The sequence below is a fragment of the Actinomadura violacea genome (assembly GCF_017573465.1).
GTDB lineage: Bacteria > Actinomycetota > Actinomycetes > Streptosporangiales > Streptosporangiaceae > Spirillospora > Spirillospora violacea.
Map to the genome: position 1 here is coordinate 222,327 of NZ_JAGEPF010000006.1, position 57,671 is coordinate 279,997.

The 57,671-nt window shown below is 69.3% G+C and carries 50 protein-coding genes (2 of these 50 cut by a window edge); 33 read left to right on the top strand and 17 right to left on the bottom strand.

All coding sequences use genetic code 11. The features are described 5' to 3' along the window. Positions 1-355, bottom strand: partial view of a tautomerase family protein gene (locus J4709_RS10810; RefSeq protein ID WP_208239712.1) — the 5' portion only. 38 nt of this gene lie to the left of the window's left edge; only the first 355 of its 393 coding nucleotides appear in the window; its start codon is at positions 353-355; its stop codon lies off the left edge, out of view. Positions 356-466: 111 nt separating this feature from the next. Between J4709_RS10810 and J4709_RS10815 the strand changes: the two genes are divergently transcribed. After that, the gene (locus tag J4709_RS10815) at positions 467-1,321 is read left to right on the top strand and encodes a LysR family transcriptional regulator (protein WP_208239713.1); all 855 of its coding nucleotides are present in this window, start codon (positions 467-469) and stop codon (positions 1,319-1,321) included. Between the two features lie 73 nt (positions 1,322-1,394). On the opposite strand, the gene J4709_RS10820 is transcribed toward J4709_RS10815, so the two are convergent. From J4709_RS10820 to J4709_RS10835, 4 genes are all read right to left on the bottom strand, one after another. After that, positions 1,395-1,577 carry a hypothetical protein gene (locus tag J4709_RS10820; RefSeq protein WP_208239715.1) on the bottom strand — a complete coding sequence of 61 codons (183 nt, stop codon included), beginning with the start codon at positions 1,575-1,577 and terminating at the stop codon, positions 1,395-1,397. Positions 1,578-1,687: 110 nt separating this feature from the next. After that, complete coding sequence (locus J4709_RS10825; RefSeq protein WP_208239718.1) at positions 1,688-1,831, bottom strand: hypothetical protein; 144 nt, start codon at positions 1,829-1,831, stop codon at positions 1,688-1,690. 903 nt (positions 1,832-2,734) lie between these two features. Next, the gene (locus J4709_RS10830; RefSeq protein WP_208239720.1) at positions 2,735-4,279 is read right to left on the bottom strand and encodes an FMN-binding glutamate synthase family protein; all 1,545 of its coding nucleotides are present in this window, start codon (positions 4,277-4,279) and stop codon (positions 2,735-2,737) included. A 559-nt stretch (positions 4,280-4,838) separates the two neighbouring features. Beyond that, complete coding sequence (locus J4709_RS10835) at positions 4,839-5,510, bottom strand: TetR/AcrR family transcriptional regulator (protein WP_208239722.1); 672 nt, start codon at positions 5,508-5,510, stop codon at positions 4,839-4,841. 75 nt (positions 5,511-5,585) lie between these two features. Between J4709_RS10835 and J4709_RS10840 the strand changes: the two genes are divergently transcribed. Both J4709_RS10840 and J4709_RS10845 read left to right on the top strand, forming a co-directional pair. Then, positions 5,586-6,770, top strand: a complete 1,185-nt coding sequence (locus tag J4709_RS10840) for an FAD-dependent oxidoreductase (protein WP_208239724.1) — start codon at positions 5,586-5,588, stop codon at positions 6,768-6,770. A gap of 248 nt (positions 6,771-7,018) precedes the next feature. Continuing rightward, positions 7,019-8,695, top strand: a complete 1,677-nt coding sequence (locus J4709_RS10845; RefSeq protein WP_208239726.1) for a serine/threonine-protein kinase — start codon at positions 7,019-7,021, stop codon at positions 8,693-8,695. 565 nt (positions 8,696-9,260) lie between these two features. On the opposite strand, the gene J4709_RS10850 is transcribed toward J4709_RS10845, so the two are convergent. Next, positions 9,261-9,833: a TetR/AcrR family transcriptional regulator gene (locus J4709_RS10850; protein ID WP_208239728.1), complete on the bottom strand. Its 573-nt coding sequence runs from the start codon at positions 9,831-9,833 to the stop codon at positions 9,261-9,263. Between the two features lie 100 nt (positions 9,834-9,933). On the opposite strand from J4709_RS10850, the gene J4709_RS10855 reads away from it, so the two are divergent. Then, complete coding sequence (locus J4709_RS10855; RefSeq protein WP_208239730.1) at positions 9,934-11,103, top strand: FAD-dependent monooxygenase; 1,170 nt, start codon at positions 9,934-9,936, stop codon at positions 11,101-11,103. Between the two features lie 135 nt (positions 11,104-11,238). Here the strand turns inward: J4709_RS10855 and J4709_RS10860 are convergent, their stop codons facing one another. The 4 genes from J4709_RS10860 to J4709_RS10875 form a co-directional block, all read right to left on the bottom strand. Next, a complete protein-coding gene (locus tag J4709_RS10860; RefSeq protein WP_307801148.1) occupies positions 11,239-12,480 on the bottom strand; it encodes an RNA polymerase sigma factor in 1,242 nt (413 codons plus the stop codon). Next, the gene (locus tag J4709_RS10865; protein ID WP_208239732.1) at positions 12,477-12,800 is read right to left on the bottom strand and encodes a YciI family protein; all 324 of its coding nucleotides are present in this window, start codon (positions 12,798-12,800) and stop codon (positions 12,477-12,479) included. Before J4709_RS10865 ends, J4709_RS10860 begins: the two co-directional genes overlap by 4 nt. A gap of 147 nt (positions 12,801-12,947) precedes the next feature. Next, on the bottom strand, positions 12,948-13,784 hold the full coding sequence (locus J4709_RS10870) for an LLM class flavin-dependent oxidoreductase (RefSeq protein ID WP_208239734.1): 837 nt from the start codon (positions 13,782-13,784) through the stop codon (positions 12,948-12,950). A gap of 168 nt (positions 13,785-13,952) precedes the next feature. Then, positions 13,953-15,380 (bottom strand): MFS transporter, encoded by a 1,428-nt coding sequence (locus J4709_RS10875; RefSeq protein WP_208239736.1) that lies wholly within the window; start codon positions 15,378-15,380, stop codon positions 13,953-13,955. A gap of 174 nt (positions 15,381-15,554) precedes the next feature. Here J4709_RS10875 and J4709_RS10880 point away from each other — a divergent pair, with 174 nt between their 5' ends. The 3 genes from J4709_RS10880 to J4709_RS10890 all read left to right on the top strand — a co-directional run bounded on the left by J4709_RS10880 (position 15,555) and on the right by J4709_RS10890 (position 17,044). Beyond that, the gene (locus tag J4709_RS10880) at positions 15,555-16,223 is read left to right on the top strand and encodes a LysR family transcriptional regulator (RefSeq protein ID WP_232383337.1); all 669 of its coding nucleotides are present in this window, start codon (positions 15,555-15,557) and stop codon (positions 16,221-16,223) included. Positions 16,224-16,248: 25 nt separating this feature from the next. Continuing rightward, complete coding sequence (locus J4709_RS10885) at positions 16,249-16,473, top strand: hypothetical protein (RefSeq protein WP_208239740.1); 225 nt, start codon at positions 16,249-16,251, stop codon at positions 16,471-16,473. A gap of 367 nt (positions 16,474-16,840) precedes the next feature. After that, complete coding sequence (locus tag J4709_RS10890) at positions 16,841-17,044, top strand: hypothetical protein (protein ID WP_208239742.1); 204 nt, start codon at positions 16,841-16,843, stop codon at positions 17,042-17,044. Positions 17,045-17,370: 326 nt separating this feature from the next. Here the strand turns inward: J4709_RS10890 and J4709_RS10895 are convergent, their stop codons facing one another. Further along, positions 17,371-18,567, bottom strand: a complete 1,197-nt coding sequence (locus J4709_RS10895) for a lipase family protein (protein WP_208239743.1) — start codon at positions 18,565-18,567, stop codon at positions 17,371-17,373. A 279-nt stretch (positions 18,568-18,846) separates the two neighbouring features. On the opposite strand from J4709_RS10895, the gene J4709_RS10900 reads away from it, so the two are divergent. Next, a complete protein-coding gene (locus J4709_RS10900; RefSeq protein ID WP_208239744.1) occupies positions 18,847-19,419 on the top strand; it encodes a TetR/AcrR family transcriptional regulator in 573 nt (190 codons plus the stop codon). 47 nt (positions 19,420-19,466) lie between these two features. Here the strand turns inward: J4709_RS10900 and J4709_RS10905 are convergent, their stop codons facing one another. Beyond that, the gene (locus J4709_RS10905) at positions 19,467-20,126 is read right to left on the bottom strand and encodes a TetR/AcrR family transcriptional regulator (RefSeq protein WP_208239745.1); all 660 of its coding nucleotides are present in this window, start codon (positions 20,124-20,126) and stop codon (positions 19,467-19,469) included. A gap of 131 nt (positions 20,127-20,257) precedes the next feature. Between J4709_RS10905 and J4709_RS10910 the strand changes: the two genes are divergently transcribed. The 17 genes from J4709_RS10910 to J4709_RS10985 all read left to right on the top strand — a co-directional run bounded on the left by J4709_RS10910 (position 20,258) and on the right by J4709_RS10985 (position 35,162). Continuing rightward, on the top strand, positions 20,258-21,571 hold the full coding sequence (locus J4709_RS10910) for an acyl-CoA dehydrogenase family protein (protein WP_307801151.1): 1,314 nt from the start codon (positions 20,258-20,260) through the stop codon (positions 21,569-21,571). 31 nt (positions 21,572-21,602) lie between these two features. Continuing rightward, on the top strand, positions 21,603-22,589 hold the full coding sequence (locus tag J4709_RS10915; protein WP_208239747.1) for a phosphotransferase family protein: 987 nt from the start codon (positions 21,603-21,605) through the stop codon (positions 22,587-22,589). A 72-nt stretch (positions 22,590-22,661) separates the two neighbouring features. Further along, a complete protein-coding gene (fabG, locus tag J4709_RS10920) occupies positions 22,662-23,420 on the top strand; it encodes a 3-oxoacyl-ACP reductase FabG (protein WP_208239748.1) in 759 nt (252 codons plus the stop codon). A gap of 50 nt (positions 23,421-23,470) precedes the next feature. After that, on the top strand, positions 23,471-24,670 hold the full coding sequence (locus J4709_RS10925) for an acetyl-CoA C-acyltransferase (protein ID WP_208239749.1): 1,200 nt from the start codon (positions 23,471-23,473) through the stop codon (positions 24,668-24,670). A 16-nt stretch (positions 24,671-24,686) separates the two neighbouring features. Next, positions 24,687-25,415, top strand: coding sequence for an HAD family hydrolase (locus J4709_RS10930; protein ID WP_208239751.1), 729 nt, complete (start codon positions 24,687-24,689; stop codon positions 25,413-25,415). Further along, positions 25,412-26,206, top strand: a complete 795-nt coding sequence (locus J4709_RS10935) for an enoyl-CoA hydratase-related protein (RefSeq protein WP_208239753.1) — start codon at positions 25,412-25,414, stop codon at positions 26,204-26,206. The genes J4709_RS10930 and J4709_RS10935 overlap by 4 nt, the downstream gene beginning before the upstream one ends. Before the next feature lie 17 nt (positions 26,207-26,223). Continuing rightward, positions 26,224-27,726, top strand: a complete 1,503-nt coding sequence (locus J4709_RS10940; protein ID WP_208239755.1) for a long-chain-fatty-acid--CoA ligase — start codon at positions 26,224-26,226, stop codon at positions 27,724-27,726. After that, the gene (locus J4709_RS10945) at positions 27,723-28,238 is read left to right on the top strand and encodes an SDR family oxidoreductase (protein ID WP_232383282.1); all 516 of its coding nucleotides are present in this window, start codon (positions 27,723-27,725) and stop codon (positions 28,236-28,238) included. Before J4709_RS10940 ends, J4709_RS10945 begins: the two co-directional genes overlap by 4 nt. A gap of 24 nt (positions 28,239-28,262) precedes the next feature. Next, the gene (locus J4709_RS10950) at positions 28,263-29,327 is read left to right on the top strand and encodes an alcohol dehydrogenase catalytic domain-containing protein (protein ID WP_208239757.1); all 1,065 of its coding nucleotides are present in this window, start codon (positions 28,263-28,265) and stop codon (positions 29,325-29,327) included. Between the two features lie 1,298 nt (positions 29,328-30,625). After that, positions 30,626-30,757: a hypothetical protein gene (locus tag J4709_RS54620; protein ID WP_269757140.1), complete on the top strand. Its 132-nt coding sequence runs from the start codon at positions 30,626-30,628 to the stop codon at positions 30,755-30,757. A gap of 73 nt (positions 30,758-30,830) precedes the next feature. Further along, positions 30,831-32,045 (top strand): integrase core domain-containing protein, encoded by a 1,215-nt coding sequence (locus J4709_RS10955; RefSeq protein WP_232383283.1) that lies wholly within the window; start codon positions 30,831-30,833, stop codon positions 32,043-32,045. Beyond that, positions 32,042-32,437, top strand: coding sequence for an SgcJ/EcaC family oxidoreductase (locus J4709_RS10960; protein WP_307801152.1), 396 nt, complete (start codon positions 32,042-32,044; stop codon positions 32,435-32,437). The genes J4709_RS10955 and J4709_RS10960 overlap by 4 nt, the downstream gene beginning before the upstream one ends. Beyond that, entirely contained in the window at positions 32,434-32,775 is a 342-nt protein-coding gene (locus tag J4709_RS10965; protein ID WP_208239768.1) for a hypothetical protein, read from the top strand. Before J4709_RS10960 ends, J4709_RS10965 begins: the two co-directional genes overlap by 4 nt. A 122-nt stretch (positions 32,776-32,897) precedes the next feature. Continuing rightward, positions 32,898-33,080 carry a hypothetical protein gene (locus J4709_RS10970; protein WP_208239770.1) on the top strand — a complete coding sequence of 61 codons (183 nt, stop codon included), beginning with the start codon at positions 32,898-32,900 and terminating at the stop codon, positions 33,078-33,080. 189 nt (positions 33,081-33,269) lie between these two features. Then, a complete protein-coding gene (locus J4709_RS10975; RefSeq protein ID WP_208239772.1) occupies positions 33,270-33,491 on the top strand; it encodes a hypothetical protein in 222 nt (73 codons plus the stop codon). 362 nt (positions 33,492-33,853) lie between these two features. After that, positions 33,854-34,285 (top strand): hypothetical protein, encoded by a 432-nt coding sequence (locus tag J4709_RS10980; RefSeq protein ID WP_208239774.1) that lies wholly within the window; start codon positions 33,854-33,856, stop codon positions 34,283-34,285. A 322-nt stretch (positions 34,286-34,607) separates the two neighbouring features. After that, positions 34,608-35,162 carry a hypothetical protein gene (locus tag J4709_RS10985; protein WP_208239776.1) on the top strand — a complete coding sequence of 185 codons (555 nt, stop codon included), beginning with the start codon at positions 34,608-34,610 and terminating at the stop codon, positions 35,160-35,162. A gap of 93 nt (positions 35,163-35,255) precedes the next feature. Here the strand turns inward: J4709_RS10985 and J4709_RS55490 are convergent, their stop codons facing one another. Beyond that, a complete protein-coding gene (locus J4709_RS55490) occupies positions 35,256-35,819 on the bottom strand; it encodes an STAS domain-containing protein (protein WP_307801153.1) in 564 nt (187 codons plus the stop codon). A 3-nt stretch (positions 35,820-35,822) separates the two neighbouring features. After that, positions 35,823-36,836, bottom strand: a complete 1,014-nt coding sequence (locus J4709_RS10995; protein WP_208239780.1) for a pentapeptide repeat-containing protein — start codon at positions 36,834-36,836, stop codon at positions 35,823-35,825. Positions 36,837-38,118: 1,282 nt separating this feature from the next. Between J4709_RS10995 and J4709_RS11000 the strand changes: the two genes are divergently transcribed. Beyond that, positions 38,119-39,270 carry a hypothetical protein gene (locus J4709_RS11000; RefSeq protein WP_208239782.1) on the top strand — a complete coding sequence of 384 codons (1,152 nt, stop codon included), beginning with the start codon at positions 38,119-38,121 and terminating at the stop codon, positions 39,268-39,270. Positions 39,271-39,272: 2 nt separating this feature from the next. On the opposite strand, the gene J4709_RS11005 is transcribed toward J4709_RS11000, so the two are convergent. Then, on the bottom strand, positions 39,273-39,692 hold the full coding sequence (locus J4709_RS11005; protein ID WP_208239784.1) for a hypothetical protein: 420 nt from the start codon (positions 39,690-39,692) through the stop codon (positions 39,273-39,275). Positions 39,693-41,106: 1,414 nt separating this feature from the next. Then, entirely contained in the window at positions 41,107-41,313 is a 207-nt protein-coding gene (locus J4709_RS11010) for a hypothetical protein (RefSeq protein WP_208239786.1), read from the bottom strand. A 234-nt stretch (positions 41,314-41,547) separates the two neighbouring features. On the opposite strand from J4709_RS11010, the gene J4709_RS11015 reads away from it, so the two are divergent. After that, complete coding sequence (locus J4709_RS11015; RefSeq protein WP_208239788.1) at positions 41,548-42,069, top strand: Type 1 glutamine amidotransferase-like domain-containing protein; 522 nt, start codon at positions 41,548-41,550, stop codon at positions 42,067-42,069. Between the two features lie 43 nt (positions 42,070-42,112). Here the strand turns inward: J4709_RS11015 and J4709_RS11020 are convergent. Next, positions 42,113-43,356 (bottom strand): IS3 family transposase gene (locus tag J4709_RS11020; RefSeq protein WP_208239789.1). Its coding sequence is split into 2 segments (ribosomal slippage): positions 42,113-43,074 and positions 43,074-43,356, totalling 1,245 coding nucleotides; the frame shifts between segments, so codons are not numbered across the junction. 99 nt (positions 43,357-43,455) lie between these two features. Between J4709_RS11020 and J4709_RS11025 the strand changes: the two genes are divergently transcribed. From J4709_RS11025 to J4709_RS55495, 6 genes are all read left to right on the top strand, one after another. Continuing rightward, positions 43,456-43,857, top strand: a complete 402-nt coding sequence (locus tag J4709_RS11025) for a hypothetical protein (RefSeq protein ID WP_208239791.1) — start codon at positions 43,456-43,458, stop codon at positions 43,855-43,857. Then, complete coding sequence (locus J4709_RS11030; protein ID WP_232383285.1) at positions 43,829-44,707, top strand: DNA methyltransferase; 879 nt, start codon at positions 43,829-43,831, stop codon at positions 44,705-44,707. Before J4709_RS11025 ends, J4709_RS11030 begins: the two co-directional genes overlap by 29 nt. A 481-nt stretch (positions 44,708-45,188) precedes the next feature. Further along, on the top strand, positions 45,189-45,494 hold the full coding sequence (locus J4709_RS53120) for a DNA-binding protein (protein ID WP_232383286.1): 306 nt from the start codon (positions 45,189-45,191) through the stop codon (positions 45,492-45,494). Next, on the top strand, positions 45,495-47,186 hold the full coding sequence (locus J4709_RS11040; protein WP_208239793.1) for a tyrosine-type recombinase/integrase: 1,692 nt from the start codon (positions 45,495-45,497) through the stop codon (positions 47,184-47,186). 1,159 nt (positions 47,187-48,345) lie between these two features. After that, the gene (locus tag J4709_RS54625) at positions 48,346-51,873 is read left to right on the top strand and encodes a LamG-like jellyroll fold domain-containing protein (RefSeq protein WP_208239795.1); all 3,528 of its coding nucleotides are present in this window, start codon (positions 48,346-48,348) and stop codon (positions 51,871-51,873) included. Positions 51,874-52,011: 138 nt separating this feature from the next. Next, positions 52,012-57,671, top strand: partial view of a polymorphic toxin-type HINT domain-containing protein gene (locus tag J4709_RS55495; RefSeq protein ID WP_208239797.1) — the 5' portion only. Its footprint extends 1,354 nt past the window's final position; the window shows 5,660 of its 7,014 coding nt (coding positions 1-5,660); its start codon is at positions 52,012-52,014; its stop codon lies beyond the right edge, outside the window.

Genomic DNA, 57,671 nt, shown 5'->3' on the forward strand with positions numbered 1-57,671 from the left:
CGAACGACCAGTTCTCCGGCAGTACTTCCACAAGATTGATGAACACGTCTTCGGGGCGTACGCCGGGGTTCGCCTGCAAGAGTTCGACGATGCGCAGGTAGAGCGCCCGCTTCTGGGCGAGGCCGCGCGTGTTGTTGGCGGTGATCCGGATGATGACCACCTCGTCGCTCCGTTCGACGCCGTAGTAGGTGGGGCTGACGCTGAAGGTGCTGCTGTCGTGCTCGGTGATCGTCATGAAGCGGTCGTCTTCCGGCACGTCGAAGGTCTCCCGCATGGCGCGGTAGACGCCCTCGAAGAGGGCTTGGTGGTACTCGGCGGACTTGCCTCGCCGCAACGACACCTGGACCAAGGGCATGGTCTGACTCCGTTCCTCGGGACGGTTCGCAGCGTAGCCATCACTTGATCATTCAAAAAAGTCATCTTAAAATATTTCAGCCATTAAATATTTCAATGATCGGTGTGACCGATGAAGATGCTCGCCCTGGACGCCGTGCAGGCCTTCGTGCTGACCGCCGAGATGAAGAGCTTCACGCGTGCGGCGGAGGCGATGGACTCCACGCAGTCCGCCGTCAGCCTGAAGATCAAGCGGCTGGAGGACGTCTTGGGCCGCCGCCTGCTGGACCGCACGCCCCGCCTGGTCCGCCTGTCGCAAGACGGCGCCGCCTTCCTCGGGCCCGCACGTGAACTGCTGGCCGCCCACGCGGGCGCGCTGGGCTCGTTCGGCGTCCAGCGGCAACGCCTATCGATCGGCATGAGCCACCACGTCGTCGGCGCCGAACTGCCCCACCTCCTGCGCCAGATAGGGCGAGCGGAGCCAGACCTGACGCTGGAGGTGAGAATCGCGAGCTCATGGGAGCTCCTTGACCTGTTCGACAGCGGTGCGCTGGACGCGGCCATCGTGCTGCGCCACGAGGGCCGCCGCACGGACGGTGAAGTCCTGATGGAGGAGTCCTTCGGCTGGATGGCCTCATCCGACTTCGAACACCGCGCCGGCGAGCCTCTGCGCCTCGCCCTGCAGGCCGAGTCATGCCATGTGCACGAGATGGCGGTGACCGCGCTGAACGAAGCGGGCATCGCCTGGGAAGAGGTGTTCGTGGGCGGCGGCATCGCGACCATCGGTGCGGCCGCGGCAGCAGGCTTGGCCGTGGCGGCGCTCAGCCCGCGCGTGGCCCCACCCGGCACCATGGACATGGGCGAATCACTCGGCCTGCCCGCGCTGCCCGCCCGCAGTGTCGTCCTGCAATCACGCCCGTCCGAGCCGGCCGCTCACAGGGCGCTGCGCACCTTCGCCTCCGCCCTGCGCGCCACAGCGGGACACTGATCGCCACCACGGCAGGATCAACGCGGTTTGGGGCTCGTGCGCGCTTCTACCGGCACGCCTTGTACGGTCGAGTTCAGGCAGGTGCAACGACCTCTGCCTGGCAGGCGAGGCACATCAGTGTGTACTCCACCACGTGGCGCTGCTTGAACCGCTGACCCAATTCGACGGTGCACTCGTCGCACTCAGGGCACGACCAAGGGCCGGGCTCGCCCTGCTTCGCCGAACGGACGATGCGATTCCATTCATCGTTACTCATCCCGGGATTTTAGGGCTCTCCGGCGCCCCGCTCCCGAAGTTGGCCCCGGCCCCAAGGGTGATCGGGAGACCGTTCTCCTCCGTCCACGCGCGGATGCGGGCGACTCTGCGTCACGGCCGGTCTTCCCCATCGAGGGACGCGGCCCGCGTGACAGGCGACGCGGCGGGCCAGAACCGCAGCGCGGGCATCGGTTCGCGGCTGATCACCTGGGTCAGCTCGACACCGCGCCCCATGGTGAGGAACGGCGTCTCCATCACGTCCCCGTCCGGTGGGGGAGGCGTGTCGTGTGCTTCGAGGACGACGTTTTGCGGGTCGGTCGTGGTAGCGAGAACCCATCCGTTGCCGGCTCCCGCGAGGACGCTCTTGGGCCATCCGGTGAAAGCGCCCCCATCCAGACGGGCCCTTGCCTGCTGAACGTCGAGGATCGGTTGGCCTTGGGGCGCTGGGCGCGGTCTTGGGCGGGCACGCCTGCAGGCGGCCGCGCCTTCGCTGGAGCTGCTGGGAAATGGTCGCGGTGCCGTGCTCCAGGTCCACGTCCACCCAGCGCAGCCCAGCCGCTCACCACGCCGCAGTCCGCGCAGCGCGATCAGGTGGTAGGCGGCGCCCGCGGATGGCGTGCAGGAACGCGGCGGTCTGCTCGGCGGTCCACACCGCCACCGCCGGACGCTGCCCGGCGCGTTCCACGCGGGCGGCGGTCCACACCACCGCGCGGCCGTCATCCCCAGCGCCGCCAGATTCTCGGCGATCAGCTTTTCCCTCTTGGGACGACGGGCTTGATGCCCGGCGGCCGCATCGGCTGTGCCGACACGGGAGGCCTCGCGGCCGCCGTTACGCGTGATCACCCGGGACGCAGTCGAGGCTGGACGGCCCAGCGGCGATGCCCCGCGAGATCTCCTCGCGTTCCTCAGCCGGCAGATGCCGCAACGACCGACACCGCGGAGGACTCTTCAGCCCACCGGCCAGGAAGCGCCGCACATGCTGCGACTGCGCTCCCATACCCCTGGCGATGCAGCCCAGCGACTCTCCGCTACGCCATGTCGTGATCACCTCGGCGGGGTGCCCGTGGGGTTTGGGTAGGTGAGGACGGCACCGCCTGGTGCCGCGCGTGTGCTCTGGGCAGGGGAGCGCTGAGCGCGGTGTGTGTCGTTGTCGGCGCGTCAGACGGCCGGTTTCTGGGCGGAGGCCGGGTCGGTGGTGATCAGCGCGGTGATCTCGTCGGCGAGGTGCGGGCCGAGTTCGCCCCAGCCGTCCTTGTAGTCGTAGACGCCGGCCAGGGTGCGGGCCTCGTAGTCGCCGTTCATGATCTCGATGTCGTTGGCGGTGATGAGCGCCGGGTGGGCGACGCCGACGGCCGAGGAGACCTTGATCAGCTCCCTGCGCAGGGTGCGCAGGTAGACGGCGGCCCGGGTGGCCTTCGAGGCCGGGTCGAGGCCGCGGGCCAGCCACGGGTTCTGGGTGGCGATGCCGGTGGGGCACCTGTCGGTGTGGCACTTCTGCGACTGGATGCAGCCGATCGACATCATCGCCTCACGGGCCACGTTGACCATGTCGGCACCCAGGGCGAAGGCGACCGTGGCGTTCTCGGGCAGGCCGAGCTTGCCGGAGCCGATGAAGGTCACCGCGTCGGTCAGCCCCAGTTCGGCGAAGGTGCCGTAAACGCGGGAGAAGCCCATGCGGAACGGCAGCGCCACCGAGTCGGCGAAGATCCGCGGCGCTGCCCCGGTGCCGCCCTCACCGCCGTCGATGGTCACGAAGTCGACACCACGGTCACCGCGCGCCATCAGCGTGGCCAGCTCCTGCCAGAAGGCCATGTCTCCTACCGCGCTCTTGACCCCGACCGGCAGACCGGTCTCGGTGGCGAGCAGTTCGACGAAGTCGAGCATCGAGTCGACGTCGCTGAACGCGGTGTGCCGCGACGGGGAGGCGCAGTCCTTGCCGGGCGGGATGCCGCGGATCCCGGCGATCTCCTCGGTCACCTTCGCGCCGGGCAGCATCCCGCCCAGCCCTGGCTTGGCGCCCTGGGAGAGCTTGATCTCTATCGCCTTGACCGGGGCGCCGGCGACCACGTCCTTGAGCTTGCCGAGGTTGAAGCCGCCGTCCTCGTCGCGGCAGCCGAAGTACCCCGTACCGATCTGAAGGACGAGGTCGCCGCCGTTGCGGTGGTACGGCGAGAGGCCTCCCTCGCCCGTGTTGTGCATCGTGCCCGCCAGCGCCGCCCCCTGGTTGAGCGCCGTGATCGCCGCGCCGGACAGCGATCCGAAGCTCATCGCCGAGACGTTCACCACGCTCGCCGGCCGGAACGCCTTGGCGCGCCCGCGCGGCCCGCCCAGCACCTTGGCGGAGGGCAGTGGGGCCTGCGGGTCATGCGCGTCGGGCAGCGTGGCGGCGAACGTGCGCTGCTTCACGTAGGCGTGCCCCTGGACGTGCTCGACGTCGGTCTCGGTTCCGAACCCGAAGTAGTTGTTCTCCTCCTTCGCCGACGCGTAGATCCAGGCGCGCTGGTCACGACTGAACGGGCGCTCCTCCTCGTTGGAGGTCACGATGTACTGCCGCAGTTCGGGCCCGATCGTCTCCAGCAGGTACCGGGCGTGCCCGACCACCGGGAAGTTCCGGAGCAGTGCGTGCTTCTTCTGGATGAGGTCGCGGGCGGCCACCAGCGCCAGCGCTGTTGCGGCGGCCGCGCCTATGCTCCGGGCGCGCATGAACGTTCCTCCTTGATGCATGACTCCATCGCCGAGCAATGGACGTCGTTGTGTTGTGTTGGGCGACGGGCAATGGGCAATCAGGTGTCAGCGTCGGTCAAAGAACGCGAAATGGTGTCGCTCAGCATAGGGGCGATCAGGACATTCAACGGTCGTTCGATGAACACGGGCCCAGGCGGACGCCGGGAGACGGTGCGCCTGCCGAAATTGCGTCCACGCAGGTGAAAGGCGTGGAGGGGTGCTCGGGTGCCGTGCTTGAGCTGCTGCGAAACAGGCGGCGGCAAGAGGTCGCCGCGGGATGATGGGCGGCTGTGTTCTCGCGACCGGCCTACTTGACCGCGGCGAGCGCCTTCGCGGTCCTGCGTCTCCTGCCGATGTCCGATCGGGAGAAGGACGCCGAGGTTTTGGTACTGCGGCACCAGATCACCGTGCTGGAGCGCCGACTCGGCGGCGCACGGGTGCGGTCCACCGTCCCCGACCGGGCATCTGTCCGGGCTCGACCTATCGTGATCACGGGTTCGGTGCCACGGCGTGCCCGAGACGGCGCCCTCCGTGGACGTCACCGGGTGAAGGTCTGAAGGAGGCGGAGCGCGGCGGCGCGGACCTCGGTGCGGCTGAACGGAGCGCCTGGCAGGCCGACGACGTGTTCGTGGAGGAGACCGTCGAGGCAGGCGAGGAGCAGCGGCGCCTGGGCGGCGGGGAGCGGGATGCCCCAGGCGGCGAGGATGCCCTCGATCAGGGCGCGGTGGCGGTCGGCGGCCTTGGCCAGGACGGCGCCGAGTTCGGGACGGCGGGTGGCCTCCAGGACCAGTTCGTAGCGTGCCAGGGTGCGTTCGCGCCCGGTGGTGGCCAGGTGCTCGACGAGCCCGGCGACCAGGTCGGCGATCCCGTCGAGCGCCGCCGGCCCGTCCGGGGCCGTGGCCGCGCCGTCCGGGGCTGTGGCCGCCCCGTCCGGGGCCGTGCTGCCCGGGGCTGTGGGCGCGCCGGCGCCGGCGTCGATGTCGGCGAGGTCGGTCTCGGCGAGCCTTTCGACCGCCGCCTGGAGGAGGGCCTGGCGGGTCCGGAAGTAGGCCGAGCAGGTCCCGGGCGGCAGGCCGGCGGTCTCGTCGACGGCGCGGTGGGTCAGCCCGCGCATGCCGGAGCGGGCCAGGGTGCTGATCGCGGCGTCGGCCAGCAGCCTGCGCCGCGGCGTGCCCAGCGTCGGCGGTGTCGGTGGTGTGCTGTCCGTCACTTTTCCTCCCCAGCTCTTCTGCAAGTGTAGAAGAACCCGGTTTTCTATAGATGTAGAAGAGCGGGGGATGATGCGATGTCCGAGGAGCTGCCCGGCCGCACCGACGTGCTCGTCGTCGGTGCCGGGCCGGTCGGTCTGACGCTGGCCACCGCGCTGGTCCGGGCCGGTGTCGAGGTGGTGCTGATCGACAAGGCGCCCGCCGCGGCGACGACCTCCCGCGCGGCCGTGGTGCACGCGCGGACCCTGGAGGTGCTGCGCGCGATGGACGTGACGGACGGCCTGGTCGAGCAGGGTGTCGCGGTGTCCCGGTACACCGTCCGCGAGCACGATCGGCCACTGCTGAGGATCGACTTCGGTTCGCTCCCCACCGACTACCCGTTCGCGCTGACGGTCCCGCAGACCGTCACCGAGCAGGTCCTCAGGGACCGGCTGCGCTCGTCCGGCGGCCGCGTGCTGTGGGCGTGCGAGCTGGCGCACATCGCGCAGGACGAGGACGAGGTCGTCGCCGGCACGGCCGACGGGCGCACCATCCGGGCCCGGTACGCGGTCGGCGCGGACGGGATGCACAGCCTCGTCCGCGACCGGGCGGGGATCGCGTTCACCGGCGACACCGCTGCCGAGTCGTTCGTCCTGGCCGACGTGCACATGAACTGGGCCGAGGCCGAGGCCGGCGACGAACAGAACCTGTTCTTGTCCGCCGCGGGCACCGTGCTCGTGGTGCCTTTGCCCGGGGGCCGGCACCGCGTCGCCGCCGCGGCGGAGGGGATGCCCGCGGCCCCCGACCTCGGGCACGTACAGGCGCTGCTGCGCGAACGCGGCCCACGGGCGCACCCGGCCACCGTCAAGGACGTGGTGTGGAGTTCCCGCTTCCGGGTTCACCACCGGCTGGCCGACCACTACCGCGCCGGACGGCTCTTGCTGGCCGGGGACGCCGCGCACGTGCACAGCCCCGCCGGAGGCCAGGGGATGAACACCGGCATCCAGGACGCAATGGATCTGGCGGGCAGGTTGACGGCGGTGATCCGCGACGGCGCCGACGACACCGTCCTGGACGGATACGAAGCCGAACGACGGCCCGTCGCCGAACACGTCATCTCGTTCACGCGCAGGATGACCCACCTCGCCACCGTGAACAGCGCTCCCCTGCGGGGGCTGCGCAACACCGCGCTACACGCCCTCGGCCGGTTCCCCGCCGCGCGCCGGTCCATCGCGATGAGCCTGTCCGAACTGGCCGCCGATCCGGTCAGACCACGGCGATGACGTGCCAGCCCCCGGAGGCCGGCATCCAGACGATGGATCTGGATCTACCGCGACAAAAGCTTGGTCACGATGGACCCGGCCCCGATCGGCGAATGGCTCGGTATCGGCCGCCTTGCGCCCGCCGAGTGGGCGGACGCCGTGCTCCCGCTGCCACATCTCCCGGGGCATGGCACTGGCACTCCGGTCGCAACCTGGAATGACGACGACTGAGTCATCACCTTTGGCAGGTGTTGATGGGAGGAAGCACGTTGCAGAACGAGCCGGGCCCCAAGGCCGGTCTGCTCCTGCGAGACCGCTACCGATTGGAGCAGCCGATCGGGCGGGGCGGAATGGGCCAGGTCTGGCGTGGCACCGATCTGCGGCTGCGCCGGCCGGTGGCCATTAAAATCCTCCCTTCCGATCTGGCCGCCGACCAGAACTCCCTGGCCAGGTTCCGGCGGGAGGCGGAGACCGCCGCGGCACTCCAGCATCCGGGCATCACCGTCGTGTTCGACATCGATGACGGCCACGCGGAGGCGGACGGCACGACGATGTTCCTGGTGATGGAGTTGCTCGAAGGGCAGGACCTTCGCGCGGTCATCAGGGCGTCGCCGGGAGGGCTGCCGGTCGCGCGGACGGCGTCGTTCGCGACGCAGATCGCCGACGCCCTGGCCGCGGCGCATGCACGCGGCATCGTCCACCGCGACATCAAACCGCACAACCTCATGGTGCTGGCGGACGACCGGATCAGGATATGCGACTTCGGTATCGCACATCTGGCAGGCGGCGCGACGCGCCTCACTGCGCAGGGCAGTTCCATCGGCACTCCCGCCTACATGGCGCCCGAACAGTTCCGCGGCGAGCCGCTCGGCGTCCAGACCGACCTTTACGCGTTGGGCTGCGTGATATACGAGATGCTCACGGGTTCACCGCCATTCGGTGTGGACGGTGACCTGCATGCACTGATGTACCGGCATCTCAACCAGCCGGCCCCTGCGCCGCGCTTCAAGCGGCCGGAGACGCCCGAATACCTCGACCGCCTGGTATCGGACGCGCTCGCCAAGAATCCCGCCGACCGGCCGGGCAGCGCCCAGGCCGTCGCGGACTTCCTGCGTTCGAGGAACGACGCTCATGCCCCGGCGGCCACGCCCCCGCGGCTCGCAGTTCCCGGCGAAGCGCCCGCGTTTTTCGGCGAGCCGCCCGCGGCTCCCGAACCGGCGCATGCGCAGGCGCCCGGCACGCGTCCGCGGCAGACCGCCATCGGGCGCCGGCGAAGGGCCCTGATCGCGGGTACGGCCGGCCTCGCGGCGGCGCTGATCGCTGCGGGCGGCTTTCTTCTGCTGCGCGATTCCGGACACGACCGGCCGGAAGCCGGCTCGTCCTCACCATCCGCCGCGAAGCCGAGCGGCGGTGCCTCGTCCACCACGCAGCAGCCGGCGCCGACGGACGGTACGGTCCCGGTCGGCGGTACGGACCCGACCGGCCTCGCCGCCCCCCGCCAGACCTTCAGGATCGGGCAGACCGCCAAGGTGCCCTTCGCCAACGGCGGCAACGAGAAACTCGCCATCACCGTCACCTCGATCGAGAAGGCCCCGGCCTCCGACCTCGCCGCCTTGAAGGCACACGGCAAGGAGACCGACGGTGCGGTGCTGTTCTATGCCAGATACTCGGCCAAGAACCTGGGCGGCGGAGTTTCTGACATGGGGGGCACCACTCCAAATATGGAGGGTGTGCTCCAGGACGGGAGGACGATCCTCTCCGACCTGGTCTTCGGCTTCTCCCAGTGCAGCGGCGAGGCGCCCAACGGTGAACTCCCGGTCGGATCCTCATACCAGGCGTGTGCACTTTTTCTCGCACCGTCCGGGGGGACGGTGACCGGCGTCGAATGGGTCCAGAGCGGAACCGATAAATACGCGGATCCCAACGGCGTCTACTGGAAGCAATGAGTGCGAAACATTGTGCGTGTCCTGGCGGCAGGCCCGTACCGGTCCCGCGCGGTGGCCTGAGATTCGTTGCCATTGGCGTGGCGTTGAAGGCACGCTGATTTCTAGATCTCGGAGTCTGGGCCGGAGCTGATCAATGGTGGCTGTCGGCTGCTCACGGTCATCGGGCGAGGGGCCATGGCGATCTGGCGTCGTCCGGCCGAGGATCTTGCCCGGGGCTGGCCACCAGCTCAGCCGGGCGGTGAGCGGGAACCGGTAGTCGTCCAGGTCATGCTGGTCTAGCAGGGAGGGTGATGACCGGACTGCGCCCAGCCTGGACCCGTGCGGGGTGCCGCGCCGGGCGATGACCGGTTTGGTGCCCTTGGCCCAGACCAGGCGCCGGTACTTGTCGTGGTCGTAGCCGCGGTCGGCCAGCAGTTGCCCGGGTCTTCGCCGAGGCCGTCCGACCCGGCCCCGGGCCGGCGGCCCCGCCTCCAGGAGCGGCATCAACTGGGTGACGTCGTCCCGGTGTGCAGCACGCACAAGATCTCGCACCACACCCGGCGGTCCTCGCCGTCCGGCATGGCGCTTACGGCGCTCCACCTTCGGCGGCAGCGGCTCGATCCGCTCCCACAGTGGGGTTGTTCGGGGTGGAGAGGCCGTCCATGAAGACAGTGAGGTAGGCGTCGGTGAGGCCGGGGTCGGTCCGGGCGACGGCCAGGGCGGTGGCGCTGGTGAGGGCGGTGGTGGCCGGAAGGTCGAGGTCGGTGCGGATCTGTCCGCTGCGGCGGGCGCCTTCGATCATCTTCTCGACGGCGCCGGCGAGGTCGGCGCGCAGCGCGGTGGTGAGGGGCAGGTCGAGGCCCGTCAGCTGGTCGTTGACGGCGTGGTGGGCGGCCTGGAAGGCGATCAGTTCGCGCAGGAAGGCGCGCAGCGCCTGGTAGGGCGTGGTTTCGGCGATCAGGTCGCGGGCGCGTTGGACGACGGGTTCGAGCAGGCGGGCGACGGCGGCGTCCAGCAGGGCGTCCTTGCCGCCGAAGGCGCGTACGACGGTGCCGGCGCCCAGTCCGGCGCGCTCGGCGATGGCCCCCACGGTCAGGGACGCCCCCGGCTCGGCGAGCAGCGCCATGGCGGCGTCGAGGGCGAGGTCCCGGTTGCGCACGGCATCGGCTCGGCGTGCGGGTGTTGACAACTGGAATGCCCCTTCCACATAATCATCTGGAACCTGCGTTCCAGTTCAGTCCAGTGTAGAGGAGCCTCCCATGAACGAGCGGATCCTGATCTCCGGAGCCAGCATCGCCGGCCTCACCCTGGCCCACTGGCTGGCCCGGCACGGCTTCCGGCCCACCATCGTCGAGCGCGCCCCCGAACTGCGCACCGGCGGCAACGGCGTGGACGTACGCGACGACGCGGCCACGGTCATCGAGCGGATGGGCCTGATGCCCCGGGTGCGGGAACTGGCCGCCGACGTCCACGGCATGAAGTTCGTCGACGCCGCCGGCCGCGCCGTCGCCCGGATCGACACCCGCGCCGCCGGCTCCGTGGAGATCATGCGCGGCGACCTGGTCGCGCTGCTGCACGAGGCCACCGACGCCGAGATCATCTTCGGTGACTCCATCAGCGCCGTCGAGCAGGACGACGACGGCGTGACGGTCACCTTCGAGCACGCGCCCGCCCGCCGCTTCGACCTGGTCATCGGCGCCGACGGGATGCACTCCAACGTGCGGCGGCTCGCGTTCGGCCCGGAAGAGCGGTTCATCCGGCACAAGGACCACTACTTCGCCTTCGGCAACGCCGACGCCGCCCTCGGCGAGGACCGCTGGGTGACGATGTTCAACACGCCCGGCAAGATGACCGGGATCTACCGGTCGGGCAACCACGACCAGGCCAAGGCGTACTTCATCTTCCGCTCCGGCCCGCTGGACTACGACCACCGCGACACCGCCGAGCAGCGCCGCCTGATCGGCGAGGCGTTCGCCGGCCAGACCTGGGCCCCCACCCAGGCCCTGCTCGACGCCGCGCTCGCCGACCCCGACCTCTACTTCGACTCCCTCGGCCAGGTCCACATGGACTCCTGGTCCAACGGCCGCGTCGCCCTCGCAGGCGACGCCGCGTGGTGCGCGTCCCCCGCCTCGGGCGCGGGCGCCGAACTGGCCATCGTCGGCGCATACCGGCTGGCCGGCGAACTGGCCGCCGCCAACGGCGACCACCGGGTCGCCTTCGCCCGCTACGACGCCGTCCAGCGGCCACTGGTCGACAAGAAGCAGCAGATCGGTCCCAACGTGGGTCTCATGGTGCCGAAGACCAACGGCGGCCGCCGCGTCCGCGACGCCCTCGTCCGGCTGTCGGTGATGAAGGTCGCCGGAGCGGTCGAGCGCCGCCTCCAGGCCCGCACCGCCCGGCCCCTGCCCGACTACCGCCGCGCCGCCTAAGGCCCGGTACGCCCCCCCGGGGAAGCGACGCCGCACAGCCGACGATCTAGCGACAGTCATCACCGCCCACCCAAGACGAGACGCAGGATCACCACCAAGCCCTCGGCCGGCGGCATGAGCGGACGTCTGGGGCTGCTATCCCAGTTGGTCGCGGCGGCGGGTCAGGTGGGCGGTTTCGGCGGTGTTGCCTGCCAGTTCGATGGCCTTGTCGTACGCGGCGCGTGACTGCCGGCTTCGGCCCAGCCGGCGTAGCAGGTCGGCGCGGGTGGCGTGGTAGGCGTGATAGTCGGCCAGCTTGTCTTCAAGGCGGTCGACGGCTGCCAGCGCCACGTCCGGGCCGTCGAGTTCGGCGACCGCGATGGCCCGGTTGAGGGCGATGATCGGTGAGGGGTCCAGGCCGACGAGGCGGTCGTAGAGGGCGAGGATCTGTGACCAGTCGGTGTCGCGGATGTCGCGGGCGGAGGTGTGCACGGCGTTGATCGCGGCGAGGATCTGGTAGCGGCCCGGGGCGGCTCCGGCGGCGGCAGCGGCGAGGCGCTCGCGGACGAGCCGGTGGCCCTCGGCGATCAGGGCCGCATCCCAGGCCCCGCGGTCCTGCTCGGCCAGGGGGACCAGTTCGCCGCCGGCCGAGACCCGGGCGGTGCGGCGGGCCTCGGTGAGGAGCATCAGTGCCAGCAGGCCGGCCACCTCGCCGTCGTCGGGCAGGAGAGCCCGGATCAGGCGGGTGAGCCGGATCGCCTCGGCGGTCAGGTCGTGGCGTATCGGGTCGGTGCCGGGGCCGGTGGCCAGGTAGCCCTCGTTGAAGACGAGGTACAGGACGGCGAGCACGCCGGACAGGCGTGCCGGGAGATCCTCGGCGGACGGCATCCGGTAGGGGATGCGGGCCGCCTTGATCTTGGCTTTGGCGCGGGTGATCCGCTGCTCCAGGGTGGTCTCCCGGGCGAGGAAGGCGCGGGCGATCTCCGGCACGGTGAGACCGGCGACCAGCCGCAGCGTCAGCGCCACGCGGGCCTGCACGGCCAGCGCCGGGTGGCAGCACGTGAAGATCAGCCGGAGCCGGTCGTCGTCGATGGCGCCGACCGGCCCGGGCGGGTCGTCGTCGTACACCGCCTGCGCCTCCTTGTGCTTGTCGTCGCGTTTGTTCTCGCGCCGGATCCGGTCGATGGCCTTCCGGCGGGCGGTGGTGGTCAGCCAGCCGCCGGGGTTGGGTGGCACGCCGTCGGCCGGCCACCGCTCGACGGCGGCCGCGAACGCCTCGGCGGCCGCCTCCTCGGCGATGTCGAGGTCACCGAAACGCCTGGTCAGGGAGGCGACCACCCGGCCCCATTCCTCGTGGTGGGTGCGAGTGATCGCCTCCTGGACGTCGACGTCGTTCACAGGAACGGCCGCACCTCGATCTTCCGGTCGCAGACCTTGGACGCCTCGGCGGCGAGCTTGAGCGCCACGTCCAGATCGGGGGCCTCCCACACCCAGACGCCGGCGAGGTACTCCTTGGACTCCACGAACGGCCCGTCGCTGAACACCGCCTGCTCGCCCCGGTTGTCGATGACCGTGGCCGTGTCGGTGTCCGCGAGCCCGCCTGCGAAGACCCAGTGCCCCTCGGCGATCAGCCGTTCGTTGAACGCGCTGATGGCGGGCTGCCTGTCCGTGCTGCCGGGATCGCTCTTGTCGTCGATCACGGAAACCAGGTACCGCATCTGAAGATCATCTCCCGTGGTCGGGGGGACGGCCCGTGCGGGCCGCCGCACCCCGGTTGCGAACACCTCTGCCCCGATGGTCGTTCTACGTCGGAGATACTGCCAAGACCTGCACCGACGTGCCGCTCGTCCGGTTACCGGTCCCGCCTAATGTCCGGCCAGTTCGGCCACAACCGGAGCGAGCGCGTCGGCGGAGCCTGCACCGAAGACGAAGTAGGAGATCCCGAGCTCCTCCCGTCGCCGCCGGATCTCCTCGGCGGCCGCCGCCGGATCGTCCGGAAGCACCGCCAGCGAGTCCACCGCGCGAAGCGCCGCAGGGTCGGTGTCGGGGGACGCCATGAACGGCGCGACGGTATCGCCGATCACCGCCACGTGCTGCGCGAGTTCAATGTCCCGAGCGGCGAGGGCGCGGAAGTCGTGCACCACCCGGGTGATCTCGTCCCGGCCGTCTCCCGGCATCACCGCGAAGGCGACCGTGTCCGCGAGGTCGGCCGCCAGTGCCAGGGCCTTCGGCCCGCGCACGGCCATCACCACAGGCGTGTGCGAGCCGGGACCGTCGAGACCACGCAGCGCCGTCACGGTCTCGCGCACCTGGGCCAGCCTCTCGCCCGGTGGTACGACGGGCAGTCCCAGCTCGCGGAGTTCGTCTTCGATGCCGGGCCTGCCGGTGCCGATGCCCAACTCGAAACGCCCCTCGGTGAGCACCGACAGCGAGTGCGCCTCCCAGGCGGTGCTCCAAGCCGGGCGCAGCGGAGAGGCGTACACCCAAGAGCCGACCCGCAGGTCAGTGAGGGTCGCCGCGACGGCCAGCGTGGGGCCGGGGGCCGGCTGCCATCGCGGGACGTCGGGCATCAGCAGCGTGGAGTATCCGTTGCCGGCGATACGGCGCACTTGGTCTCGCCACGCCGGCAGATCCGTTGTGACCGGGGCAACGACCCCGAATCGGAAGGGCCTGGTTCCGCTGGTTGCCGTCGAATCGGTCATCGTTCCTGTCCTCGTCAGTAGTCGGGATGGCTTCCGGTCCTGTCGGCGCCCGGCCGCGCGCCGTGGTCGGCGCAGCGCGGTCGACGTCTCACCCCTGCTACGAACGCGCCTGCCCCGATCCGACACCGCCTCCCAAGAAATCTGCCGAGAATTTTCGGTGGCCGGCCGTCAGCGCGCGGCTCGCCTGATGCGCCCGGTGCCCCACCAGGCCACCACGGCGCCGAGGAAGTACAGCCCGGCGCAGGCCACCATGCCCACGTCGAACCCGCGGTCCAGCGCCTCCGGATTGTGGGTGGCGTCCTGAGGGAGGTTCGCCAGCGGCGGTAGCACCGCCACGACCAGCAGCCCGGCCGCGCGGGCGACGCCATTGTTGACGCCGCTGGCGATGCCGGCGCGGTCGCCGGCGACGGCGGACAGCACGGTGACGCTGATCGGGGCGGTGATCGCCGAGATGCCCAGGCCCGCGCCGAGGACGACGGGGAGCACCTCGGCCGGGTAGGAGGCGTCCGCGCCGATCCGCACCGCCAGCAGGGCCGCGGCCGCGCAGGTCACGGAGCCGGCCGTGAGCAGGGTCCGGGGGCCTGCGCGGGCGACGAGCGTTCCCGTGCGGGGAGACAGGACCAGCACGACGGCGGTGATCGGCAGCAGCGCCAGCCCGGTCGCCAGCGGCGAGTAGCCGGCGGTGATCTGGAGTTGCATGGGTAGTAGGAAGAACATCCCGGCGACCGCGCCATAGAGGCAGAATGACGCCAGGTTCGCCGCGCTGAACTCCCGGACGGCGAACAGCTCCAACGGCAGCATCGGCGCCGCGGCTCGCCGCTCGACCAGCACGAAGGCGGCCATCCCGAGCAGGCCGACCGCGGCGGCCGCCGCCGCGATCGGCCCGCCGCCGGGGGCGTCGGTGAGGCCGTAGGTCAGGCCGCCGAACCCGATCGCCGCCAGGACGGCCCCGGCCACGTCGAGGCGGCCGCGCTCGGCCGTCCCGCCGCCGGCATCGGGGACGTGCCGGGCCACCAGCGACGCCACCACCGCCGCGATCGGGATGTTGATCCAGAACACCCAGCGCCAGCCCGCGGCATCGACCACCACGCCGCCGAGCAGCGGACCGGCCGCCCCCGCCACCCCGCTCATGCCCGACCAGGCGCCGACCGCCCGCGCCCGGTCGTCAGAGTGGAACGCGGCCTGGATGAGGGCCAGCGACCCCGGCACGAGCAACGCGCCGCCGACGCCCTGCACCGCCCGTGCGGCGATCAGCCGGCCGATGTCCGGGGCGAAGCCGCCCAGCAGCGAGCCGGTCGCGAACAGGGCGAGTCCGGCCAGGTAGATCCGCCGCCGCCCGTAACGGTCCCCGAGCGCGCCGCCGAAGAGGATCAGTCCCGTCAGCGCCAGCGCGAACGCGTTCACCGTCCACTGCATCCCGGCCATGCCCGTGCCCAGGTCGCGCGCCATCGGAGGCAGCGCGACGTTGAGTACCGTGGTCTCCAGCAGCACCAGACCTGCGCCGAGCGCCGTCGCCACGACCACCCACCGGCCGGCGGGCTGCGAGAGCCGCAGCCCGTCCGAGGCGTCGACGGGCGTCCTGATCACCTGGGTCACGGGTCCTCCTCGGCGGCGCCGGCGGCGCGACCGGCTGCCCCGTCCACACCGAAATCCCTGCCTTCGAGCGTGCAGGGCGGCGAGATCGACCAGCAACACCGTTGTGTGCAACGATCGATGCCGGAACTGCATGGATCGTGACCGACCCGGGTCGGGTGACATCGATTGACGGACATGCGGCAACTGGAAGTCTTCCTGACACTGGCCGAGGAACTGCATTTCGGCCGTACCGCCGAGCGGCTCCTCCTCACCCAGCCCCAGGTGAGCCGGGCCGTGGCCGCCCTGGAACGCCACATCGGCGCACCGTTGTTCGAACGCACGAGCCGCCGCGTCCGCCTCACCCCGCTAGGGCGCCAGTTCCGCACCGAGGTGGAACCCGCTTACCGGATGCTGCAGGACGCTCTCCGCGACGCCCGTGCCGAGGCCGGCCAGATCGCCGGGACGCTGCGCATCGGTTTCCTTCTGCCGACCGGTGGAGAAACCCTCAACCGCCTGGTCCGCGCCTATGAGGCCCGCCATCCCGGAAGCCGGATCGCCCTCAGCCACATCCCTTATCGCGCCCTCTACGAACCGCTCCGGCGGAACGAGATCGATGTCCTGATCTCCTACCTGGTCCTCGACCCCCGCGAGCAGTCCGACCTGACCGCAGGTCCGGCGATCCACCACGCCTCCCGGGTACTGGCGGTCGCGGCCGCAGATCCGCTGGCGGGCCGGGACTCGATATCGATCGAGGACCTCGCCGGCCGCCGCACCGCCGCACGGCCGGCCCTGTTCCCCCGCGCCCTCTTCGACCACTTCATCCCACCCCACCCCCTCGGGCGAACCGATTCACCGCACCTATGACCTCGGCGACGACGATGCCTACGGGGTGGCGACGGCCGCGGTCGCGCGCGGACACATCGTCCATCCGAGTGTCGACGCCTTCACCGCGCAGCTCGCCCACCGCGACGACATCGCGCTCATCCCCATCCACGACTTGTCCGCCATGCCGATCGGTCCCATCTGGGCGACCGCCCGCGAGAACGCCCGAATCCGCGCTCTCGCCGACACCGCCGCGACATTCGCGGCGGCACGCGGCCGCCCGGCTTCGTAGGGCGAACGGTTGCGCATTGCCCGATCCCGGGACTGCTCACGCGCTCGGCATGCAGTTCGAACCTGCGAAGGCGCGGACGAGCGACGGCTCTCCCGAGTTCCGGCAGATGAGCGCCCATTCGAGGCCGGGCGAGACCTGTTCACCGACCGGGTCGGCCGATCGTCCAAGCACTTCGCCCGCGTCCAGCGCTTCGGCACGGTATTGGCCCGGGCGGGCTCCGCGAACTGGGCGGGCGGCGCCTCGGACACCGGTTACTACGACCAGGCCACTATGACGGCACTGCAACCGCATGAAGTACTGATCGCACCGCGCCGCCCGACGAAAAAAGGTTGGTCCCGAAAGGTGGAGTGTGCGATGAAGTGGCGCCATGGATGATGCATTGCAGGTGCACGAAGTCCCGTTCGAGACTCTCGTCCAGGAAACGTCGTCGGGGCTGGAAGAGCCCTGCCACCTGGTCATACGTGATCAGAAGACGTGGGACGAGCTCTGGCCCCGTGTGACGACCCGCAGGATGCCCGACCCGGCGGTGCCCAGAGAGGAGATCGGCGACTGCGGTCTGCCGGACGACTGAGGACTCAGGGCTTCGCGGGGTGATCGGTGGGGTCGGTGAGGGCGCAGCCGCCGGCGCTGTCGGTGTCGCCGCCGAGGGAGACGAATCCGTCCAGCACGGCACGGCCATCCAGCGTGCGACCCCGGACAAACCCACTCCTCTAGCCGGCGCGCAAGCCGTCTTCGTCGCCGCGAAGTGTGCTGACCGGTCCTCCGGGGGCCGGACGCCGCGGACCCGCGAGCGCCGCTGACCGGGTGTACGCCGGTCAGCGGCGGTTCATTCGCAGATCATCCACCTGCGCCGGGGCGGGCGCGTATTCGCCTGCCGGCCGGCACCATCGGCTCGTATCAGCTGCAGTTGCCCTGGGTGGGCTGGCCGGCGATGCGGGCGGCCAGCCAGTCCATCGCCGGGGCGGCTCCGGCGATGGCCCCGGCGGCGTGGTTGGCCAGCGGGATGGGCTGCCACTGGACGACGTTGCCGCGCGAGCACCAGTCCGCGCGCAACTGCTCGCCGAGGTCATAGGAGACGACCTCGTCGGAGGTGCCGTGGTAGAGGTACACCGGGTAGCCGGGGGCGCGGGTGCCGAGCTTGTCGGCGGCCAGGCGCTTCTGCCAGTCGGGTGATTCGATCGGATTGCGGACGGTCAGCTCGTCGAGGGACTTGCCGATGGTGGCGAGGGCGTCGTCGAGGATGCAGCCGCCGCGCAGCTTGGTGACGACGTCGCGGCCTTCGTCGGTGAGATAGCCGTCCAGGTTCAGTTCGGGGTAGGCGGCGTCGTGGCCGATGGCCACCAGGAGTTCCAGGCCGACGATTCCTCCGCCTGCGTTGGCGCTCTTCAGTTCGTCGGCGGGGACGCCGCCGCTGGCGATTCCCTTGATGTGCAGGTCGGGTGCGTAGGTGCGGGCGAGTTCGGCGGCCCATGCGCTGGCGTGGCCGCCCTGGGAGTAGCCCATGACACCGACCGGCGAGTCCGCCGTGACCCCTGCCTGCTGCGCCTGCGGGAGGCGCTGGGCGGCGCGGGCGGCGTCCAGGACGGCGGTGCCTTCGGGGCGTCCGACGAGGTAGGTGTGGTCGCCGGGGGTGCCGAGGCCCTGGTAGTCGGTGACGGCGACGGCCCAGCCGCGCTGGAGGGCGGCGTTGATCTCGCCGGCCTCGATGCTGGTGCCCTTGGGGAAGTTGGCCGAGGGGGCGCACTGGTCGGCCAGACCGACGGTGCCGACGGCGTAGGTGAGCAGCGGGCGGGTGCCGGTGCGGCCGTCGTCCGGGACGATGACGGTGCCGGAGACCTGGTCGGGGTTCCCGTTGACGTCGGTGGACCGGTAGAGGATCTTCCACGCGCGGGTGAGCGTCGGGAGCCCGGGCACCACGCGGAACAACGACGGCTCTGCGCTGATCAGGTCTCCCGGCCGGGCGCCGGCGGGCGCGGTCTGCGCGGCGGCGGCAGTGCCGGGAACGGCGAGGCAGGGTGCGGCCGCCGCCATGACGGCGACGGCGGCCAGTGCCAGCCGCCTCCAGGGCGTGGGCTTGTTGCCCGAGTGTTGCATGACTCTCCTTGGGGTGGTCGGCCCGCGCAGCCGTGGCGGACGTGCGTCGGCTCGGGCTTTGCGTGGGTGGTGGGCCGTGCGGCGACCCGGTGCGGTGCGCCGGGTGCCGTAATGAAACCGCCGTGCGCGCCGCATCACAATACTTGAATTTGGCCTCAAGTACATGTATCGCGGGCGCGCCGGGTCATGGCCCCGTGCACTTCGTCGTCAGGGCGAACTTGCCTCATTCATGACGGATCGGATGCTGATTGCTAGGGCTCGGCTTCATAGCGTGAGAACATGGAGCAATCGGCCGTCATGGACGTCGCCTCGCGCATGTTCGCCGAACTCGGCTATGACGGCACGTCGTTGCAGCTCATCGCGGACGCTCTGGGAGTCGGCGTCGACGAGGTGGTGGCGTCCGGCGGAGGCAAGCGTGAGCTGTACCTGGCGGCGATGCGGCGTGCCTTCGAGGAAGAGCAGGCGGTGATGCGGGCCGCGATGGACGACTGTCCTCCCGGCAGGGAGTGCCTGCACCACCTGACCGACGTGTACCTGGACTTCCAGCTCGAGCACCCCATCGGACACGCGCTGTGGATGCACCGGTGGGTGTTGGACGCCATCGACATCGGTGGCCTGGAGGACGAGTTCAGCCGCCCCCAGCTCCGGGCGGTCGCCCGGAAGGTCAAGGACCAGGTGCCGACCGACGTGAACGTCTCCTACCTGCTGGGGACGCTGATCTGGTGCGTCCACGGCTTCCTCGGGTCGGGCGTGATGGCGCGCGGGCAAGGAGTGCGCCGGGCCGACGACCCGACCGCCCGCCAGGAGTTCCGTGCCCACCTGCACCAGCTGATCGACAAGATGCTCGACTGAACGCACGCCGTCCCGCCCTCCGGTCCGGCGGTGGCCCGCGGACAGGGTCAGGGAGAGGGCTTCAGGCGCAGCGCGTTGGCCCAGAGCTTGTTGAGGGTGTCGACGAGGTCGTCGAAGGTGATGGGCAGTTCGGCGACGAAGACCATGTAGGCCATGCGGCTGACCATGGCCGACAGCGCGTAGGCGGTGACGAGGGGGGCGATTTCCGGGTCGGCCTGCCCGCGCTCCTGGAGTTCCCGGATCATCCTGGCGTTGCGTTCGGCGAAGGCGGTGCCGCGTTCGAGGCGGAGCCGGTGGAAGTTCTCGTTGATCTGGGCGACCTGCTCGAACAGGGCCATGAGGCGGGCGTTGCGCCGGTACATCTCCAGGTAGTCGCGGTTGGCGGCCTCGATGACCTCGCGCGGGTCGCTGACGCCGGTGCGTTCGCGCAGGTGCGGGTGGAGCATCTCCTCCTGCACCAGCTCGACCAGGGCGGCGAAGATCTCTTCCTTGTCGTTGAAGTAGGTGTAGAAGGACCCGGACGCGGCGCCGGCGGCCTTGGAGATGTCGACGATGCGGGCGTCGAGGTAGCCGTCGCGCTCGAACACCTCGCGGGCGCCCTGGATCAGCGCGTTGCGGGTGCGGACGCCGCGCTTGCTGCGCGGGGTGATGCGGGCCTGCCGCTCACCGCCGGCCGTCTGCCCGGGAGCCGTCTCTTCGGGAACCACTGCGGTCTTCGCCTCTGTCCGTTCGCACTCCGTCGCTCGAAGGCTAGCAGCGCGGCCTGCGAGGGCACGTCACTTGAACTTGAAGGCGGATTCAAGTAAAGATGACGGCACGCCTTCCGAGGGGAGCCTTCGTGGACCTTTTCACCGTCTCCGACCGGGTGCGCCGCTACCGCGACGACCTGCTGGAGTTCATGGACGAGCACGTGTACCCGGCCGAAGCGGTGTACGAGCGGCAGATGAGCGAGTCCGGCGACCCGCACCACCAGCCGCGGATCGTCGAGGAGTTGAAGGCCGAGGCCCGCCGGCGCGGCCTGTGGAACCTGTTCCATCCGCATCCGGAGTGGGGTCCGGGGCTGACGAACCTGGAGTATGCGCCGCTGGCCGAGATCATGGGCCGCAGCGCCCACCTCGCGCCGGAGGCCACCAACTGCGCCGCCCCCGACACCGGGAACATGGAGGTGCTCACGCTGTTCGGCAGCGACGAGCACAAGCGCAAGTACCTGCGCCCGCTGCTGGACGGGGCGATCCGGTCGGCGTTCGCGATGACCGAGCCCGGTGTCGCCAGCTCCGACGCCACCAACATCGAGCTGCGCATGGAACGCGACGGCGACCACTACGTCCTCAACGGCCGCAAATGGTTCGCCTCCAACGCGATGCACAAGAACTGCCGGGTACTGATCGTCATGGGCAAGACGGATCCGGACGCCGCGCCGCACCGGCAGCAGTCGATGATGGTCGTGCCCATCGACGCCCCCGGCGTCACGATCGTCCGCAGCCTCCCGGTGTTCGGGTACATGGACCGGGAGGGCCACGCCGAGATCCTCTTCGAGGACGTGCGCGTGCCGGTGAGCGATGTCCTCAAGGGTGAGGGCGAGGGCTTCGCGATCAGCCAGGCGCGGCTCGGCCCCGGCCGGATCCACCACTGCATGCGCGCCATCGGCGTCGCCGAACGGGCGCTGGATCTGATGTGCCGCCGGGCGGACGAGCGGGTCGTGTTCGGGCACCGGCTGAGCGACAGCGCCAACATCCGCGACTGGATCGCCGAGGCCAGGATCGAGATCGAGCGGACCCGGCTGCTCACCTTGAAGGCCGCCTGGATGATGGACACCGTCGGCAACAAGGCGGCGCGGGTGGAGATCGCCGCGATCAAGGTCGCCGCGCCGGGCATGGCGCTGAAGATCGTCGACCGTGCCATCCAGGTGCACGGCGGAGGCGGCGTCACCGACGACTTCCCGCTCGCCAACGCCTGGGCGCAGCTGCGCACCCTCCGCCTAGCCGACGGCCCCGACGAGGTCCACAAGCGCGCCATCGCGCTGCAGGAACTGCGCAAGCACCGCGACTCGGCCGACGCGCCGTGGGTGCCGGAGGTCCCGGTCGACGGTCCGGGGCGTCCGGCCGTGGTGGGCGGGGGCCGCCGCGGTGAACGCAAGACAGCCGGTGCTTAGCGTGGAGACGCTCGGGCCGGACGCTGGCGAGGTGACCGCCTGGATCGCCTCGCTGGGCATCGAGTTCCGGGGCGCGCTCCGCTTCGACCGGATCGGGCTGGGCCAGTCGAACCTGACCTTCGCGGTCGGCGACGAGCGGGGAGGGCGGTGGGTGCTGCGCCGTCCGCCGCTCGGCCGGCTGCTTCCCTCGGCGCACGATGTGGTCCGCGAGGCGCGGGTGCTGGCGGCGCTGGAGGGCACCGATGTCCCCGTCCCCCGGGTGCACGGCGTCCGGACCGACGGCGACGTCCCGATGGTGCTGATGGAGTTCGTGGACGGGCTCGTCCTCGACCGGCTCGAGGTCGCCGGCGCGGTGTCCCCGCTGTGCCGCCGTGCGATCGGGCTGGCGATGGCCCGCACCCTGGCCGACGTGCACGCCGTGGATCTCGGCGCGACCGGGCTGGCCGATGCGACCGGTACCAGGCCGTACGCCGAGCGTCAGCTGCAGCGCTGGTTCTCCCAATGGGAAAGATCGAAGACCCGCGAGCTACCCGAACTGGACAGGCTCACCGAGCGGCTGATGGACGCCGTTCCGCCGCAGCGGGAGGTCGCGTTGCTGCACGGCGACTTCCACCTGCGCAACGTGATCGCGTCCGGTGAGAACGGGAACATCGCCGCGGTCCTGGACTGGGAGCTGTGGACGCTCGGCGACCCGATGGCCGACCTCGGAACCCTGCTCGCCTACTGGCCGGAACAGGGCGAGGCCGCCGTCGACGTCCTTTCGGTCACCGCGCTGCCGGGCTTCCCGCGCCGCGACGACCTCGTGCGGACCTACCTCGACCGCACCGGCAGGGACCCGTCGGCCCTCGGCTTCTGGCACGCGCTCGCGCTCTGGAAGCTGGCGATCATCGGCGAGGGCGTGCTGCGCCGCGCCATGGACGACCCGCGCAACCGCGCCGCCGCCGGCACCCCCACCGCGGCACAGATCGCAGCGCTGGTCGCCGCGGCCGAGCACACCGCGGCGGACGCGGGTGTCTGATCCGCCACGACGACCACCACACCGTCCGAAGCCCATCTGGCGCGGCATCGGCCATGAACAGAGGAGACACCCATGAGCACCGAGCGCAGGACGGCGATCGTCACCGGTGCGGCACGCGGCATCGGCGCGGCGATCGCGCGGCGGCTGGCCGCCGATGGCATGGCCGTCGCCGTCCTCGACCTTGAGGAATCCGCCTGCGCGGACACCGCCGCGTCGATCACCGAGCAGGGCGGCACGGCGATGGCCGTGGCGGCGGACGTGGCCGACGAGGCGGCGGTGAACGCGGCCGTCGCCAAGGTGACCGCCGATCTCGCGGCCCCGACCGTTCTGGTCAACAACGCCGGCGTCACCCGCGACGACCTGCTGTTCAAGATGACCGCGCAGGACTGGGACACGGTCATGAACGTGCATCTGCGGGGCTCGTTCCTGATGTCCAGGGCCGTCCAGGGACACATGGTCGAGGCCGGGTTCGGGCGGATCGTGAACCTGTCGAGCACCTCCGCGCTCGGCAACCGGGGGCAGGCCAACTACGCCGCGGCCAAGGCGGGGCTGCAGGGCTTCACCAAGACGCTGGCGATCGAACTGGGCCGGTACGGCGTCACGGCCAACGCGATCGCACCGGGCTTCATCGAGACCGAGATGACCGCCGCCACCGCCCAGCGCATGGGCATGGACTTCGCCGAAATGAAGAAGGCCGCGGCCGACCAGATCCCGGTCGGCCGCATCGGACTGCCCGACGACATCGCGCACGCCGCCGCGTTCCTGGTCGGTGAGCAGGCGGGGTTCGTCTCAGGCCAGGTCATCTACGTGGCCGGCGGCCCCACCAACTGACCGGGCGCCCCTCCGAATCCTCCCTACTCGAACAGCACTAAGGAGCAGTCATGAAACAGGCGGTCATCGTGTCCACGGCACGGACGCCGATCGGGCGGGCCTATCGCGGTGCGTTCAACGACACGCAGGCACAGCACCTGGCCGGCCACGCCATCTCGCACGCGGTCGGCAGGGCGGGCCTGGACGGCGCCGAGATCGAGGACGTCGTGCTCGGCTGCGCGCTGCAGCAGGGTTCCTCGGGTAACAACGTGGCACGTCAGGCCGCTCTTCGCGCCGGGCTGCCCGACACCGTCTCCGGGATGACGATCGACCGCCAGTGCTCGTCCGGGCTGATGGCGATCGCCACCGCCGCAAAGCAGATCACCCAGGACGGCATGGACGTCGTGGTCGCCGGCGGCGTCGAGTCGATCTCGCTCGTGCAGAACGACCACCTGAACCTGCACCGCGCGAGCGACCCGTGGCTGGTGGCCAACGCGCCTTCCATCTACATGCCGATGCTGCACACCGCCGAGATCGTCGCCGAACGGTACGGCGTCGGCCGCGACCGGCAGGACGAGTTCGCGCTCGCCTCGCAGCAGCGCACCGCGCGGGCGCAGGCGGACGGACGCTTCGACGCGGAGATCGTCCCGCTGACGACCGTGAAGAAGGTGGCCGACCGCGCGACCGGCGAGACCACCGAGGAGGAGGTCACGCTGACCCGCGACGAGGGGAACCGTCCCTCGACCACCTTGGAGACCCTCGCCGGGTTGCGGGCCGTCCTGCCCGACGGGCAGGTCACCGCGCAGTCGACGGTGACCGCGGGCAACGCCTCGCAGTTGTCGGACGGGGCGTCGGCCTGCGTGCTGATGGAAGCGGGCGAGGCCGAGCGCCGCGGGCTCGAACCCCTCGGCGCCTACCGGGGGATCGCGGTCGCCGGATGCGCACCAGACGAGATGGGCGTCGGCCCGGTGCTCGCCGTGCCGAAGCTCCTCAAGCAGCACGGACTGACCGTCGACGACATCGACCTGTGGGAGCTGAACGAGGCGTTCGCCTCCCAGGCGGTGTACTGCCGCGACGAACTGCACATCGACCCGGACCGCTTCAACGTCAACGGCGGCGGCATCTCCATCGGCCACCCCTACGGCATGACGGGTTCACGGCTGGTCGGGCATGCGCTGATCGAGGGCCGGCGGCGCGGCGCCCGGCACGTGGTGATCACCATGTGCGTCGGCGGCGGCATGGGCGCGGCCGGGCTCTTCGACGTCACCTGAGCGGAGAGGAGGACACGTGAACCCCGGCACGGCCCCCGGCGCGGCCGTCCCCCCGCAGGCGGTGCTCATCGACTTCGGGGGCGTGCTGACCAGCGGCGTCTTCGACGCCTTCCGCGCCGTCTCGCACCGGATCAGCGGCGACCCGCGCCTCATCGAACGGATCCTCCGCGAAGACGGGGCCTCCGGGCGGCTGCTGGCCGAGCACGAATGCGGACGCCTCGGCCAAGCCGGGTTCGAGGAAGGCTTCGCCGAACGGCTCCGCGCCCATGGCGTGGCCACGGTGCCCGCCGGCCTGGTCACACAGATCCAGGACGGCCTGCGCCTCGACGAGGCGATGCTGACCGCCGTCGCCCGGCTGCGGTCCGACGGCGTCCCGGTCGCGATCGTCTCCAACGCCTTCGGCGACGACTGTTACCAGGGCGTCGACCTGTACGCCATCGCTGACGCCGTCGTCATCTCCAGCGACGTCGGCGTCCGCAAGCCGTCCCAGAGCATCTACCGGATCGCCTGCGAACGGCTCGGCGCCGATCCGGCCGCCTGCGTGATGATCGACGACCTCCGCCACAACCTCGACGGTGCCGAACGCCTCGGCATCCGCGGCCTGCATCACCTCAACGGCACCGAGACCGTCCACCGCCTCGCCGAAATCTTCGGCCTCGACCTGGGACCGGACACCGGCGGCGAGCGCCCGCCCGCCGGAACCGACCGGGATTCCCCGATGCGATACGACAGGAAGAGACGATGACCCAGAACGAAGAGACCGTCCTCGCGGAGCGGCGCGGTCCCGTGCTACTCCTCACGCTGAACCGGCCCGAGCGCCTCAACGCCTGGAACGACGAACTGGAGTGGCGCTACTTCGCCCTCCTCGACGAGGCGGAAGCCGACCCGGACGTACGAGCGATCGTCGTGACCGGCGCGGGAAAGGGCTTCTGTGGCGGCGCGGACCTCGGCGTCCTCCAGGAGGTCAGCAACGCCGACGAGGTGGGGCCGGTCGAACGGGCCCGCCCGCGCACGTTCCCGCTGACCGTCCGCAAGCCGATGATCGCGGCGATCAACGGCGCCGCCGCGGGGCTCGGCCTGGTCGAGGCGCTCTACTGCGACATCCGGTTCAGCGTTCCGGACGCCAAGCTCACCACCGCGTTCGCCCGGCGCGGCCTGATCGCCGAATACGGGATCGCCTGGCTGCTCCCGCGCCTCATCGGCACCAGCCGCGCCCTCGACATGCTCATGTCGGGCCGCATCGTGAAGGGCGAGGAGGCCTGGGCGTTCGGGCTGGTCGACAAGGTCGTCGAACCCGATGCCCTGCTGGACGCCGCCGTCGGCTACGCCACCGAACTGGCCACCCTCTGCTCGCCCACCTCTATGAGCGTCATCAAGCAGCAGGTCATGCGCGCTCTGGACAGCGACTTCACCACCGCCGTCACCGAAGCCGACGACCTGATGGTCGCCTCCTTCAACCACCCGGACGCCGCCGAAGGCGTCACCAGCTACCTGGAGCGCCGGCCGCCCGCGTTCCGTCCCCTCGGCGCCCGATGAGGCAATGCGGAACCAGGATGAACAACACCGCTGAAGCACTCTGGCGCCACGCCCAGGCCACACCCGGCAGCGTCGCGCTCCGCGACGACGCGGGCGTCTCCTGGACCTACCGAACTCTGCACGACAGGGTCGCCGCCCTTGCTGCGAGTTTGCGCGAAGCAGGCGTCAGGCCAGGAGACCGCGTCCTGTTGGTCGCCCCCGCCGTGCCCGAGTTCGCCGTCGCCTATTACGGCATCCACGCCGCCGGTGCGATCGCCGTTACAGCCAACACCATGTCCACGAGCCATGAACTGCACTACATCGGCCAGGACGCCGGCGTGGCGCTCGTGCTCGGCTGGAACCGGATCGCGCCCGGTCCCGCCGAGACGGCCACCCGGTTGGACGTCCCGTACTGGCCGATCGCCACCGGCATGCCCGACCTCATAGCCGGAAGCGATCCGGGCCGGCCCCATCCCACCGGAGCCGACGACACGGCGGTGATCCTCTACACGTCCGGGACCACCGGACGGCCGAAAGGCGCCCAGCTCACCCACGGCAACCTCGACAGCTGCGCCGCGATGATCCGGCAAGCGCACGAGGTCACCGCCGCCGACCGCTGCCTCTCGGCCCTGCCGCTGTTCCACGTCTACGGGCAGGCGTGCGTGATGAACACCGTCATCCAGGCCGGCGCAGGTCTCTCCTTGCTGCCGCGCTTCACCCCCGAGGGCATGCTGGCACTCCTGCACCGCGACGAACCGACCTTCATGGCCGGCGTCCCCACCATGTGGAACGCCCTCCTGCATGCGGCCGCTGGTCAGCGACCCGCCGACTTCACCGGACTGCGGCACGCCGCGTCAGGCGGCGCGTCCCTGCCCGGCGAGGTCATGTACGCCTTCCAGGAGCACTTCGGCTGCGCCGTCCTCGAGGGCTACGGGCTGACCGAGACGACCGGAGCCGGCACCGCCCACATCACCGGCCGTCCCCGCAGACCCGGTACCGTCGGCGCTGCCCTGCCCGGCTGCGAGATCACCGTCCGCGACGACAACGACGCCGAACTTCCCAACGGCGAGGTCGGCGAGATCCACATCAGCGGCCCCGTCGTCATGAAGGGCTACTGGAACCGCCCGGACGCCACCGCCGAGGTGCTCCGCGACGGCCGGCTGCGCACCGGCGACCTCGGCGCCAAGGACGCCGACGGCGACCTCCGCATCGTCGGCCGCAAGAAGGAACTGGTCATCCGCGGCGGGTACAACGTCTACCCCACCGAGGTCGAGGAAGTGCTCTACCGGCACCCCGACATCGTCGAGGCCGCCGTCGTCGGCGTCCCTGACGACCACTACGGGGAAGAGGTCGCCGCGGCCATCGCGGTGCGGGACGGCGCCGAACTCACCGGCGACGAGCTGCGCCGCTGGGCCAAGCAGCGGCTCTCCGCCTACAAGGTCCCGCACCTGATCGCCATCGTCGACGAGCTCCCCAAGGGCCCCACCGGCAAGATCCTCAAACGAGCCATCACCCCAGGCCTCTTCGAGGGCCGGCGATGACGCCCGCAACGCCCTCGGAGGCTGTCGCGCGGTTGATCGATCTGTCAGGCAAGAACGCGGTCGTGACCGGCGGCACCCGCGGCATCGGAATGATGACGGCCCGAGGCGATCGAGACGTTCCCGGCATCGGCGTGGGACAAGGTCCTCGACCCCAACGTGAAGTCGCCGTTCCATCTCGTGCAGGCGTTCCTGCCCGCGCTCGAACGTCTTACAGCGCGAGCAAGGCGGCCCTGCACCAACTGACCCGGCACCTGGCCAAGGAACTCGGTCCGCGGGGAATCACCGTCAACGCGATCGCGCCGGGCCCTTTCGCCTCCAAGATGATGGCCCCGACGCTGGATATGTTCGGTGAGGCCATCACGGCCGGTGCACCGCTGCGACGCATCGGCCGGGACGACGACATGGCCGGCGCGGTCATCTACCTCGCCGGCCGCGCCGGCGCCTACCTCACCGGCGTCGTCCTGCCCGTCGACGGCGGCATCGGCACCACCGCCAGCGGCATCAGCATCTGACCACACCCCGACAGGAGACGACCCATGCAAGCCGCCCAGCTCCTCGAACCCGGCCGGTTCGAGATACGCGACGTCGCGACACCGGTCGCCGGGGAAGGTCAGGTGCTGCTCAAGGTGGTCGGTGCCGGCATGTGCGGCTCCGACGTCCACCTCGTCCGCCACCCTCCGAAAGCACTGCCGCTGCCGCTGACCCTCGGCCACGAGACCACCGGACGCGTCGTCGAGCTCGGGCCGGGCGTGACCGGCCTGACTGCGGGGGACGCCGTCCTGGTCGCCGGCATCTGGAGCTGCGGAACCTGCCCGGCGTGCGCCGAGGGCCGGGACAACGCCTGCTCGTTCTGGGCGACTCGCACGGCCGTCCCGCCCGGTCCAGGCCTCGGCCACCCCGGCGGCATGGCCGAATACATGGTCGCGCCCGCCAGAAGCCTCGTGCCGCTCGGAGACCTCGACCCCGTGACGGCCGCACCCCTGGCCGACGCTGGAATCGTTCCCTCGCACGCGATCAGCCTCGCCCGCCGCCAACTCCGGCCCGACGCGACGGCGGTCGTCATCGGCGTCGGCGGCCTCGGGCACCTCGCCGTGCAGATCCTCCGGGCCACGACGGCGTGCCGCATCGTCGCCCTCGACGTCGACGACGACCGGCTCGCCGCCGCCCTCGACCACGGCGCGGACGTGACGCTCCGCTCCGAACAGGCTGCCGAAGCCCTGCTCGACCTGACCGACGGGCTCGGCGCCAACGCCGTCTTCGACTTCGTCGGCACGGACGGCACCCTGGAGATCGCCCGCAGCACGGTCGCGACCTACGGCGCCATCGTCATCGTCGGCCTCGGCGGCGGAACCCTCCAGGTTCACGCCGCGCCCGCCCCGGTCAAACGGCAGTCCGGCCTCCCCTGGGGCGTATCGGTCCAGCGCCCCTACGGAGCGACCCGACGCGACATCGCCGAGGTCATCGCCCTCGCAGTCGCCGGCCGCATCACCGCGCACGTCCAGGCGTTCCCCCTTCACGCAGCCCCCGAAGTACTGCAACGCCTCGAACAAGGCCACGTGCACGGCCGCGCCGTCCTCCTCCCGAACGGCCCCACCGCCTGACCCCGACGCTGCGCGCGGAACAAGTGCACCGAAAGCGTCTTCTGGCCGTCCCCACAGGGCCGTGCTGCGGGTAGCCCTGAAAGCCTGCCGCTACCGAGCCGCATGATCACGGTGTCGAAAGTTGTCGATCAGCAAGAAGCCCGGATCGATCTAGATCAACCGGTGCACGAAACCGTGCATTGCGATTACCGACAGTGTCGGTAGTACCTGGGCACGGTGGTGCTGGCCGAGTTGTCGGTCGCGCACCTGCGGGCGATGTTCGCGCGCATCGCCCGCGAACATCGAGCCCGAGGCATGCCGTTGACGGCGGCCACGGTGAACCGGATCAGGGCGACGCTGCGCACCGCGCTCAACGCCGCGCTGCGGCGGGGCCTGATCTCCGACAATCCAGCGGCCCGGATCGAGCTACCGACGGCCCGGCGTCCACGCGCGGTCGTGTGGACCGCGAACGGAAACAAGCCGGCGAGGGCTACCAGGACAGCGGATACGTCTTCACCCGCCCCAGCGGTGATCCCCTCATCCCGGACCGGCTCAGCCGTAGCCGGCGCGGTGATCAGTCATGCCCGGCGAGGAACGGGAGCCGTTGCTTGCGCTACCAACTGGGCTGGTGTCCGGAGTGCCGGTAAACGCCGGGCCCAGGACGGCCTCAGCGCGGCCCCAGGGCGATGCCACCGAGGCCGCCGTGGACAGCATTTTCCCTGGTCAGGGGTGGTGGGTCGCGTGGGACTCGAACCCACAACCTACGGATTAAAAGTCCGGAACCGTCGTATCGGAGCGGCCTGCTCGGTGTCGGCCGGTGTCGGTTCGTCCGCATCGAGCCCGATTTGCGTGCCGCACGGTGCCGCCGCCTGCCGATCCGGTTCGGAACCGCCGAGCCGACAACGAGCCGACATGGACCGTTGACGATCTTGTGGCTTGCTCGTCGGCGACCTGCATGGATGGAGTTTTCAGCAAGCGCAACGTTCGTGGTGCTGCGTCTGCTTCCGATGACCGACCGGGAGAAGAACATCGAGATCTTGGTGCTTATCGGATCATGGTGCTGGAAGGGCCAACAGGACGGGGCGAGGGTCCAGTTCGCCGGTCCGGATCGAGCGCTGGTCGCGGAGCTGCGGCACCGGCTGCCTCGTGGTGTACTGCGCTGGATGCGGCTGATCGTGCGGCCGGCACGGTCTTGCGCTGGCACCGGGACGTGATCGCGGGCCGGCACGCCGCCTGATCCAGAGCCAAGCGGCCGGGCCGCCCACCGACCGTCGCTCCATCCGGGCTCTTGTCCTTCGTCTGGTGCGGGAGTTCCCGGGTTGGGCTACCGGCGGGTGCACGGCGAGTTGCTGGTGCTCGGCGACGAGGTGGCCGCATTCACGGTCTGGGAAATCCTCAAGGACGCTGGAGTCGATCCCGGCACCCGAGCGTGCATCGACCACGTGGGCTGACTTTCTGCGTTCCCAGGCCGGGGCATTGCTGGCGTGTGACTTCCTGGAGACCGCCACGTTCACGGGTGCGCAGATGTACATGCTGGCGGTCATCGAGCACCACAGCCGTCGGATCCGCGTTCTGGGTGCCACCGCCCATCCGACCGCGTCGTGGGCGACGCAGGCGGCCAGGAACCTGGTCATGGACCTTCAGGACGCCGGTTGCCGGGCGCGGTTCCTGAGCCGTGACCGGGATGGCAAGTTCGCTGACCTGTTCGACGCGGTCCTGGCCGATGCCGGCATCCAGACGGTGCTGACCGGGGTGCGGATGCCGAGGACGAACGCGGTGATGGAGCGATGGGTGCAGACCTGCCGCCGCGAGCTCCTCGACCGCAGGTTGATCTGGAACCAGCGGCACCTGCTTCATGCCCTCCGCGAGTTCGAGACCTTTTGCAACGAGCATCGGCCTCATCAGGGCATCGCCAACGCGCGCCCGCTGAAGCCGCTGCCTTCAGCGATCACCGATTCCGACGAGATCGCCCGCTTGAACATCCGAAGAAGGCAACGGCTGGGAGGGGTTCTCGACGAGTACGACATGCCGTTTGACCTGCGCGGACGGAGGTTCTCGGCAGGGACAGGGCTGCTGCAGGACTTGACGGGCCGTCTATGGCAACTTGCTATAGTGCATGTTGCTATAGAAGGGTGGGTGTGGATGGCGCGGTGGGACGTGACGGGAACGACGGTGCTGGCTCTGTTGGCACAGCGGGCGCGTCATCCCTATGAGCTGCACAGATTCCTTATCGACACGCACAAGGACTTTGTGTCCGGGCTGCCGCGCAGCCTGTACCACGCGGTCGAGCGGCTGGCGCGGGATGGGCTGATCGAGCCGGTGGAGAGCATCCGGGAAGGCCGGGCGCCCGAGCGCACCGTGTACGACATCACCACCGAGGGACACCAGGAACTGGCGCACCGGCTACGGCGGATGCTGGAACGGCCCGACCGCGACACCACGGTGATGTATGCCGCGCTGTCGCTGATCGGGGTGCTCGAGGTAGGCGAGGTCGAGCGCTGCCTGCGGACCCGGGCGGCGGAGCTGGAGGGAAGGATTGCGGCCGCGGACGCGAGTCTGGCCGGGCTGGATCTGCCCCGAGCGCTGCTGCTGGAGACCGAGTATGCGCGGGCCTTGCACAGCGCCGAGCTGGCATGGCTCCACGGGGTGCTCGCCGACCTGCGCTCGGGCGAACTGGACTGGTCCGGCCTGGTGAACGACACCGGGCCGGCGGGACGACCGAACCTGGAGGGACCGTGACGGGAACATCATCGGTGGACGAGCTGCTCGACGCGCTCGTCACCGCATGGAACGCCGGAGACGCCACCGCCTACGCGGACCTTTTCGTCGAGGACGCCGACTACATCACCTTCTTCGGCCAGAACATGGCCGGCCGTACGGCGATCGAGACGGGACACCGGGCCCTGTTCGAAGGACCACTCAAAGGGTCCCGCCTGACCTCGGGCGGAACCGTGCCGAAGATCCGGTTCCTTCGTCCCGACGTCGCCATCATCGTGACCGCTGGCGGCGCCCCTGGTGACGATACACAGCAGTCCGTCATAACCCTCACCGCCGTACGGAACCAGGGCCGCTGGCGGTTCGCCTCGTTCCAGAACACCCGCGTCACGCTGCCCCGGGGAACGCCGTCGTGACCAAGCCGCTCGTCGAAGAGACCGGATTCGTGCCCCTGCCCTCAGCCGAGGTACGGCGCAGGCTCATAGCCCTGGTGTCCAGCCCTTACGCCGAGCCGTCGGGCGACGGCGACGTCGTGGTGTTGCAAGGCGGCTGGTGGTATCGCGGCGAGTACGCCCTGGAACACCGCGGCCAGGGAACGCAGGTGACCCATCGCGTGTACAACATCGCCTCCCGGGGACGTTGGGCCGTCCCGCTCGCCAACCGTTTCTTCATCGGTTTCGCGGACAAGACACGCGCAGGCTTCGCCGAGCTACTGAGGACCATTGCCGACCAGTCAGAACCACGCGACCGCTAAAAGGGGTTCGCGCGTCCTGCCGTATCCCGGCCACGCCCCCGCCCAGCTATCACGTATAACCGATTATTATCTGCGACACTGACGAAACCGAGCTGGGCGAACACCTCAGCGGATCACCACCGTTGCCCACCGCGGCCGCCGCCTACCTGGCCACCCTGTCCGGGCCTGAGCAGCGCAACACCCAGCGCGCCTACCGCTCAATCCTGCGCGCACTGACCGCCGAGTTCGCTCCGTCCGGCACCTCGTTCACCGTCGCCGACCTCGACACCGACAGCCGTCGAACGGCTCACGGCCCGGTTCGGTGATCGGTGGAACCACAAGGCTGCCGCGACCTTCAACCGGCACTTGGACGCCCTGCGCTCGGCCGTCGCCTTCTGAATCGGCCAAGGCCGGCTCACCAGCGTGACGTAGAGCTACGCGGCAGCGTGCTTCGTGAAGCACGGAGACAAGATCGCGCTGTACAACGGGGGCTCCACGAGCGACGACGTGACGATGTGAAGTGGAGCAACTACCTGCGAACCCGCTCCGGAGCGTGGAAGCACTACCGAAGTGGTCACCATGTCAGCTACGGGCCTGGTAGCTGGACGACCTGGAATCACAACTTCTACGAGGACCGGTCCGTGAACGCCTACAAGGGCGGGGGAAGCGGGATCCGCTTGTACGCGTGCACCCAGAAAGGCTGCTCGGCGTACATCTGGATCCGCAACAGCCAGTAGGCGGCGGAACAGGAACAGCAAGCCCGCGCCAGGCCTAGAGGCAGCACCCTCAAGCCCCGCTCCCCGGCCTGATAACCGGGCGGCAGCGTGAGGAAGAACGACGGCCGCGCAGATCGGGTCGCTTTTACGCCTCGAAGGCCGGAGGTCGGGTTGGAACGCTATGTCAAGCCGCCGATCACCCGGCGTCACGGGCGCCGGACGCTACTCCCGGGTGCCGCCAACGGCTGTCGGCAGGTTCCTCAACCCCGGGCATGCGCGCGCCGCCACCTCGACCTCATCACGGTGGCACATGCGGCCGGGTTCAGCACGGTTTCTGTTGCGCCCGTCGAGATGGACGGGAAAAAACGAAACAGGAGAAGACCGTGAAGTCTGTTGTGCAGCTTCTCACCATCGTCGTCGCATCGCTCATCGGCGGTGTCCTCGGCAGCGCCACCAGCGTGACCGCCCAAGCCGGATCCGGTTCCCTGAGCACCACCGATGTCCTGGCGTTCGCTGTCTGGGGCGGTGTCGGTGGCGCCCTCGCCGCGATCAGCGCCAGCGCTATCACCGTCATCGTCGGCTCCGCCAGTCGGACCATCTTCACGATCGCCGGGGTCATGCTCTTCGCAATCGGATGGCAGGTGCCCGTCTTCAGTGACCGGCCCGGTCTCCTCATCATCGGCTTGGGCTTCCTCGCGGGCGTCCTGGCCGACATCATCGCTCGTCTCGCCGACGTCAAGGCCAACGCTGCCGGAACGGCGGCCGCGACGGCCCAGAACCCGCAGTCTCCGGGCGACTCTGCACAGGAGAAGTAGGCCCGGGAACTGAACAGCGGCGGGCGCGGTTGGGATCTGCAAGCCCAACCGCGCCCTGTTTTTCGTTGTCCGGGCGACACGAAACCAGACCTCTGCCTAGCTCCGGCATGCTGCGCAGCGAAACACCGCATCCCCACGGGCCCCGCGCCGATCCGATGGGGGCCCCGCCCCCGGCAGCCTCAGGGAGCGGGCGCGGCCTGCCATGCCCGGGGCCGCCGCCGATAGGCCTGCGGGCCTGCTCGCGCTGACGTTGAGTCCGTATTCGGCAACCTGCTGCCCAAGTCTCACGACAGTGCGCCTGGCCGCCTCTAGCGTTCGGGCTGTGAAGAACGAGTTCATGCCCGAGGAGCTCCGCGTTGCGACCGCTCACCTGGTCACCGAGACCGTCGATCGGCTGCAGGAAGTCCTCCGCTACAGCCATGCCCCTGCCGAATGGGAATGGCCTCGGATGGTGCTCTACAGGATCACCGATGCTCAGGACACCCTCGGCATGCTGGTGGGGCTCTACGCCGCGCACGCGCTGCGTGCGGGCTGTGACCCTGATTCGGTCAGGAGGTACATGCAGACCTCTCAGCAGTGCTCGCGCGCTGAGTTGCCGCGGCAGCAAGACGTCGACTACCTCTATGGCCTCATGGGCTGGCCGGCCGAAGACCCGAAGGCCACCCGGTACACCATTGGCAAGATCCAGCGTGCCCGCCGTGGTGACGGCGACCGCCATGAGGAGTGGACCCTGGCCTGCGTCCACGCCCTGCAGGCATTCGCCTGCGCTGAGCCGGGCGAACTGGACGACCTGCCCGCCGGCATCAGCACCAAAGCGAAACGCGTCTACGCGACTTTGGTTCAGCAGGGCAGTGAGCCGGAACCCGCTGACACCTAGGTGTTGCTGGCCAGGCGGTGGCGTCGCGGCGAGCGCGTTGCCGGCAGGCCGCTCGGCCGCACCCGGCGGGGCGGCGCCACATGGTGCCTGGGGCTACTCGGGCAGGGTGGCGGCGATGGTGATCCGCCGGTCCGCCCCGGTGTTCCGTAGGTGGTCGGCGACTTTGGGGGGCGGGCAGAGCAGTACGAACTGCCCGCCGGTCGCGGTCGCTTGTTTCCAGCCGCAGACGAAGGCGTTCAGCCCGGAGGAGTCGCAGAAGGTCAGGCCGGACAACTCCAGCGCCGTCCGTACCGGGGGAGCGGCCCACAGGGTGCGGGCGATGTAGTCCAGCAGATCGGGAGCGGTGGCCACGCCCAACTCGCCCCTCAGCACCAGCACCGCCCAGGGCCCGCGCCGCTGGGTGATGACCGACAGCGCACTCGGGCGGCAGGGCGTAGACGGGGCACGTCCGGAATACGCTGGATAGGGATCATCGCGCACGTCAAGAAGGGTGAGGCGGAGGCCGGGGTTTCGGCTGTGGACAGCCGGTCCGAGCGTGGACCGGAAGGCCGTGACCGCACGCCGTAAATGTCGCTCGCCACGATCGTGGCAAGCCCGTCCTGCGAGTTGCCATGATCGTGGCGAGCGGCAATTCCGGTGGCACCCCTTGACGACCACGTCTTAGCCGCACTGGGGGCTTCTCTCGAAGAGAGCTTCAGTGGGCGAGGAACTGGGGACGCCCACCCCCCGAGCGGGAACTCCCTGAGTGCCTCGCAGGTCCGCGCCGTACGCGCCGCTCAAGTCCGCCCCGGTCAGGCGTGCGTGGTTCAAATTCGCCTTCTTCAGATACGCGCTGCGCAGGGTCGAAAATTCCAATCCCGCACTGGTCAGATCCGCGCCGCCCATTTTCGCATTGGTCAAATCCGCGCGGCCCATCTTCGCCCAGGTCAGATCAGCGTCTTCAAAGAACACGCTTCTCAGGCACGCGTGGATTAGTCTTGCGCGGTTCAGGTGCGCGTGAGCCAAGTTCGCAGCGTCGAAGTACGCGTCAATCGAGTCTGCGTCGGTCAGGTCTGCACCCTTCAGATCCGAGTTCTGCAGGTGCACGCGGAAAAGGTGCGCACCAGTCAGGCGCGCACCAGTCAGGTCTGCGCCGTCCAGGTGTGCGCTGTCCAAGTGTGCGCCGTCCAGGTGTGCGCCGTCCAAGTGTGCGCCGTCCAGGTCTGCGCCGTCCAGGTGCGCGCTGTCCAGATGCGCGCCCTCGGGAAGGGTGGCTCCGCGAAGGCGGGTGTTGTGCAGGTCCAGCGCGGGCGCGTCTTTGGGGTCTGGAGGGCGGCGGGCTAGGACGGTGAGGGCGGCGGTGACGTCGGTGTCGGGTTCATCTGGCAGATTCTGTTCTTTGGGGGCGGGATCGTGTTCGCGGATGAAGGCAGCCAGGACGTCGCGGATGGTCTGGCGGTCGCGGGGGGAGTCTTTGACGATGCGTTCCAGCGCATAGATGGCGGCGGTGCGGACCTCGCGTTTGTCTGAACCGAGTTGCTCGGTGGCTTTGGTGTAGCGGTCGGTGACCTGTCCCTGTTGGGAAGTGCGCAGTGTCTGCGCGCTGATCAGCAGCGTGCCGACCGTGGCCAGGACACCTCCGATCAGGACCCAGGTGTTGACCTGGCGGTGGAGCCGCTGTTTAGCCAGGTCCATCAACTCCAGCCGCCGGTCGGCCGGAAGCGCGTCGAGTTCTGCCTGGGTCGGACGCGTGGGCAGTGCGGGCTGTCGGCGCCGGACTCTCGAGAGCCGGATCCGTCGCTCTCGTCTCCTCGGAGAGGGAGACGGAGGGGAGGGCGCCCGGTCAGGTTCCCGGTCGGGGGGCTCTTCGGGGTCGGCAGGGTTGTTGCGGGTGGAGTCGGCCATATCTCTTCAGACGCCCACGGCACGCGATCGGACTGCTACCCGTGAGAGGTCCGTGTGGCCCGGAGGTCACCGGGATGTAGCGGGACCCAGCCGGGCCGCCGGGGCTTCGGGATAAGAGCCCTTACCCCGAAGCCTCTCCGCCGGACTCACATATCCGCCCGATCTTTCCCGAGTGCTACGGCGACCCCATATGGCGAGGTAGAGGGCGTGCGGGTCCAGGCCCCTCCCGTACACCAGCGCCCGCTCGCCGGACTGGCCTCGCGCGGCCGCCACCGTCATGGCGGTGCCGTGCGAGATCTCGCCACGCGAGACCTGCAGGACGGTGAACGCCGCGGCGACGGGGTCGTCGGCGGATGGGGTGTCTGCGGTGTAGGAGTGGCCCTGCTGGTGCAGGCGCTCTTGGATGCGCGCGGCCAGCATCTGAGCGGCGGCGGCCCTGGGCGAGCTCGGCGAGGAGGTGCGGGGGTAGAGCTTGCGAGGCCGTCCTTCTCGCCTTGGGACAGGTGCGTGTTGTCCGATTGGGAGGCGCAGGGGCTGGGATTGCTGCGGTAGAACTCCAGGGGGTACGGGTAGATCATGATCGACTTTGGGTCGAAGGTGGCCGCCACCAGTCCGCGTCGTGCCGGCTCGGGCCGCAGGTTGTGATCGACCACGTCTTTGGGCCAATAGTTGGGTTCCCCGGCCATAAAGGTGTAGATGCCGGGGCGGCGGCCGGCGGCATCGGGGACGAAGACACCGTCGGCGTCGGTGGTGGGCTGGTATCCGGGGTCGTCCTCGAAGCGGAACTCCTCCTTGCAGGGGCCGCTGGGGTTCTGGTGCTCGTGGTGGAAGGCCACGGCGTGCAGGAACTCGTGCCGCACCGTGTCGATCCAGTCCTTGGGCAGTTCCTTGTCGAAGCCGCCGAGGTTCAGGCTGCACTGGTGCGCGCGGCCGCCGCCCTTGCCGGTGGGGGCATAGCTCGAAGGAACCTCTACATCACCTCATACCTTTGCCCGCCAGTGCCCACTACTGGGGCGCGCCGGAGGGCGAGCCGCGGCGGCTCGTCGTCCCAGGCGGCAGGGCACGTGCCGAGATGCTCGCGGCGCCGCCCACGACCGCCTTGCTCTTAGCTTGTGAATCGAACTACTGTGAAGTTCACTTCACACAGGAGGCAGTTATGGAGCCATTGGATTCTCTGCCGGACATCGACCCGAGTGCTCACGCCACCGACTCCTGGACATGGGGTGAGCAGAGGTACTACGTCGTCGGGGACGGAGAGCGATGGTACGCGTGGGTCGACGCGCATCCCGAGGCGTCGGTCTACCAGGTCGCCGATGAGGATGAAGCCCGTGCGGTCCTCGACCGTGAGCAGGCGTGGTGGTCGTTCGCGTCCGAGCACGGCAATCGCGTGGCCAAGGTGGAGGTGGCCGATCGTCCCGGCGCGGACCTCAACGGAGATCTGCGGACGTTCTATGACGCGGTCCTGGTCGATGGCGGCGAAGCCGGTGTCATCGTGGCGATCCGGAAAGAGGACGACTACGCCCTGCAGCGCTTCGGCAGCCTGATCGACGCCGGCGAGGCGTTCGCGGCCGAGGCCGAACGCTTCGCCGAGCAGGTCGAGCGGGACGGGCTGACCCGGTTCCCCGGTATCGCTGCAGCCAACCTGCGTTATCGCGCAGCGGTGGCGCGGTCCGACATCGCCCGCGTCGCACTCGGGGACGCGGTGCGCCGCCAGGGGGCCCGGTTGCGCGGTGAGCGTGGGCTGACGCCGTTCATGGCCCACCGCCTCGGGGTGTCTCGAGAGTTCCTCTACAGGGTGTTGGCCGGCCGGGAGTGGGCCGGGCAGACGCCGGGGCCGTCGCCGTCCACTGGCTGGACGGCGACGGCCGGGTTCGCGATCGAGGGCGACGACCTGCACCAGGCCCACGACATACTGGCCCAGGTGCTGACCGCGATGAGCGTCTCGTTGACCGAGGACGCATCACTGGAGGAGGGGCAGCGGGGCACCTGGTTCGCCCGATGCCGGCTGGACCTGAGCGACCTCGGCGAAACCGCACCTGACGACGCGCTCACCCGCCTCAGGTACATCGTGCGGGAACTGCCAGAGGTGACCTGGCGGGTGCAGGCCCGCCCCGGTCAGCGGGCCGGACGGTTCGACTGGCCGAGCGGCTGGGACACCCGCGACCAGGTCCTGGTGTCCCCGGCCGTCCGGGCCGCCGAGGTCCAGGTGTACGAAGCCGGCTGACCTCACACGTGGATCGGGACGCCGCAGTGCCAGCCCTTGTAGCTCTCGCACGCGGTGATCTCGATCTGCGAGTAGGTGCTGTAGTGGCTGCTGTCGTGGAAATGCACTTTGTGGTTCTGCCGGGCGCCGGCCTTCCCGATCTGCTTGTTGTGGGCGCTGTGGCCGAAGTTCTTGTAGTGCAGATACAGGTAGACGGTGCCGCTGTGGCAGGAGTTGTAGACGTTGCCGTCGTACTCCACGTAGCCGGGGAACGCGATCGAGCCCCAGCCGCCCCAGCCCAGAGTGCCGTCGCCGCCTCCACAGCCGACGCGAGGGTGGACGCGGTGCTTGTGGTCGTTCACCTTCTTGGCCGGACTCGGCTTGTTGTGGTGCGGGTCGGGCGCCTGAGCGGAGCTGGCGAACGCCGCCGAGGCCGGCAGCATGCTCAATACCGCAGCGGCTGCGGTGACAGAAACCACCTGAGCGATCTTCACAGTGAGTCGTCCCTTTCGGGGGCGCGCCACAGTCGCCTGTGACGTCGGAAAACGCGAGTAGAACGGAAGGTTCAGGACTCCGAGAGCGCGGGCGGATATCACCCCCTTTGAGGCGTGAGCTTCAATCTGCCAATTCCGGCAAATCCACGAAGATCTTGGCGCAATCACCATGAAACCCCATCCGCAAATACACGTACTTCAACAATTTGTTGACACGCGTGTTGCTATGTGAGGGTTGTGGTTTTCCCGTACTCGACGGGTGGCGGGAGCGAAGCCATGCCACGTCAGAGGAGTCACACCACGACCCGGCCTACCGGCTGGCTTAGCAAGAGACCCTGCTCACCCAGACGCTGCCCTGAGGTCGCTGAAAGGTTCGCGGGCCACGAACTCAGCGGCTGATGCCGTGGCTTGGGCCGTGGTGAGGGCTGTGACGGTGGGGGTGTTGGGCTTCTTCGGTGGCGCGGCAGCACGGGCGGCGCGTTGTCCGGCGACTTGCCGGGTGCGGTAGGGGGCGCGTTGACGTAGTTCGGCGCGGGCGTAGCCGGGTGGGATCTGGCGGCGAGTGTCGAGTTCGGCGGTGGCCACGAGCCGCGCGGAGGTCTCCTCGGCGGCATTGCCGGCTGATGGTCGCTTATAGCCTGGTGGTCCGTGCCGTACGTCTCCTTGGCAGGCGGCGCCGTGAGCGAGACTGTAGGGGCTGGCCAGGGTCAGCGGCCGAGTCTGTCGCCGCGACCGGGTCCATGGCTTGGGCCGCGGTGCCGGTCCGGGGCCTGCGAGGCCGCAGACCGGGACGCACGCTGTGCACGGACGTGGCGAATGCGTTGTGCCTGCTCTTCGGCAGCGTGGCGTTCGGGCAGCGTCGTGCGGATGGCTTGCTCGGTCCGGATCGTGGTGAGCGCGGTGCGAGCGCCGGCGGAGCTGGGCGGCTCGGCGGTGACCACGCCGGGGAGCGCGAGCCGATCAGGCGCCTGTTCTTCATCTTGCTCTGCAGCAGATCTCTGTGTCGGATCACATCGGACAGCGGCAGATGTCCTTGTTGAGCGCGGAGTCTTTGTCAGTGGGAACGCGGACCTGATGTCAGTGGTCGGCGCGGATCTGATGTCAGTGCTGGCTCGGGGGCGTCGTTTGGGGGCGCGCCGGTCAGTCTGTCGCCTGGTGGTCGGTGTTGAGGGCGGACGGGACCGCGTCGTGCGAGGTTGGGCCCGGCGCTGCCGGATCGTTCGGTGCCGGGCTGGGCCTGCGGGCGGGGAGGTGTCGGGGAGCTCTCCGCGTTCGTCGGCGATGTCTCCGTCGTTGTGGAGCCGGAAAGGCGGACTAGATGTCGGTGGCACGCGTGGAAAAGTTGTCGGCGGAGCGAGGCCGGTTAGTGGTCATCTTGCGATGCCCGCCGACGCCTGAGCCATGCGCGCACTTCGGTGACAGGCACGATCACGAGCATCAAGCCGACGGCGGCGGACAGGTGGTCACTCCACGTCCGGTCCCAGATCAACAGCGTGTTCAGCCCCCACGCGATCAGGAACATCAGTGCGTACACCGCAGCACGGCCCAACCAGGGCCAGCTTCCGAGCATCTCGCCACTCCTCGCCACCACGCAACGGAGCCCGCTGACATCTTCCCCGCCGACAGCGCTGACAACTTCTCCGCGCTCAACATTAGGTTTCCAGGGACAGCGTCACGTTCGGATTAACTCTTCCACCCGCCTGGAGCCACGGTGAACGAACACCAGCACCTGTTCCTGGGGTCGGCCGGCCTCGGCGGCCTACCAGGCTGGCTCATGTCGCTCCCCACCCCTCCCACCCGGGCCGTGCTCATTCCCACCGCGGCCAACCCGCTGCGGTCGGCACCGTTCGTCGAAGCCGCGGCGCAACTGCTGCGCCACGAGGGCATGACCGTCGAACGCCTCGACCTGCAACACACTGAGCCATCCACCGCCGAACGCGCCCTCCGCACAGCCGATCTGGTCTTCGTCACCGGCGGCTATGCGATCTTCCTTCTGCAGCACGTGCACCGAACTCGCTTCGACCAGGTCCTCCGCCAAGCCGTCACCAGCGGACGAACGGCCTACGTCGGCATCTCCGCCGGAGCCGCACTCGCAGGACCCGACCTCCGCTTCTTCCGCGACACCGAGGACCCCGGCCGGGTCGTCTCGACCACCGGCCTCGGCCTCGTTCCGTTCACGGTCCTGCCGCACCGCAACCGCGACAACGCCGAACGCCACGACCGCCACACCCTCCGACACGACCGCCAGGTCCGATTCATCTCAATCAACGACGACCAGGCCGTCGCCGTCCACGCCACCTCCTGGAAAATCCAGCAATCACCATGAGACCCACCGGTCAGCATGAAGCGCCCCGGTTTCGATGGAGGCTCTAGGTTGTGGCTGTGACCTGCAGCTCTGTGTGGTTTTGGGAGTAGTGGAGCGCCTCGTATTCGTCGGGTGGGATATGGCCGATCTCACCGTGGAGCCTGGTGGTGTTGTACCAGTCGACCCACTCGGCGGTGGCCAGCTCGACACCGGTCAGGTTCTTCCACGGCCCACGAGGTTTGATCAGCTCGGTTTTGTAGAGCCCGATCGCCGACTCCATCAACGCGTTGTCCAGCGCGTCGCCGACGGTGCCGATGGAGGCGTCGATCCCGGTGTCGACCAGATGCGTGGTGAACCGGAAAGAGGTGTATTGCGACCCGGCGTCGCTGTGATGGACCAGGCCGGGCCCAACGGGTCGTCCGGCTCGATCGCGTCGCCACAGCGCCATGTCGAGGGCGTCCAGCACCAGGCGGGTCCGCTTGCTGGTCGCCGCGGCCCAGCCGACGACGGCGCGGGAGAAGATGTCGACCACGAACGCGACGTAGACGACGCCGGCCCACGTGGTCACGTGGGTGAAGTCGGCGACCCAGCGACGGTTCGGGCTGGGGGCGGCGAAGTCGCGGCGCAGCAGATCGGCGGCCCGCTGGTGCCCGTCATCGCGGACGGTGGTGCGGACCTTGCGGCCGCGGCGGGCACCGTGCAGGCCCAGCTCGCGCATCAACCGTTCGACCGTGCAGCGCGCCACGGCATGGCCCTCGCGCTGAAGCCGCCGCCAGACCTTGCGAGCGCCGTACACCCGGTAGTCGTCGGTGTAGATGCGGGTGATCTCGGTCTTGAGCCATGCGTCACGCTCGGCTCGGGCAGAGGCCGGGCGGGACTTGGCGGCGTAGTAGGTGGACGGTGCGATCTTGGTGCCGTGCTCGGACAGCACCCGGCAGATCGGCTCGACCCCGAACACCTTCTTGAATGCGTCGATGAACGCAGTCAGTACCTGTGCGGCCGGTCGAGCTCGGCCGCGAAGAAACCCGCCGCCGCCTTCAGGATCTCGTTCGCCCGACGCAGCTCGGCGTTCTCCCGCTTGAGCCGCTTGAGCTCCACAGAATCCTCGGTCGTGGTCCCCAGCCGGGCGCCGGCGTCGACCTGGTCCTGACGCACCCAACTGCGCACCGTCTCGGCATGCTTGACACCCAGTTTGGTCGCGACCGCCTTCATCGCCGACCACTCGCTGGGATAGTCCGGACGGACCTCGGCGACCATCCGGACCGCCCGCCTGCGCAGCTCAGGCGGATAGGGGGACTGACGTGCCATGACTCGATCCTCTCAGGGAAACGAGCCTCCAACCGACCCGGGGCGCTTCAGAGGCGAGTTCCGGGAACGGGTTGCCCGGCGTGCCGGGCGGACCTGTGGATGCTCTCCAGCGAACAACTCGGCCTGTTCCTGGCCGCGGCGTGGCGGGTGCTGGCTCCCGGCGGCGTCCTAGCGGTCACCACCACCGCCCGCCAGCAGGCCGGGCGGCTGATCGATCCCGCGCCGCGCATCATCCGGCACGCCCAAGCCCTGGGATGCCGGTACGCCCAGCACGTCATCGCGTTGCGCGTCCCGATCGAAGGCGACGCCTTGGTCGTGCAGGCCGGGCCCACCGACCTCGCCCAACTCCGCGACACCCGCTCCAGCGCCCTGCCGCCGACCGTTGGGGTCCACGCCACCGTGTCGCTGTTCACCAAACCCCAAGAATCCGCGAGTCCGCCTGGCCCCGGCAGCCCGTCCGGGGGAGGGCTCGATGAACCACGAAGCCCTCTCCCGCCGTGAGTTTCTGACCTCGGTGCTGGTGACCGGGCAGCGCCCGTCCCGGCTGCAGCGCCACGGCCGCTACACGCCCGAGTCGATGCGCCACCCCGGCAAGATGCTGCCCGCCATCGCCTCCACCGTCATCGACGCCTTCACCCGGCCCGGTGACCTGGTCGTCGACCCGATGTGCGGGATCGGCACCACTCTGGTCGAAGCGATCCACCTCGGTCGCGACGCCGCCGGCATGGAGTACGAACCCGACTTCGTCCACCTCACCGTGAACAACCTGCGCCACGCCCACACCCAAGGGGCGACCGGCACACCGCAGGTCGCCTGCGGCGACGCCCGCAACATCGCCACCATCTACCGGAACCTCCACGGCAAGGCGGCGCTGGTACTCACCTCACCGCCGTACGGGTCCCACACCCACGGGCATATCCGTTCGAGCCGCGACAACGGCGGCGGCAAAGTCCTCAAACGCCACCATCGCTACTCCACCGACCGCGGCAACCTCGCCCACCAACCCCTGCATGGCCTGTTGGACGGGTTCGGGCACATCCTAGCCGGCAGTGCCGCGCTGCTGCGGCCGGGAGGAGTCATCGCCGTCACCGTCCGCCCGATCCGCGTCAAAGGTGAACTGCTTGATCTGCCGGGTCTGGTCATCGACACCGCCCAGCGGCACGGCCTGGCACTGGCCGGCCGGTATGCCGCGCTGCTGGCCGGTCTCCGCGACGGCGCCCTGGTCAACCGCGCCTCGTTCTTCCAGATGCTGGAAACCCGCCGGGCCCGCGAACGCGGCATCCCCGCCTGCGCCTCAGCACACGAAGACCTCCTGGTCTTCCAGAACCTCAGGACGGAGGCCAACCGATGAACGGGCGCGGGCCAAAGCAGAGCACCGGACGCAGCCGGGTTTGGGGAATGCTGCTCATCCTGCAGTGCGGCATGTGCGGTCGTTGCGGCCGGGCGCGCTACGCCAGCCGCCGTGGCGCCCGGCACGCCGCCCGGGTTGCCGCACCCGGTGCCCGGCTGCGCGCCTACCGGTGCGGCGACGCCTGGCATCTGACCTCACTGGCGGGCGCACCACAGGTCATCACGCCGCCGGTCACGAGCGTGCAGGCCCCCAGCCAGCCCCGGCCACCGAAGCCCGGGCGGCGGGGGCTTGACCGGCGACGCGGAGACGAGCGTGCATACCGGCGCTCCGGATTCCACCGGCGCGGGGGTCCGCAGGATGCGCCGCGCCGATCCCGCCGGGGCGCCACCGATCCGCTGGAGGACACCCGTGACCGCATCACCCCTGGCCCCGTGGGGCGGCAGGCACGCCGCGCCGCGGCATGGGCCGCTGGGGGCGGGCGGTGAAAGGGCTAGCCGAAGCGGAGATCCGTTCGCTGCCCGCCACGATCGATCTGGTCACCGCGGGGCGGGTGTTCGGGGTCGGACGCACCAAGGCCTACCAGCTCGCCCGCACCGGCGACTTCCCCTGCCGGGTCCTGCGGGTCGGCCGCAACTACCGGGTGGCCACCGCCGACCTGATCACCGCCCTCGGCCTCAACCAGGGCCTCAACTCCGATCTCAAACCGGGCTCTGTTCGCGGCCGCGAGTGCGCATGTGTGGACCGGTCGGGGCCGGGCGGGCAGCCCGCACCACAGGAGAACGTCTGAATGGTCGCTCAAGGAAGCACGCTCAAGAGCTGCGGATGCCGCGGGCAAGACGGCAAGCTGCTCGGCAAGAACTGCCCGAAGCTGCGGCGCGGCGACGGCCGCTGGAGCAGCACCCACGGCACCTGGCGCTACCAGCTGGAACTCCCGCCCACCGCCGCCGGGACGCGGCGGGCGCCGCTGCGGCGCGGCGGGTTCTCCTCCCAGGACCAGGCCGCTGACGAACTACGGCAAGCACGAGAACTGCTGGCCATCGCCGGGAACGACGAGACCGCCCGCGTCCAGATCGCCGACCTGATCGTCGCCACGGTCCGAGCAGTCAAGGAGCTGCCCGATCCCGAGGAGGTGCGCCGCAAGATCCGCACCGGCCAAGAGCTGGACCGGTCGGTGACTGTCGGCGAGTACCTCGACGCATGGCTGGCCGGACGCAAAGCGCTCCGCGACGGCACCCGCCGCTCCTACACCGACCACATCCGCCTCTACCTCAAACCGCACCTGGGCCACATCCCACTGGAACGGCTCCGGGTCCGCGACATCGACCGGCTCTTCGACGCCATCGACGAACGCAACCAGCTGATCGCCCGCGCCCGCGAAACCGTCGACCTCCACCTGCGCGCCAAGGTCAAAGGCCAGCGCGTAGTCAGCTCGGCCACCAAACAACGCATCCGCGCGACCCTGCGATCGGCCCTCAGCAAAGCGGTCCGCGAACGCCTCATCGACATCAACATCGCCGCCCTGGTCGAACTCCCGTCCGGAAAAGCACCCAAAGCCCTGGTGTGGACCGATGAACGCATCACCCAATGGCGCGCCGACTTCGAAACCCACACCGCCACCACCAACGCCCGCCGCCGACGCCAAGCCCGGCTCGAACCACACAAGCGGATCGGGACCAACGTCAGCCGCCTCACCGCCTACATCAGCACCCCACGCCCGTCACCGGTCATGGTGTGGACACCCGCCCTCACCCGCCGGTTCCTCGAACGCGCCCGCGGACACCGGCTCTACGCCCAGTTCCACCTCATCGCGTTCCGCGGGCTGCGGCGCGGCGAATCCTGCGGGCTGCGCTGGGCCGACCTCGACCTGGACAACGGCACCATGACCATCCGGTGGCAGATCACCCAGAACGGCACCCAGACCTTCGAAGGCAAACCCAAAACCGACGCCGGAGAGGCCACCATCAACCTCGACACCACCACCGTCCAAGAACTCCGCGCCCACAAGGCACGCCAGAACACCGAACGCCTCACCGCCGGCGACACCTGGACACAGACCGGGTACGTCTTCACCACCCCCACCGGCACCCCGGTCGAGCCCAACGACGTCTCCGACCAGTTCGAACAGCTCTCGATGGAGGCCGGGCTGCCGCCGATACGCCTGCACGATCTACGGCACGGCGCCGCAACGTTCCTGCTCGCCGCCGGATACGACATGAAAGTCGTCCAACAGACCCTGCGACTGTCGTCCCTGACGATCGCCGCCGACATCTACACCAGCGTCCTCCCTCAGCTCGCCCGCCAATCAGCCGAAGACGCCGCCGCCATCGTCCTCGGCAACCAACGCCGACGCCCCACGCGGCCGCACCCGAAGCCTGGCCGGCCGACACAGGCGCGGGGAATTGCTCGTGGCGGCTCGGAAGAGGACCAGCATGGTGACCGCGGTGGCACGGCTGTGGGCAGCGGCGAAGCCACCGGATAGCAGCGGCTCCTGAGACTGCTCCAGCACGGCGACCTGCCTTGCACGGGCATCTCTGGCGAAACGCTCAGCCGAGATGCCCGTGCAAGGCGGACTCGCAGGCTGCTCGGCGGGTGTGCTCACGTTGAGAAGCGCGAGCGGCGCGCACGCACCGCCCATACCGGCGTCCGACTTCCTCGCCGCGTGCTTGTGGATGCGGTACGGCCTGCCGCTTTACCACGGCCGGTACTGTGCCAGAGGCGCGTGGGAAGCACTCTGCTCAGGTCTCACCTTGGCATGGATGACCGAAGCTTCCGGGGCATCCTGCGTGGACCGGCGCCGCGCATCGGCCGGGTTCCGGTTGGATCGTCCTGTCGCTGCTACGGCTGTCGCTGCTCGTGCCAACGGCACCGGCGGGGCTTGCCGCAGATTTACGGGGCTGCGCTGCCTTGGCATTCAACGCGAGGCGTGACGGAGCCCGATCTTTGGGCCAAGGCCCGACCTGGAACTCGGCCACCGGACCCACGATCGTGACGGGGCCGAGCAACGCAAGGGTTACCGGCCGTCGGTGGCGGTCCCGGCGATGACTGACCTCGGGTCCGGTCCGCCAGGGCTATCGGCTCCGGCGGGACACGTGAACCTCGCAGAGGAGTCCGACCATCAAGCATTCATCGATAGCTACCAAGAGCGATTGAGTCATCACAATCAGGCATGATGCCGGGTGTGACGGCCTTGGTTGCAAGTGGGCGGCCAAGCCTGTGCGGACGGCGATCTGTCCACTCAACTCGGCGTCGTCGGGACCTGAGGGCGCCAACCGCGATGATTGCACTAAGTAGTCAATCGGTGTGCATTTCCGTCACTCTCCCCCAAGTCTCCCAGGTGGAATGCGACTGAATGTCGCAAATATCCGATTTCGAATCGAAGTAGGACGCTTGGGTGGTGACGCAGGGCTACAGGCAAAAGTAGTGATCTAGATCACAAAATGAAGATCACTTGGCATCTTTACGAAGGTTAACTAACCGTTTACCTTGAGGGAGCTTTATCCGGCCTTTATGTCCTTGGGGTCTTTGTGCGCCTTCGTGTCTTTGGTGCTGCGCGTCGCCGTGCGTCCAGTTTCAGGTTGCTGGTGTTGCGGCGTTCGGCGTGGCGGACGGGTGCGCCGGCCGTTGTGCTGGCGGTGCTGATGGTCGCCGCGCTGCTGCAGGTCCCGATGGTGGTGTCGGCGCCGGTGGCGCGGGCGGACGATGCGGCGCCGGAGTCTGCGGCGACCGAGGAGCAGGCGGCCAAGGCCGCTCGTGAGTCGGGTCAGCCGGTTGAGGTGCTGGCCGAGCGGGGTGAGACCCGGACGGTTCGGGCGTTGCCGAACGGGCGGATGGAGGTCGAGGAGCACATCCAGCCGATCCGGGCCCGCAAGGACGGTAAGTGGGCTGACATCGACACCACTTTGCGTCGCTCCGGTGAGGTGATCGTGCCTGGAGCGACCGCGGTCGGGCTGAGGTTCTCCGGGGGCGGTAGTGGCCCGATGGTGCAGATGGCCCGGGCGGGCCACAAGCTGGCGTTGACGTGGCCGCAGGCGCTGCCGGAGCCGACCCTTGACGGTGACACCGCCACCTACGCCGGTGTGCTCGGTGATGGGGTGGATCTGCAGTTGCGTGCGCAGGCGGATGGGTTCGCGCACATGCTGGTGGTGAAGTCTCCTGAGGCCGCCAAGGACCCGCGGCTGGCGCAACTGGCGCTGGCGTTGTCGGCGCCGGGACTGTCGGTGACGCAGGAGCAGGCGAGCGGGGTGCTGACCGCCAAGACGGCCGCGGGCATGGGGGTGTTCGACGCGCCGTCGCCGATGATGTGGGATTCCACGAAGGCTGCCGCCCCCAGCCAGGGGTCGCCGACGGCGACGACGCCGCAGGTGCGGACGATGGACACCAGCGAAGGGCCGGCCGAGGGCGCCAGGAGCGCCCCGGTCAAGGTCGCGGTTGCCGATGGCAAGCTCACCCTGGCTCCCGACCAGAATCTGCTGACGGCGACCGACACCACGTTCCCGGTGTACATCGACCCGGTGTGGGGGGCGAAGAAGGCTTCCGACTGGGGGATGGTGTCGTCGGGGTACCCGGATCAGAGCTACCACCAGTTCAACGGCAAGTCGACCGAGGGCGTCGGGCGCTGCGAGGTCGCCAAGGACGGAAACTGCGTCAAGAACCAGACCAAGCGGCTGTTCTACAAGGTGAAGCTACCGTCGCTGAAGGGCCGCTACGTCCAGTCGGTGGAGTTCACCGCCTTTGAGACCGGCGCCTATGACTGCAAGAACTCCACCTCGATCCAGCTGTGGCGGACCCTGCAGTTGAAGTCGTATGCCACCTGGAACAACACGGTCGGGGGATGGAATGACGGCGGTGCCTGGGGTGAGCATCTGGCCTCACGTGATGTGGCGTTCTGCTCGAGGGCGCCGGTGGAGTTCGGTGGGTCTTTGCTGCAGCAGCATGTGCAGTCGGCGCTCAACAAGGGCTATGGCGACATCACGTTCGGGTTGAAGGCCTACAGCGAATCGACGATGGACTGGTGGAAGCGGTTCTCCGACGACGCCTACCTGTCGATCCAGTACAACAACCCGCCGGCCACTCCCAACTACAAGACGATGAGCACCAATCCCGGCGGGGGCTGCGGGCCGGGCAACGACCCGGTCGTCATCAACAAGGTCCCGACTTTGAAGGGCTACTTCTTCGACCCCGATGACGAGGACGCTCTCAAGGTCGAGCCGGAGTTCGCCTCTTACTGGGACACCGGTGACGGCAAGGGCTTCGTGCAGCGATGGACCTCCGGGCTGATCGAGCCGGCGAAGAAGACCGGCTCGCCTCGGGAGGTCAAGATGCCGGACACGATCCCGCAGAAGACCCTCATCGGCTGGCATGCGCGGGCGTGGGACGGGGAGCAGTACGGGCCGTGGTCCTCCACCGGTTCGGCACCGGCGTGCTACTTCATCTACGACCCGGCCAAACCGGCGCCGACCATCACCTCCACCGACTACCCCGATGACGATCAGTGGCACGGCGGGGTCGGGCAGTTGGGGTCGTTCACCATCAGCGACCCTGAGAAGGCCGCCGACCGGTACGAGGTCCGGCTCAACCAGACGCTGATCATGACGGTGCCCACCACCGCCGGTGCCGCGCAGACGGTATCGATCGCCCCGAACCAGTACGGCCCCAACTCGGTGACGGTGATGGCGCTCGCCGCGTCCTCGCAGAACTCCGCCGACGCGAGCATCACCTTCCTGGCCAACCAGGGCACCGCGCCCAAGGCGCATTTCAAACTCGATGAGGACGCAGGCTCCACAGCCGCGACGGCGCAGACCCGGGAGGGAGACCCGGCGGTCACCGCGACTGTGCACGGGGGCGCGAGCTTCGGAGCCGAAGGCCAGATCGGCAAGGGCCTGACCTTGAACGACGACGCCGGAGCCGCCTACGCGGCGACCGATGCGCCACTGCTGGACACCAGCAAGGGCTTCACGGTGTCGGCGTGGGTTCGCCTGACCAAGGGCGGCATCACCCATACCGTGCTCAGCCAGGACGGGACGTCCAAGAGCGGCTTCTACCTGAAAACCGGCGGCCCGCTCAACAAGTGGGTGATGTCGATGGTGAAGTCCGACTCCGCGGAGACTGGCGCCTACCAGGCCGTGTCGACGCAGGACGTGGAACTGAACACATGGACCCATCTGGTGGGCATGTACGACCAGACCACCAAGAAACTGCAGATCTGGGTGAACGGGCAGCCAGGTACCCCAAGCCCGGAGGTGCCGGCGGCCTGGAACGCCACCGGCGGTTTCCAGATCGGGCACAGCAAGTGGCTCGGCAACCCGGCTGACCAGTGGCCGGGGATGATCGATGAAGTCCGCGCCTACGACCGGATCGTCTCCACTCAGGAGATCACCGACCTGTACCAGCAGGCCCCGGTCCTGAAGGCCCGCTGGAAGCTCAACGCGGCCACCGGCGATCTCACCCCCGGCGAGACCCGCGGCGCCGGGGCGGTACCGCCGCTGACGCTGCACAACAAGGCGGCCATCGTCGCCGGCGCCGGCTTCAAGGACCCGTTCGCCTCGCCGGCGGGCCTGCAACTGGACGGGTTGGCCGCATTCGCCGATGCCCCCAAGAACGCCCCGGACAGCGACCAGGCGTTCCTGTCCACCGATGAGAGCTTCACCCTGACCGGGTGGGTGCAGAACCTCGCCTCCCGGCCGCAGAAGGCCGCCACGCTGTTCTCGCTCCCGGGCGGGAAGACGAACGCGTTCGCGCTGCGGTACGTCCCCGACGCCAAGGAACCAGCCGACCTCGGCGTCTGGCAGCTGGAGATGAACAACGCCGACCTGCCGGCCACCGATGCGACCAAGCCCCAGAAGCTGACCAGCAACTTCACCTACACCGCGGACGACTGGGACCACATCGCGATCGTCTACGACGCGACGAACCGCACGATGAGCCTGTACGTCAACGGATCTGCGGCCAACGGCCCGGACGGCGACTCGGCCGCAGGAGACGTGCACACCTTCAAGGGCACCGGCGCTCTGCAGATCGGCCGGAACGCCCTGGGAGGCAGCGGCGCGGGCTCGGAGTTCTGGCCCGCCGCCCTGGACGACCTCTGGCTGTACCGCGGCGTCCTGACACCCACGCAGATCGCCCGACTCGGTCCAGACGTCGAAATCGACACCGACAACGGGCCCTAAACCCGCACACCATACGCGGCGCACACCTCAGCAAGGTGTGCGACCGCCCCGGACCTCTGCTCATCGACGGCGACGAATGGTGATCGCGCCCCGCGCTCGGCGGGGCCGGTGCAGGCGCGTGCGCGCGGGAGGAAAGACGTGATTACAGGCCGCAAGACCCTGGTGCTGGCTCGCCCGCGGGCGGCACGCGCCGTCGCCGCGGTCATGACCGTCGCGGTCGCCGCCGGGTTGCTCTCACCTCCTCCGCCCGTGCTGGCCGCTCCGTCGTCGCAGCGTCCGCCCGCCCTGGAGCATGAGGACCCGGTCAAGGGCCATGACCTCAAGGTCCGGCCACGCAAGAACTCGACGGTGAAACCGGGCCCGGCCGCCGAAACCGCCTGGCCCAAAGCCGGCACCAGCGAGGTATCCCTGCCCGCGGGATCCAAGCCCGGGGTGCGAGCCGGCGCACTGCCGGTACGAATCCTTCCCGTCGCCAAGACCACCGCCCGAAGCCCGATACAGGCTGCCGGGAAGGTGCGGGTCTCGATCCTGGACCAGGCCGCGGCCCGCAAGACGGGCCTGGACGGGGTGGCGTTCACCGTCGCCCGCACCGACCAGCCGAAAGCGGGCCAGCCACAATCCGGCCAGGTCGGCGTCGAACTGGACTACTCGCAGTTCGCGCAGGCGTTCGGCGGCGCGTACGGGTCCCGGCTGCGGCTCTTCCAGGTTCCCGCATGTGCGCTCAGCACACCCGACAAGCCCGAGTGCCGCCTGGCGGCACCGGTCAAGACCGTCAACGACGGCACCAAGCAGACCCTTACCGCCGAAGTGACCGCCGCCCCCGCGACGTCTCAGGCCGGTGCTGCGAACCCGTCCGCCGGTCCGGCCGCTGCGGCAGCGCAGTCCGTGGGGACCGTGCTGGTGGCGGCGGCCGGCTCCTCGGGTTCGCAGGGGGATTACAAAGCGACGTCGCTGGAGGCGTCGGCGACCTGGCAGGCCGGCGGGAACGGGGGCGACTTCACCTGGTCCTACCCGATGCGCGTCCCGCCGGTTCCCGGCGGCCTCACGCCCGAGGTGGCCGTCAGCTACTCATCGGGGAGCGTCGACGGCAAGACTGCCAACGCCAACGGGCAGCCGTCCTGGGTCGGTGAGGGCTTCGATCTGTGGCCGGGCTACATCGAGCGACGCTACAAGTCATGTGAGGACGACGGCGCACCCAAGGACGAGTGGGGCAACTCCCCTGGTGACCAGTGCTGGGGGTATGACAACGCGACCGTCACCTGGAACGGCAAGGGCGGCGAGCTGATCAAAGCCGGTGACGGCACCTGGCGGATGAAGAACGACGACGGCACCAAGTTCGAAAGGCTCACCAGCTCCGACACCGCCAACGGCGACAACGACGGGGAGTACTGGAAGGTCACCACGACCAACGGCACCCAGTACTTCTTCGGCCTCAACCGCGTCCCCGGCTGGACCTCGGGCAAGCCCGAAACCGACTCCACCTGGACCTCGCCGGTGTTCGGCGACGACGCCGATGAACCGTGCCACAAGTCGGCGTTCGCCGACTCGTGGTGCCAGCAGGCCTACCGGTGGAACCTGGACTACGTCGTCGACCCGGCCGGCAATGCCATCGTCTACAACTACGCCAAAGAGACCAACTACTACGGCCGCAACCTCAAAGCGGCCGACGAGACCCCCTACATCCGCGGCGGGTACCTGAAGACGATCTCCTACGGGCTCCGCAAGGACGGCCTGTTCGCCAAGGCGCCCGCGCAGGTCAGCTTCGACACCTCCGAGCGCTGCATCCCGAACGCGGACTTCAACTGCGACCCGGCCAAGATCGGCGACAAGCCGGACGCCTGGTGGGACGTCCCCTGGGACCTGCACTGCGACTCCGGCCAGGACTGCAAGGACACCCACGGCACCCTGTCGCCGACGTTCTGGTCCCGTAAACGTCTCACGAGCGTGACCACCCAGGTCCTCAAACCGGACGGGACGGGGTACCGGCCGGTGGACTCCTGGACGCTCACCCATAAGTGGGGAGAGGCCGACATTGAACGTGACCTGCTGCTGACCAGCATCCAGCACACCGGCCACGCCGCCGACGGGTCGTTCATCACGCTGCCGGAGGTCACCTTCGCCAACGTGCAACTGCCCAACCGGGTGGACAAGACCGGCGACGACATCCTGAAATACATCCGCTACCGGGTCGGTGCGATCGACGACGAGTCCGGCGGGCAGATCGACATCAGCTACTCCGACCCCGACACCGACTGCTCGCTGTCGGACCTGCCGACACCGGAGACCAACACCAGCCGCTGCCAGCCGGTCATCTGGCAACCACCCGGCCGGACGGACCCGATCACCGACTGGTTCCACAAATACGTGGTGACCAGCGTGATGAAGTCCGACCGCACCGGCGGGTCACCGGACATGGTCACCAAATACGACTACCAGGGCGGCGCGGCCTGGCACTTCGACACCGATGACGGGCTGACCAAGGAAAAGAACAAGACCTGGTCGCAGTGGCGCGGCTACGGCCACGTCAGCACCTTCACCGGCCCCTACAACAACCCCGCCACCCAGACCGACACCTACTACCTGCGCGGGATGGACGGCGACCGCAAGAACAAGGACGGCGGCGAAAAGTCGGTCACCGTCTCCGACGGCGAAGGTGGCACCCACACCGACGCCGAGGCGTTCGCCGGGTTCACCCTGAAGACCGTCAGCTACGACAAGCCCGGCGGCGCGGTCTACTCCAAGACCGTCAACACCCCCTGGAAGGCGCAGACCGCGTCGCGGACCCGATCGTGGGGCACCACCACCGCCAACGCCACCGCCCTCGACTCCACCCAGACCTGGACGGCCAAGGACGGCGGCGGCTGGACCCAGACCAAGACCGACAACACCTACACCGCCTCGGGCCCCGGCGTCGGCCGCATCACCACCGTTGACGACCTCGGCGATGTCGCGACCGCCAGCGACGACAAATGCACCCGCACCAGCTACGCCGACAACACCGGCGCCTGGATGCTGAACTACCCCTCCCGCGTCGAAACCGTCGCCGTCAACTGCGCGACCACACCCGACCGCTCCAAGCAACTGGTCGCCGACACCCGCACCTACTACGACAACGGCGGCTTCGGCGACGGACCCACCACCGGCGACGTCACCAAGATCGACACGGTCGCGTCCCACAACGGCACCACCGCCACCTACGTGACCCAGTCCCAGACCCGCTACGACACCTACGGGCGCCCGACCCAGGCCACCGATGCCGCCGGCCACGTCGCCACCACCACCTACACCGACACTCAGGGCCTGACCACCCAGGTCACCACCACCGGCCCACCCGCCAAACCCGGCGACGCCTCCACGTCGCTGACCACCACCCAGCAGATCGACCCCGCATGGGGGCTCCCGGTCACCGAGCTGGACGTCTCCAACGGCAACCTGCGCACCGACCTGACCTACGATCCGCTCGGGCGGCTGCTGAAGGTGTGGCTGCCCGACCGGCCCAAGGCCACCGCCGTACCCACCTACGAATACTCCTACCGGGTCACCGACGGAAAGATCGTCGCGGTCACCACCCAAACCCTCGACGCCGCGGGCCATCAGAAACTCGCCCAGATCGAACTGCTCGACGGGCTCCTGCGCACCCGGCAGACCCAGACCCCGGGCCCTGGCGGCCGGCTGGTCTCCGACATCTTCTACGACGACCGCGGCCAGGTCGCCACCACCTACGCCACCTACGCCGCTACAGGTGCCCCCGAAGCCACCCTGTTCGGCGTCGACGTCCCCGGCAAGATCGAAACCCAGTCCCACACCCAATACGACGGGCTGGGCCGCAAGACCGTCGAAAGCGTGAGCACCGAGAACGGGGACCAGCCCGACAGCGAACTGTTCCGCACCACCTACGCCTACGGCGGCGCCAACCGCACCTCCGTCACCCCGCTCAGCGGCGGCACCCCCACCGCGCAGATCACCGACGCCCGCGGCCAGATCATCGAGAAGCGGCAGTACAAGGCCTCCACCCCCACCGGCGACTACGACGCCACCAAGTACACCTACACCCCCGCCGGCGAGATCGCCTCGGTCACCGACCCGTCAGGGAACACCTTCACCACCACCTACGACCTGCGCGGCCGCAAGACCCACACCACCGACCCCGACAAGGGCGCCACCAGCTACACCTACAACGACCTGAACCAGGTCACCTCCACCACCGACGCCCGCGGCAAGAAGATCTTCATCGACTACGACGGGCAAGGCCGCAAGACCGCCACCCACGACGGAGCGGCCGACGGCCCGATCCTGGCCTCCTGGACCTACGACACCGGCACCCGCGGCAAGGGCAAACTCGCCTCGGCCACCCGCCACACCACCGACGGCAACTACGTCACCAGCCTCCCCAAATACGACACCCTCGGCCGCCCCCAAGGCACCCTCCTCACCATCCCCGACTCTCAAGGACCCCTCAAGGGCAAATACGCCTTTACCACCGACTACAACGCCGACGGAACCGTCAAGAGCCAAGGCATGCCCGCAGCCGGAGGGCTCCCCAGCGAGGGCATCCTCTACACCTACGACGCCTGGCAGCGCCCCACCGGAGTGACCGGCAACGCCACCTACATCAACACCGCCCAGTACACCGCCACCGGAAAACTCACCGTCCTGGAATACGGATCCGACCCCGCCAAACAAGCCTGGCAGAGATTCGGCTACGAGCACGGCACCCAACGCCTGAACAACGTCCGCACCAACCGCGCAGGCAGTAGCGGCGCCGATCACAACGCCACCTACCACTTCACCGACGCCGGCACCATCACCTCCATCAGCGACACCACACCAGACGGCGTCGACAACCAATGCTTCACCTACGACCACCTGCAACGCCTTACCCAAGCCTGGACCCAAGGCAGCAGCGACTCCTGCGCGAGCGCCCCGGCCGCATCGATGATCGGCGGACCCGCACCGTACTGGCAGACCTTCACCTACGACGCCGCCGGCAACCGCAAGACCGAGACCCTGCACGGCGTCGGCGGCAAGACCGACACCACCCGCACCTACACCTACGCCGACCCCGGCCACGGCAACCGCCTCAACACGGTCGTCCAGACCGGCGGCGAAGGCGACCGCACCGACACCTACCAATACGACGCCACCGGCAACACCACCACCCGCGCCATCGGCTACAGCCCCACCAACCCCGGCCAAACCCTGGACTGGGACACCGAAGGTGAACTCACCAAGGTCACCGAGAACGGCACCACCACCAGCTACATCCACGACGCCGACGGCAAAACTCTCATCCGCAAGGACGCCACCGGATCAACCCTGTACCTGCCCGACGGCACCGAGCTGCGCGCCCTGACCGGCGCCGCCACCGCCACCGGCACCCGTTACTACAGCTTCGCCGGCCAGACCGTCGCGATGCGGACCTCCGACGGCACCGTCACCTACCTCACCGCCGATGCTCAGGGCACCGCCCAGGTCGCCATCAACGCAGCCACCCTGCAAACGACCGTTCGCCGCTTCGACCCCTTCGGTAACGTTCGCGGCCTCGACGACGACGCCACCTGGCCTAACGACAAGGGCTTCGTCGGCGGCACCCAAGAACCCATCGGCCTCACCACCCTCGGCGCCCGCCAATACGATCCGCAAACCGGCCGCTTCATCTCCGTCGACCCCCTCATGGACCAGGCCGACCCCCAGCAGATGAACGGCTACACCTACGCCAACAACAGCCCCGTCACCAACGCCGACCCCGACGGCAACATGTGCCGCAGACTCCCCGACGGAATGGAATGCTGGAACGG

What these genes read in the sequence shown, in the direction of transcription:
- J4709_RS10815 (WP_208239713.1), top strand. Translation starts at nt 467, where the DNA reads ATGAAGATGCTCGCCCTGGACGCCGTGCAGGCCTTCGTGCTGACCGCC.
- J4709_RS10820 (WP_208239715.1), bottom strand. Translation starts at nt 1,577, where the DNA reads ATGAGTAACGATGAATGGAATCGCATCGTCCGTTCGGCGAAGCAGGGC.
- J4709_RS10825 (WP_208239718.1), bottom strand. Translation starts at nt 1,831, where the DNA reads ATGGAGACGCCGTTCCTCACCATGGGGCGCGGTGTCGAGCTGACCCAG.
- J4709_RS10830 (WP_208239720.1), bottom strand. Translation starts at nt 4,279, where the DNA reads ATGCGCGCCCGGAGCATAGGCGCGGCCGCCGCAACAGCGCTGGCGCTG.
- J4709_RS10840 (WP_208239724.1), top strand. Translation starts at nt 5,586, where the DNA reads ATGTCCGAGGAGCTGCCCGGCCGCACCGACGTGCTCGTCGTCGGTGCC.
- J4709_RS10855 (WP_208239730.1), top strand. Translation starts at nt 9,934, where the DNA reads ATGAACGAGCGGATCCTGATCTCCGGAGCCAGCATCGCCGGCCTCACC.
- J4709_RS10865 (WP_208239732.1), bottom strand. Translation starts at nt 12,800, where the DNA reads ATGCGGTACCTGGTTTCCGTGATCGACGACAAGAGCGATCCCGGCAGC.
- J4709_RS10870 (WP_208239734.1), bottom strand. Translation starts at nt 13,784, where the DNA reads ATGACCGATTCGACGGCAACCAGCGGAACCAGGCCCTTCCGATTCGGG.
- J4709_RS10880 (WP_232383337.1), top strand. Translation starts at nt 15,555, where the DNA reads ATGCGGCAACTGGAAGTCTTCCTGACACTGGCCGAGGAACTGCATTTC.
- J4709_RS10890 (WP_208239742.1), top strand. Translation starts at nt 16,841, where the DNA reads ATGGATGATGCATTGCAGGTGCACGAAGTCCCGTTCGAGACTCTCGTC.
- J4709_RS10895 (WP_208239743.1), bottom strand. Translation starts at nt 18,567, where the DNA reads ATGCAACACTCGGGCAACAAGCCCACGCCCTGGAGGCGGCTGGCACTG.
- J4709_RS10900 (WP_208239744.1), top strand. Translation starts at nt 18,847, where the DNA reads ATGGAGCAATCGGCCGTCATGGACGTCGCCTCGCGCATGTTCGCCGAA.
- fabG (WP_208239748.1), top strand. Translation starts at nt 22,662, where the DNA reads ATGAGCACCGAGCGCAGGACGGCGATCGTCACCGGTGCGGCACGCGGC.
- J4709_RS10925 (WP_208239749.1), top strand. Translation starts at nt 23,471, where the DNA reads ATGAAACAGGCGGTCATCGTGTCCACGGCACGGACGCCGATCGGGCGG.
- J4709_RS10935 (WP_208239753.1), top strand. Translation starts at nt 25,412, where the DNA reads ATGACCCAGAACGAAGAGACCGTCCTCGCGGAGCGGCGCGGTCCCGTG.
- J4709_RS10940 (WP_208239755.1), top strand. Translation starts at nt 26,224, where the DNA reads ATGAACAACACCGCTGAAGCACTCTGGCGCCACGCCCAGGCCACACCC.
- J4709_RS10945 (WP_232383282.1), top strand. Translation starts at nt 27,723, where the DNA reads ATGACGCCCGCAACGCCCTCGGAGGCTGTCGCGCGGTTGATCGATCTG.
- J4709_RS10950 (WP_208239757.1), top strand. Translation starts at nt 28,263, where the DNA reads ATGCAAGCCGCCCAGCTCCTCGAACCCGGCCGGTTCGAGATACGCGAC.
- J4709_RS10955 (WP_232383283.1), top strand. Translation starts at nt 30,831, where the DNA reads ATGTACATGCTGGCGGTCATCGAGCACCACAGCCGTCGGATCCGCGTT.
- J4709_RS10995 (WP_208239780.1), bottom strand. Translation starts at nt 36,836, where the DNA reads ATGGACCTGGCTAAACAGCGGCTCCACCGCCAGGTCAACACCTGGGTC.
- J4709_RS11000 (WP_208239782.1), top strand. Translation starts at nt 38,119, where the DNA reads ATGCTCGCGGCGCCGCCCACGACCGCCTTGCTCTTAGCTTGTGAATCG.
- J4709_RS11005 (WP_208239784.1), bottom strand. Translation starts at nt 39,692, where the DNA reads ATGCTGCCGGCCTCGGCGGCGTTCGCCAGCTCCGCTCAGGCGCCCGAC.
- J4709_RS11010 (WP_208239786.1), bottom strand. Translation starts at nt 41,313, where the DNA reads ATGCTCGGAAGCTGGCCCTGGTTGGGCCGTGCTGCGGTGTACGCACTG.
- J4709_RS11025 (WP_208239791.1), top strand. Translation starts at nt 43,456, where the DNA reads ATGCTCTCCAGCGAACAACTCGGCCTGTTCCTGGCCGCGGCGTGGCGG.
- J4709_RS11030 (WP_232383285.1), top strand. Translation starts at nt 43,829, where the DNA reads ATGAACCACGAAGCCCTCTCCCGCCGTGAGTTTCTGACCTCGGTGCTG.
- J4709_RS11040 (WP_208239793.1), top strand. Translation starts at nt 45,495, where the DNA reads ATGGTCGCTCAAGGAAGCACGCTCAAGAGCTGCGGATGCCGCGGGCAA.
- J4709_RS54625 (WP_208239795.1), top strand. Translation starts at nt 48,346, where the DNA reads ATGGTCGCCGCGCTGCTGCAGGTCCCGATGGTGGTGTCGGCGCCGGTG.